Annotated in this window: 55 protein-coding genes (1 of these 55 running past the window's edge); 42 read left to right on the top strand and 13 right to left on the bottom strand. The window is 45.1% G+C overall.

Going from position 1 to position 57,671, the window contains the following annotated elements:
* The 15 genes from J7E38_RS21430 to J7E38_RS21360 all read left to right on the top strand — a co-directional run.
* Positions 1–143, top strand: partial view of a hypothetical protein gene (locus J7E38_RS21430; protein WP_214709342.1) — the 3' portion only. It extends 7 nt beyond the left edge of the window; 143 of the gene's 150 nt are visible here — the last part of the coding sequence; the start codon falls outside the window, past its left edge; its stop codon occupies positions 141–143.
* A gap of 199 nt (positions 144–342) precedes the next feature.
* On the top strand, positions 343–1,110 hold the full coding sequence (locus J7E38_RS21425) for a 3-hydroxyacyl-CoA dehydrogenase (protein WP_214709344.1): 768 nt from the start codon (positions 343–345) through the stop codon (positions 1,108–1,110).
* Between the two features lie 129 nt (positions 1,111–1,239).
* Complete coding sequence (locus J7E38_RS24390) at positions 1,240–3,063, top strand: LysM peptidoglycan-binding domain-containing protein (RefSeq protein WP_214709346.1); 1,824 nt, start codon at positions 1,240–1,242, stop codon at positions 3,061–3,063.
* 125 nt (positions 3,064–3,188) lie between these two features.
* On the top strand, positions 3,189–5,237 hold the full coding sequence (locus J7E38_RS21415) for a sigma-54-dependent Fis family transcriptional regulator (RefSeq protein ID WP_214709348.1): 2,049 nt from the start codon (positions 3,189–3,191) through the stop codon (positions 5,235–5,237).
* A 399-nt stretch (positions 5,238–5,636) separates the two neighbouring features.
* On the top strand, positions 5,637–7,160 hold the full coding sequence (locus J7E38_RS21410; RefSeq protein WP_214709350.1) for a class I adenylate-forming enzyme family protein: 1,524 nt from the start codon (positions 5,637–5,639) through the stop codon (positions 7,158–7,160).
* A gap of 29 nt (positions 7,161–7,189) precedes the next feature.
* A complete protein-coding gene (locus J7E38_RS21405) occupies positions 7,190–8,335 on the top strand; it encodes an acyl-CoA dehydrogenase family protein (protein WP_214709352.1) in 1,146 nt (381 codons plus the stop codon).
* Between the two features lie 31 nt (positions 8,336–8,366).
* Positions 8,367–9,521: a thiolase family protein gene (locus J7E38_RS21400; RefSeq protein WP_214709354.1), complete on the top strand. Its 1,155-nt coding sequence runs from the start codon at positions 8,367–8,369 to the stop codon at positions 9,519–9,521.
* A gap of 123 nt (positions 9,522–9,644) precedes the next feature.
* Positions 9,645–11,216 (top strand): fatty acid--CoA ligase, encoded by a 1,572-nt coding sequence (locus tag J7E38_RS21395; RefSeq protein WP_214709356.1) that lies wholly within the window; start codon positions 9,645–9,647, stop codon positions 11,214–11,216.
* Positions 11,217–11,234: 18 nt separating this feature from the next.
* Complete coding sequence (locus tag J7E38_RS21390) at positions 11,235–12,329, top strand: CaiB/BaiF CoA transferase family protein (protein WP_214709358.1); 1,095 nt, start codon at positions 11,235–11,237, stop codon at positions 12,327–12,329.
* 24 nt (positions 12,330–12,353) lie between these two features.
* Positions 12,354–13,973 carry a long-chain fatty acid--CoA ligase gene (locus J7E38_RS21385; RefSeq protein WP_214709360.1) on the top strand — a complete coding sequence of 540 codons (1,620 nt, stop codon included), beginning with the start codon at positions 12,354–12,356 and terminating at the stop codon, positions 13,971–13,973.
* Positions 13,974–14,921: 948 nt separating this feature from the next.
* Positions 14,922–15,203, top strand: a complete 282-nt coding sequence (locus tag J7E38_RS21380; RefSeq protein WP_214709362.1) for an autorepressor SdpR family transcription factor — start codon at positions 14,922–14,924, stop codon at positions 15,201–15,203.
* Between the two features lies 1 nt (position 15,204).
* A complete protein-coding gene (locus tag J7E38_RS21375; protein WP_214709363.1) occupies positions 15,205–15,837 on the top strand; it encodes an SdpI family protein in 633 nt (210 codons plus the stop codon).
* Positions 15,838–16,036: 199 nt separating this feature from the next.
* A complete protein-coding gene (locus tag J7E38_RS21370; protein ID WP_214709365.1) occupies positions 16,037–17,761 on the top strand; it encodes an ABC transporter ATP-binding protein in 1,725 nt (574 codons plus the stop codon).
* Positions 17,755–19,554, top strand: coding sequence for an ABC transporter ATP-binding protein (locus J7E38_RS21365; protein ID WP_214709366.1), 1,800 nt, complete (start codon positions 17,755–17,757; stop codon positions 19,552–19,554). Before J7E38_RS21370 ends, J7E38_RS21365 begins: the two co-directional genes overlap by 7 nt.
* 162 nt (positions 19,555–19,716) lie before the next feature.
* Positions 19,717–21,009 (top strand): ATP-binding protein, encoded by a 1,293-nt coding sequence (locus J7E38_RS21360; RefSeq protein ID WP_214709368.1) that lies wholly within the window; start codon positions 19,717–19,719, stop codon positions 21,007–21,009.
* A 346-nt stretch (positions 21,010–21,355) separates the two neighbouring features.
* Here the strand turns inward: J7E38_RS21360 and J7E38_RS21355 are convergent, their stop codons facing one another.
* The 4 genes from J7E38_RS21355 to J7E38_RS21340 all read right to left on the bottom strand — a co-directional run bounded on the left by J7E38_RS21355 (position 21,356) and on the right by J7E38_RS21340 (position 23,462).
* Positions 21,356–21,607 (bottom strand): alpha/beta-type small acid-soluble spore protein, encoded by a 252-nt coding sequence (locus J7E38_RS21355; RefSeq protein WP_214709370.1) that lies wholly within the window; start codon positions 21,605–21,607, stop codon positions 21,356–21,358.
* Positions 21,608–22,101: 494 nt separating this feature from the next.
* Positions 22,102–22,287, bottom strand: coding sequence for a YfhD family protein (locus J7E38_RS21350; protein WP_214709372.1), 186 nt, complete (start codon positions 22,285–22,287; stop codon positions 22,102–22,104).
* An 86-nt stretch (positions 22,288–22,373) separates the two neighbouring features.
* Positions 22,374–22,496, bottom strand: a complete 123-nt coding sequence (locus tag J7E38_RS21345) for a YfhE family protein (RefSeq protein ID WP_214709374.1) — start codon at positions 22,494–22,496, stop codon at positions 22,374–22,376.
* A 66-nt stretch (positions 22,497–22,562) separates the two neighbouring features.
* On the bottom strand, positions 22,563–23,462 hold the full coding sequence (locus tag J7E38_RS21340) for a TIGR01777 family oxidoreductase (RefSeq protein ID WP_214709375.1): 900 nt from the start codon (positions 23,460–23,462) through the stop codon (positions 22,563–22,565).
* A gap of 100 nt (positions 23,463–23,562) precedes the next feature.
* Here J7E38_RS21340 and recX point away from each other — a divergent pair, with 100 nt between their 5' ends.
* On the top strand, positions 23,563–24,375 hold the full coding sequence (gene recX, locus J7E38_RS21335) for a recombination regulator RecX (RefSeq protein ID WP_214709377.1): 813 nt from the start codon (positions 23,563–23,565) through the stop codon (positions 24,373–24,375).
* Positions 24,376–24,392: 17 nt separating this feature from the next.
* Here recX and J7E38_RS21330 read toward each other — a convergent pair whose 3' ends face one another.
* On the bottom strand, positions 24,393–25,070 hold the full coding sequence (locus J7E38_RS21330) for an SDR family NAD(P)-dependent oxidoreductase (protein ID WP_214709378.1): 678 nt from the start codon (positions 25,068–25,070) through the stop codon (positions 24,393–24,395).
* Positions 25,071–25,159: 89 nt separating this feature from the next.
* Between J7E38_RS21330 and J7E38_RS21325 the strand changes: the two genes are divergently transcribed.
* On the top strand, positions 25,160–25,498 hold the full coding sequence (locus J7E38_RS21325; protein WP_214709379.1) for a YfhH family protein: 339 nt from the start codon (positions 25,160–25,162) through the stop codon (positions 25,496–25,498).
* Between the two features lie 61 nt (positions 25,499–25,559).
* Here the strand turns inward: J7E38_RS21325 and J7E38_RS21320 are convergent, their stop codons facing one another.
* Positions 25,560–25,742 carry a small, acid-soluble spore protein K gene (locus tag J7E38_RS21320; protein WP_023625563.1) on the bottom strand — a complete coding sequence of 61 codons (183 nt, stop codon included), beginning with the start codon at positions 25,740–25,742 and terminating at the stop codon, positions 25,560–25,562.
* 118 nt (positions 25,743–25,860) lie between these two features.
* Here J7E38_RS21320 and J7E38_RS21315 point away from each other — a divergent pair, with 118 nt between their 5' ends.
* Entirely contained in the window at positions 25,861–26,115 is a 255-nt protein-coding gene (locus J7E38_RS21315) for a YfhJ family protein (RefSeq protein WP_215038924.1), read from the top strand.
* Positions 26,116–26,225: 110 nt separating this feature from the next.
* On the opposite strand, the gene J7E38_RS21310 is transcribed toward J7E38_RS21315, so the two are convergent.
* Positions 26,226–27,212 carry a metal-dependent hydrolase gene (locus tag J7E38_RS21310; protein ID WP_214709381.1) on the bottom strand — a complete coding sequence of 329 codons (987 nt, stop codon included), beginning with the start codon at positions 27,210–27,212 and terminating at the stop codon, positions 26,226–26,228.
* A 146-nt stretch (positions 27,213–27,358) separates the two neighbouring features.
* On the opposite strand from J7E38_RS21310, the gene J7E38_RS21305 reads away from it, so the two are divergent.
* Positions 27,359–27,655: a hypothetical protein gene (locus tag J7E38_RS21305; RefSeq protein WP_214709382.1), complete on the top strand. Its 297-nt coding sequence runs from the start codon at positions 27,359–27,361 to the stop codon at positions 27,653–27,655.
* 81 nt (positions 27,656–27,736) lie between these two features.
* Positions 27,737–28,810 carry an A/G-specific adenine glycosylase gene (mutY, locus tag J7E38_RS21300; protein WP_215038922.1) on the top strand — a complete coding sequence of 358 codons (1,074 nt, stop codon included), beginning with the start codon at positions 27,737–27,739 and terminating at the stop codon, positions 28,808–28,810.
* Positions 28,811–29,139: 329 nt separating this feature from the next.
* Here mutY and J7E38_RS21295 read toward each other — a convergent pair whose 3' ends face one another.
* Positions 29,140–29,364, bottom strand: a complete 225-nt coding sequence (locus J7E38_RS21295; protein WP_214709384.1) for a hypothetical protein — start codon at positions 29,362–29,364, stop codon at positions 29,140–29,142.
* Positions 29,365–29,537: 173 nt separating this feature from the next.
* On the opposite strand from J7E38_RS21295, the gene fabL reads away from it, so the two are divergent.
* The 11 genes from fabL to J7E38_RS21240 all read left to right on the top strand — a co-directional run bounded on the left by fabL (position 29,538) and on the right by J7E38_RS21240 (position 40,019).
* Positions 29,538–30,287 carry an enoyl-[acyl-carrier-protein] reductase FabL gene (fabL, locus tag J7E38_RS21290; protein ID WP_214709386.1) on the top strand — a complete coding sequence of 250 codons (750 nt, stop codon included), beginning with the start codon at positions 29,538–29,540 and terminating at the stop codon, positions 30,285–30,287.
* 78 nt (positions 30,288–30,365) lie between these two features.
* Complete coding sequence (locus J7E38_RS21285) at positions 30,366–30,560, top strand: gamma-type small acid-soluble spore protein (protein WP_214709388.1); 195 nt, start codon at positions 30,366–30,368, stop codon at positions 30,558–30,560.
* Between the two features lie 265 nt (positions 30,561–30,825).
* Positions 30,826–31,080, top strand: a complete 255-nt coding sequence (locus J7E38_RS21280; RefSeq protein WP_214709390.1) for a YgaB family protein — start codon at positions 30,826–30,828, stop codon at positions 31,078–31,080.
* 60 nt (positions 31,081–31,140) lie between these two features.
* A complete protein-coding gene (locus J7E38_RS21275) occupies positions 31,141–31,326 on the top strand; it encodes a hypothetical protein (protein ID WP_214709392.1) in 186 nt (61 codons plus the stop codon).
* Positions 31,327–31,426: 100 nt separating this feature from the next.
* Positions 31,427–31,957 carry a nucleoside tri-diphosphate phosphatase gene (ntdP, locus tag J7E38_RS21270; RefSeq protein WP_041967592.1) on the top strand — a complete coding sequence of 177 codons (531 nt, stop codon included), beginning with the start codon at positions 31,427–31,429 and terminating at the stop codon, positions 31,955–31,957.
* Between the two features lie 92 nt (positions 31,958–32,049).
* Positions 32,050–33,798, top strand: a complete 1,749-nt coding sequence (locus tag J7E38_RS21265; RefSeq protein ID WP_215038911.1) for an ABC transporter ATP-binding protein — start codon at positions 32,050–32,052, stop codon at positions 33,796–33,798.
* Between the two features lie 375 nt (positions 33,799–34,173).
* Positions 34,174–35,187: an ABC transporter ATP-binding protein gene (locus J7E38_RS21260; RefSeq protein ID WP_214709394.1), complete on the top strand. Its 1,014-nt coding sequence runs from the start codon at positions 34,174–34,176 to the stop codon at positions 35,185–35,187.
* Positions 35,162–36,130, top strand: a complete 969-nt coding sequence (locus J7E38_RS21255; protein WP_214709396.1) for an ABC transporter ATP-binding protein — start codon at positions 35,162–35,164, stop codon at positions 36,128–36,130. Before J7E38_RS21260 ends, J7E38_RS21255 begins: the two co-directional genes overlap by 26 nt.
* A gap of 93 nt (positions 36,131–36,223) precedes the next feature.
* Complete coding sequence (locus J7E38_RS21250; RefSeq protein WP_214709398.1) at positions 36,224–37,825, top strand: ABC transporter substrate-binding protein; 1,602 nt, start codon at positions 36,224–36,226, stop codon at positions 37,823–37,825.
* A 272-nt stretch (positions 37,826–38,097) separates the two neighbouring features.
* Complete coding sequence (locus J7E38_RS21245) at positions 38,098–39,102, top strand: ABC transporter permease (protein ID WP_214709400.1); 1,005 nt, start codon at positions 38,098–38,100, stop codon at positions 39,100–39,102.
* A gap of 17 nt (positions 39,103–39,119) precedes the next feature.
* Complete coding sequence (locus J7E38_RS21240) at positions 39,120–40,019, top strand: ABC transporter permease (RefSeq protein WP_214709402.1); 900 nt, start codon at positions 39,120–39,122, stop codon at positions 40,017–40,019.
* Between the two features lie 42 nt (positions 40,020–40,061).
* Here the strand turns inward: J7E38_RS21240 and J7E38_RS21235 are convergent, their stop codons facing one another.
* The 3 genes from J7E38_RS21235 to J7E38_RS21225 form a co-directional block, all read right to left on the bottom strand.
* Complete coding sequence (locus J7E38_RS21235; protein WP_214709403.1) at positions 40,062–41,144, bottom strand: FUSC family protein; 1,083 nt, start codon at positions 41,142–41,144, stop codon at positions 40,062–40,064.
* A 443-nt stretch (positions 41,145–41,587) separates the two neighbouring features.
* The gene (locus tag J7E38_RS21230) at positions 41,588–46,057 is read right to left on the bottom strand and encodes a glutamate synthase-related protein (protein ID WP_214709405.1); all 4,470 of its coding nucleotides are present in this window, start codon (positions 46,055–46,057) and stop codon (positions 41,588–41,590) included.
* Between the two features lie 340 nt (positions 46,058–46,397).
* Positions 46,398–47,693: a glutamate-1-semialdehyde 2,1-aminomutase gene (locus tag J7E38_RS21225; protein ID WP_215038909.1), complete on the bottom strand. Its 1,296-nt coding sequence runs from the start codon at positions 47,691–47,693 to the stop codon at positions 46,398–46,400.
* Positions 47,694–47,850: 157 nt separating this feature from the next.
* Here J7E38_RS21225 and J7E38_RS24225 point away from each other — a divergent pair, with 157 nt between their 5' ends.
* Positions 47,851–47,982, top strand: a complete 132-nt coding sequence (locus J7E38_RS24225) for a hypothetical protein (RefSeq protein WP_285291764.1) — start codon at positions 47,851–47,853, stop codon at positions 47,980–47,982.
* On the opposite strand, the gene J7E38_RS21220 is transcribed toward J7E38_RS24225, so the two are convergent.
* Complete coding sequence (locus tag J7E38_RS21220) at positions 47,983–48,549, bottom strand: YqjF family protein (protein WP_214709408.1); 567 nt, start codon at positions 48,547–48,549, stop codon at positions 47,983–47,985.
* A gap of 122 nt (positions 48,550–48,671) precedes the next feature.
* On the opposite strand from J7E38_RS21220, the gene J7E38_RS21215 reads away from it, so the two are divergent.
* The 9 genes from J7E38_RS21215 (at position 48,672) to perR (ending at position 55,810) form a co-directional block, all read left to right on the top strand.
* A complete protein-coding gene (locus J7E38_RS21215; RefSeq protein WP_214709410.1) occupies positions 48,672–49,685 on the top strand; it encodes an ABC transporter ATP-binding protein in 1,014 nt (337 codons plus the stop codon).
* Positions 49,678–50,469, top strand: a complete 792-nt coding sequence (locus J7E38_RS21210; RefSeq protein WP_214709412.1) for an ABC transporter permease — start codon at positions 49,678–49,680, stop codon at positions 50,467–50,469. The genes J7E38_RS21215 and J7E38_RS21210 overlap by 8 nt, the downstream gene beginning before the upstream one ends.
* Before the next feature lie 3 nt (positions 50,470–50,472).
* Positions 50,473–51,258, top strand: coding sequence for an ABC transporter permease (locus J7E38_RS21205; protein WP_214709414.1), 786 nt, complete (start codon positions 50,473–50,475; stop codon positions 51,256–51,258).
* 296 nt (positions 51,259–51,554) lie between these two features.
* On the top strand, positions 51,555–51,962 hold the full coding sequence (locus tag J7E38_RS21200; protein WP_214709416.1) for a potassium channel family protein: 408 nt from the start codon (positions 51,555–51,557) through the stop codon (positions 51,960–51,962).
* A gap of 77 nt (positions 51,963–52,039) precedes the next feature.
* Positions 52,040–52,507, top strand: a complete 468-nt coding sequence (bcp, locus tag J7E38_RS21195) for a thioredoxin-dependent thiol peroxidase (RefSeq protein WP_214709418.1) — start codon at positions 52,040–52,042, stop codon at positions 52,505–52,507.
* Between the two features lie 124 nt (positions 52,508–52,631).
* Entirely contained in the window at positions 52,632–53,498 is an 867-nt protein-coding gene (locus tag J7E38_RS21190) for a TetR/AcrR family transcriptional regulator (RefSeq protein WP_214709420.1), read from the top strand.
* A 258-nt stretch (positions 53,499–53,756) separates the two neighbouring features.
* Positions 53,757–54,701 (top strand): D-2-hydroxyacid dehydrogenase, encoded by a 945-nt coding sequence (locus tag J7E38_RS21185; protein WP_214709422.1) that lies wholly within the window; start codon positions 53,757–53,759, stop codon positions 54,699–54,701.
* A 3-nt stretch (positions 54,702–54,704) separates the two neighbouring features.
* Complete coding sequence (locus tag J7E38_RS21180; RefSeq protein WP_214709423.1) at positions 54,705–55,256, top strand: cob(I)yrinic acid a,c-diamide adenosyltransferase; 552 nt, start codon at positions 54,705–54,707, stop codon at positions 55,254–55,256.
* Positions 55,257–55,366: 110 nt separating this feature from the next.
* Entirely contained in the window at positions 55,367–55,810 is a 444-nt protein-coding gene (perR, locus tag J7E38_RS21175; protein WP_214709425.1) for a peroxide-responsive transcriptional repressor PerR, read from the top strand.
* Positions 55,811–55,952: 142 nt separating this feature from the next.
* On the opposite strand, the gene J7E38_RS21170 is transcribed toward perR, so the two are convergent.
* Positions 55,953–56,297: a YgzB family protein gene (locus tag J7E38_RS21170; protein WP_214709428.1), complete on the bottom strand. Its 345-nt coding sequence runs from the start codon at positions 56,295–56,297 to the stop codon at positions 55,953–55,955.
* Positions 56,298–56,454: 157 nt separating this feature from the next.
* On the opposite strand from J7E38_RS21170, the gene J7E38_RS21165 reads away from it, so the two are divergent.
* Positions 56,455–57,330: a nucleotidyltransferase-like protein gene (locus J7E38_RS21165; RefSeq protein ID WP_214709429.1), complete on the top strand. Its 876-nt coding sequence runs from the start codon at positions 56,455–56,457 to the stop codon at positions 57,328–57,330.
* Positions 57,331–57,671 lie beyond the last annotated feature (341 nt).

Raw genomic sequence — 57,671 nt, 5'->3', positions numbered from 1 at the left:
TGCTTTTTTTGCATGCCCTACTGGTAAAAAAACGAGACTTGCAGACCAACAGGGAATATATCGGCTTCAACCGGGAATATATTCGTTCCAACGGGGATTATAATCGGATCAACGGGGATTATATTCCTACCAACAGGGAATAAAGCCGAATCTCCATTGATAGAACATAAAAAATAGCTTCAGGATTCAGTTTTCCGCTTTCAAAAGTGTCCATTCTCCAGAAAAACTGTCCTGATTTTGGACAGCTTACCCTCAAATTCTTTTTATTTCCCTGAAAAAAGCGTTGGCATGATTCTTGCTTTCTATAAAAACATAACTTTATAAAAGTGGAGGTCAGGCAAAATGAAAATGAGCGAGATAAAAGCGATTGTTACCGGAGGAGCATCCGGATTGGGGGAAGCGACTGTCAGGAAAATCATTGGGCAGGGGGGAAAGGCGGCGATTCTGGATTTATCAGTGGAACGCGGCGAGGCTCTTGTAAAAGAACTGGGAGAACAGGCAGTTTTCATAAAAACAGATGTAACGAGTGAAGAAGAAGTAAGGAATGCTGTCAATAAAGCAAGCGAGTCATTCGGTTTCATCAACACGGTGGTAAACTGTGCCGGGATTGGGGTTGCGGGCAAGCTGTTATCAAGAAAAGGCGTCCATTCGCTGGACATGTTTTCAAAGGTCATTGCCATCAACTTGATTGGCACCTTTAACGTCATCAGGCTTGCTTTCGAGCAGATGTCCAAAAATGACCCAAATGAACTCGGCGAAAGAGGAGTCATCATCAATACGGCATCCGTTGCTGCGTTCGACGGCCAGATTGGGCAGGCGGCATACAGCGCTTCAAAGGGCGGAGTGGTCGGCATGACGCTGCCAATCGCAAGGGAACTTGCTGCATACGGAATCAGGGTGATGACAATAGCTCCCGGCCTATTCCATACGCCGATGTTCGATTCGCTACCGGCAGAAGCAAGGGACTCGCTTGGAAAAATGGTGCCATTCCCGCAGCGGCTTGGTTACCCGGAAGAATACGCACAGCTTGCTGAAAGTATAATTATCAATCCGATGCTTAATGGTGAAACCATTCGTCTTGACGGAGCGATCAGGATGCAGCCGAAATGATGAAAAGCCCTTTCCTGTCAAAGGAGAGGGCTTTTTCTTATGGTAAAATTTTCGCGTTGTTGAAAATGATGAAAACGAATATGATATTTTTGCAATATAACATTTTAAGAGAGAGCAGGGACAACTAGAGTGACAACGAAATTTATTAGAATTTTCATGCTTCTATTTTTAACAGCGGCAGTTTCCTTCCCGCAATTCGCTTCTGCAATGGCGGAGGTCACATTCTTCAGCCAGTCTACAGGGACTGTTGCGTACCAGGGAAATAGTGTACCTGGCTATGTTTCGTTTGAGCTGAAGACGAGTGAGCCGACTCGCGGTCATATTTTAGCGGTAGGCAACGGTGTCCAGACTCAAATCAATCTTTCAAGTACAGATTTTAAAACGGTCCATAAAATAGATTGGGTGCCATGGGATGATACGAAGAAAGCTCCATTGCCTCCTGGTGAATACCAGCTGAAGGCGTATTTATCAGACCAGGGCTACAACCAGATGCAAGGTTATCCGCTTGGCAAACTGACAGTTGTGGCCGAGACGAATCCTAAGCTATTATTCGATCAGGTTTCGATCAATCCTTCCGTGTTTTCTCCGAAATATGGAGGAGCGGAAAATGTGCAAATTCCTTTCAACTTGAACCGTCCGGCTGAAGTTCAGTTGAGCATTTGGCAAAATGGCGCCGAAGTTTATGCTGGCAGCAAAATGAAGCTTTTGCCTGGCAGCCATTCCGTAAACTGGAACGGAACGGATAAGGCGGGACGAGTTGTTGCGGACGGAACCTATGATGTTTACTTCAACTACATCGAGACAGCCTTTAATTACCCGGCAACGAAACAGTCAGCACAGAAAGCCGGGACGGTTACCATCAAGGACGGCGACTATGATATCCCTCAATGGAGATTGAAAGAAGTGGTTACGGACGCTGCCTTCACCTCCGATATGATCAGCCCGGACGGTGACGGTGTGAACGACACAGTATCAGGTCAATTTACACTGGCCGAGCCTGCGAAAGTATCTATTTATATTGCGAACGCTGCTGGCGCGCATATGAAAAATGTCGTTTCAGAGCAGTCATTCCAGTCGGGAACTCATTCTTTCACATGGGATGGAACTGACTTTAATGGCGGCAAGGCTGTTAATGGAAGCTATTATATTAGGGTCATGGTGATTGAAGGCAGTAACACTGGCTATATCTCTTTTTCAGATTCAGTGAGGTTCGAAGGCGGCTATGAGTTCAAGGCCCTTCAGCCTGAAAAACGAGTGCGGGTAACCTCTGAGACCGCGAAGCTTTCGGTCTATCCAATGAGTCAGGGCTATACGGCTGTAAAAGGCGATACTTTGCCGTTAATGTCTGAAACAGTTGAAAATGGCCGTTACGAGGTACTGGTCAAAGAAGGTGTAACCGGTAAGATCAATGTAAGTGATGTGGAGCTTGTGGCTGAATCCACTCCGCCGGCAGCTCCTAACACGGTTGACTACACTGTGGCGAGCGGCGACACACTGTGGAAGATTGCTGCTAAGTTCAACAGCAGCATTTCCGAAATCGTCACCCTGAACAATCTTGATCCAAATAAATATCTATATATTGGGCAAAAACTGAAAGTGCCAGCTCCGGCTTCACCTGAACCGACACTACAGCCAGTGGTATATACGGTCCAATCAGGGGACACTCTCTGGAAGATTGCCCAAAAATATGGCACAACAATTGATAGCATCGTGAAAGCGAATAATCTAGATCCGGCCAAGTACTTGTATATCGGACAGAAACTTGCGATTCCATCGACAACGGCTCCGGAACTCCCGGCTGCCCAGGCTGTCATCCACACGGTAGTAAGTGGAGAGACACTGTGGAAAATCAGTGTTAAATATGGCACCACCATCGATGCGATTGTGAAAGCAAATAATCTTGATCCGGCCAAATACCTGTATATTGGCCAGAAACTCACCATTCCACGCTAAAAATCATCACCTGCTCCTCACCTGGGGCAGGTTTTTTCATGGCTAATAACTGTACTTTCCCCCACAGTGTTATATAATTAAAGTTATAATATTCAGAAATTTTTTAACTGGATGGGGGGAAGTGAATGCTTGAATTCAGGGATATCGTTACCCCTGTTGACTGTCTGGTCACGGAGACAACAACTTTGCATGAAGCAGTTGAAATCTTCCGGGAAAAGAAATGGAATCTCCTGCCCGTTACTGATCCTGAAAAGAACCTTCTTGGAGTTTTTACCCGCAGCGGCTTGTATCAAATGATCCTTGAAGGTAGTCCCCTTGAAACGGCAATACGACCATACATAAAGAAGGAAGCGAGATCCATTCGAATCGACACTCCTTATCCGGAGATCGAGCAGATAGTAAAAACAAGCAAGGTTGGTACAGGCGTAGTGCTAGATGAACAGGACAAGGTCATCGGTTTACTGACCAAGACCGACATGGTGGTCGCTTTGCTAAAATCAGCGAATACCCTCAAGGATCAACTGGAAACAATCCTTCAGCACTCCAATATCGGTGTGCTCATGACTGACGGCAGAATGCAGATGATATATGCAAACGAAGCTTTTGCGAAAATCAGCGGACGGACCGTTGATTCAATTGTATCCAGGAATCTCGGCGATCTGTTTCCAGGGTTGCTGAACGGAGATGACACGCCTCATCATTATGAAAAGTTCAAATCGATTCTTCATGTCTCTTCCTATGAAACAGTGAATCATGAAGAAGGGAAAATCATGTTATTCCAGGATATTTCCGAATTTGAAAAAATGGCAGAAGAACTCGAGACGGTTAAAAAGCTTAAACTGACAATCGAGACGGCACTAGAGAATGCATATGATGGAATCCTGATGACAGACGAAAAGAACATGATCACCATGGTCAGTCCGCCAATGCTCGAACTATTCAACCTGGAAAAAAATGAAGTGCTGTACAAACCAGTCGACCAAGTATTTCCGCAATTGAAGCTTGGCAATGTGTTCAGTTCGGAAATGGCGGAAGTCAGTGACTTTAACGAGATGAACGGAATTCGATATATTGTCCACCGGATTCCAATCAAGAAGGATGGCAAGGTGATCGGAGCGATTGGAAAAGTGATGTTCCGCCAGTTGAATGAGGTGAGCGAGTTGTTCAAGCGACTTCAAAAAGCGGAGAACAAGGCAAGCTTTTACCACCAGCAGCTGAAGAAATCAGAGTCGGCCAGATTTACATGGGACCATATTTTCAGCAAAGATCCTTACATGGAAAAATTAAAGAAAAGTGCAGCCAAAGCAGCGAAGGGCAGATCCACTGTATTGATCAGGGGTGAAAGCGGTACAGGGAAAGAATTGTTCGCACATGCCATACATAACAGCAGTGCTCGTAGTGAAGGCAAATTCGTTGTCGTCAATTGTGCTGCCATCCCGGAGGACCTGCTTGAATCGGAGTTTTTTGGATATGAAGAAGGGGCATTTACGGGCGCAAAACAGCGAGGGAAAATCGGGAAGTTTGACCTTGCCAATGGCGGTACGCTCTTCCTCGATGAAATCGGCGACATGTCCCTGTCCCTCCAGGCAAAACTGCTGAGAGTCCTGCAGGAGCGCGAGTTTTACAGGGTAGGCGGAAACGTGCGGGTAAAGGTCGATGTCCGTATTATTGCGGCGACAAACCGCAACCTGGAAGAGATGGTGAAGCAGGGGGAGTTCAGGGAAGACCTATACTACCGATTGAATGTCATTTCCTTGAATATTCCGCCGTTAAGGGACCGCGTTCAGGATGTCGAATACTTGATTACTGAATTAATGAAAGAATTGAACTCAATGCTGGGTACGAGCATCACCGGCATCTCATCACAGGCAAAAACGGCACTGCTTCGCTATGAATGGCCGGGCAATGTGCGTGAATTGCGGAATGTCTTGGAGCGCGCAATGACCTTTGCCGAGCATGGGAAAGTACAGGCAGAGGACCTGCCGGATTACTTACTTTCGCAATTATCCAGCCCACTCATCGAACAAATCAGCCTGGCGGAAGATGCCGAGCTTGGCGCGATCAGAAAGGCCCTCTCCCAGACAAACGGCAACAAAGCAAAGGCAGCAAGACTTTTGGGAATCAGCCGTTCAGGACTGTATGAAAAAATAAAGAAATACCAGCTGAGCGTGTAGGAGGTTATATGCGGACTGGAAAAAACGCGCGCTTTTTTCCAGTTCGCCAATAAATCCTGGAAATCGCCAATAAAAATGTGAAAATCGCTAATAAAGCCATTACGCCTCCATAATAAATCTGATTCAACACCAATTACGGCGACTCCTTATAAATAAATGAGCCCAAAGGCAAGATTTTCTACCGATAAGTTGCCAGTCTGATTTTTTTAATCGTTTTACATCGAATTAACCATCTCGCTATATGTCCATTCATGGTGTCCAATTTCCGGACACTCCGCAAGACAATTAAACTGATCCCAGCCCAGAATAACCGTATTCATCATTTTTGGGAAATTGGCATAATTATTGCATATAAAAAGATGAATGCGTTTTCTAATATAACCAGGGGGGAAGTTTTGTATGGATATTGGGTCATATTTAGCGCAAAATGCCAGGAAAACACCAGAGAAGCTTGCGATTGTATGTGAAGGAAGGAGCTACACGTACCAGCAGTTTAATGAGGAAGTGAACAAGCTTGCTCACGGGCTGCTCAGCCTGGGGATTCACAAAGGCAATAGGATAGCTTTAATGATGAAGAACTCTGATCAGTTTGTGTTTGCCTTTTTTGCAGGCGCTAAAATCGGGGCGGTCATCGTGCCGGTGAATTTCCGCCTGACAGCCTCAGAGGTTCATTACATACTGGAACAGTCCGGGACCGTGCTGGTTATTTGCGATGAGGAGTTCGAGGAGATTATCACTTCAGCAGGTGAAGGAACAAATGCAACGCATATCATCACGACTGGAACCCCTAAAGCAGTTGGACATCATTCATTCGAAAATGTCCTATCAAAAAATATCACTAATCCTCAAATTGATATTAGTGATGACGATGACCTTGAAATACTGTACACGTCCGGGACGACCGGCAGGCCAAAAGGTGCACTGTTTGACCATAAACGAGTTTTCAATGTTGGACTAACAATGATGATCAGCATGGGGATTAACCAGGAGGAACGAATTCTCCACATCGCCCCGCTGTTCCACTCGGCACAGCTCAACTTATTCCTGATTTCGGGCGTCGTACTGGGAGCAACCCATATAATCCATCGCGATTTCCACCCGGTTACAACCCTGCAGGCGATTCAAGAACATAAAATCACCCACTTCTTTGGGGTCCCTGCCATGTACAACTTTATGCTGCAGGTTCCGAATGCTGCGGATTATGATCTTTCATCGATTAAAAGATGCGGCTATGGTGCTGCCCCAATGGCCCCGGAACTCGTCCGAAAGAGCATGGAGCTTTTCAGGACAGACCAGTTTTACAATCTATGCGGCCTGACCGAAGCTGGTCCCGGCGGCATCCTGCTTGGTCCTGAAGGACATAAACACCATCTTGGAAAAGGAGGGAAAGCTGCTTTCCTGACCGAAGCCAGGGTCGTGGATGAAGAAGGAAAAGATATCAAGCCTGGTGCTGTGGGGGAGTTCATCATCAAAGGTGAATCGATTATGAAAGAATACTATAAAAAGCCGGAAGAGACGGCAAAAACAATTAAAGATGGCTGGCTGTATACAGGAGACCTGGCCACGGTTGATGAAGGTGGATATATCACACTGGTAGACCGGAAAAAAGACATGATCATTTCTGGCGGCGAAAATGTCTATTCAATTGAAGTCGAAGAAGTCCTTTATGAGCACCCTGCCGTACTAGAGGCAGCAATCATCGGTCTCCCTGATGAAGTATGGGGTGAAGCTGTTAGTGCAGTGATTGTGCCTAAGAAGGATGCGATTGTGGATGAACAGGAGCTAAAGAGTTTTTGCCGTCAAAAATTGGCGGGATACAAAGTTCCAAGAAGAATTTTTATAGAAGAAGCATTGCCAAGGAATGCTTCAGGTAAAATCCTGAAATATCAGCTTCGCCAGAAACTGAATGAAGTGAAGCTTTAATAGTTTTAGAGAAAAGGGGAGATACAAAAATGAAACACCCTTATTTAACAGATGACCATGAAATTTTCCGCAGGTCGCTTAGGAAGTTTTTAGAGAAGGAAGCATATCCTTTCTACGACCAGTGGGAGGAAGAGCGAATGATACCCCGGTCCTTCTGGGAGAAGATGGGCGAGCAGGGTTATCTTTGCCCGGATATTGATGAGGAATACGGCGGAAGTGAAGTAGACTGGGGCTTTGCGGTTGTCATCAATGAAGAGCTCGAGCGGGTAGGCTCAGGGCTGGTTGGCGTCGGATTGCATAATGACATTGTAGTTCCGTATATCACTGCTTATGGAACAGAGGAGCAGAAAAAACGCTGGCTGCCAAAATGTACGACAGGTGAAATCATTACCGCAATTGCGATGACGGAACCAGGGACAGGATCGGATTTGGCGAATATCCAGACGACAGCAATCCTTGATGGCGACCACTATATTTTAAATGGGCAAAAAACTTTCATCACTAACGGCATCCAGTCTGATTTAATTGTCGTTGCCTGTAAAACCGATCCAAAGGCGAACCCTAAGCATAAAGGAGTCAGCTTGCTTGTCGTTGAGCGTGACACACCAGGTTTTTCACGTGGAAGGAAGCTGAATAAGGTAGGATTGCATTGCCAGGATACGGCAGAACTCATTTTCGAGGATTGCCGTGTACCAAAGGAGAATCTGTTGGGTGAGGAAGGGAAGGGGTTCATCTACTTAATGGAAAAGCTACAGCAGGAACGCCTTCTGGTTGCGATTGCGGCACAGACAGCGTCTGAGGTCATGCTGAAGCAGACGATTGAGTATGTGAAAAGCCGTGAAGCCTTTGGCAAGCCGGTCAGCAAGTTTCAGAACACGCAATTCAAGATTGTCGAGATGGCGACAGAAATTGAAATGGGCAGGGCTTTCCTTGACCAGCTGATTGCCGACCATATTGTGGGCAAGGATGTGGTCACAAAGGTTTCGATGGCAAAGTGGAAGCTGACAGACAGTGCGAGGAAAATTGCCGCGGAATGCATGCAGTTGCATGGCGGTTATGGATATATGGAAGAATACGAGATTGCGAGGAGGTTCCGTGATATTCCGGTTGCCAGCATCTATGCCGGAACAAACGAAATCATGAAAACCATTATTGCTAAAAACCTTGGATTATAGATAAACAGACGATCAGAAAGGAAGATGAAGCATGCGTGAAGTGGTAATTGTCGAAGCCGTCAGAACACCTGTCGGCAGAAGAAAAGGTTTGTTAAAGGATATCAGACCGGATGAACTGGCTGCAGGAGTTTTGAAAGAGGTTGTAAAACGGGCTGGCATTGATGCGGGTCTTGTGGAAGATGTTATCTTTGGCTGTGTGACACAGTCAGGCGAACAGGCAGGGGATATTGCCAGAGTAGCCGCTTTGACTGCGGGTTTCCCGATCGAAGTACCGGGAACGACGATTGACCGCCAGTGCGGCTCCAGCCAGCAGGCAGTCCATTTTGCTGCCCAGGCAATTCTTGCGGGGGACATGGATGTTGTTATTGCTGGAGGTGTCGAAAATATGACACGTACTCCTATGGGCTCCAATTACCAGGATGCCAATCCATTCAGTCCCAAATTAAGGGAGCAATACGAGATGATCCATCAAGGATTATCTGCTGAACGGATTGCGGAGAAATACGGTTTTACCCGCCAGGAGCTTGATGAATTCTCAGCTGAAAGCCATCGCCGTGCTTTGAAGGCGCAGGCTGAAGGTTATTTTAAAAAAGAAATCATGCCGCTGGAGGTCACCCTTGATAATGGTGAAACGATGTTGATGACGGAGGACTCAGGCCCGCGTGAAGGAACAACACCTGAAGTGTTGGCCGGGCTGAAAACCGTGTTTAAGGAAGACGGCGTCATTCATGCAGGAAACTCGAGCCAGATCAGTGACGGTGCAGGTGCACTCTTGTTGATGAGCCGTGAAAAAGCAGAAGAGCTGGGGTTGAAACCACGCTTCAAGGTTCACACCAGGGTAGTGGTAGGTTCAGACCCGACACTGATGCTGACAGGCCCGATTCCTGCCACAGAAAAGGTCCTCAAAAAAGCCGGACTGGAGCTTGAAGACATCGATGTATTCGAAGTCAATGAAGCATTCGCACCTGTCCCAATGGCATGGCTGAAGGAAACAGGGGCAGACCCAGCGAAGCTGAATCCAAATGGAGGGGCAATTGCGCTCGGACATCCTCTTGGAGCAAGCGGCGCCCGCCTAATGATCTCGATGATGCATGAACTGGAGCGTACCGGCGGCCGATATGGACTGCAAACAATGTGCGAAGGACACGGCATGGCGAACGCAACCATTATTGAACGGTTAGATTAATAGATTCTTTACAATCATTTGCGCACAAAAACAGCAGAAAAAAGAAAAACAGGTCACCAATGGGATTTCCATATACTGCTACTCTGAAAAGCATAAAATGACATTTTATTAGGAGGAATGCAAATGAGCACAACGATCGGCAAGATTTTTGACCTGACCGTAATGAAGTTCCCGAACAAGGAAGCCCTCTACGATGTCCGCAAGAATGTCCGCTTTACGTACAGTGAATGGAATGATGAGGTGAACAGGCTCGCCAATGCGCTTCTTGCTGAAGGGGTGAAGAAGGGGGACAGGGTCTCTACGTTCACCTTCAATACCGAGGAGCTGGGCACGGCGTTTTTTGCCTGTGCGAAGATTGGTGCAATCTTTAATCCTATCAATTTCAGGCTGTTGGGGGAAGAGGTTGCGTTCATCCTTGGAGATGCTGCGCCGAAGGTTGTCCTTTTTGAAAAAGCGGTGGAACCAGTCATTGCTTCGATTGAAAACAGGTTTCCGCATATCTCTTTCTGGTATATCGACGAAGATACTCCGGATTATGCCCAGAGCTATCATGAAAAAGTAAAAGCTGCCGAGCCGAAGCCGGTTGAAACGGATGTGCATGAAAACGACCTGTACGCGATCATGTACACAAGCGGCACGACTGGCAGGCCAAAGGGAGTCATGCACAAGCATCGCAATATGGTTGAGCAGAGCATGATTGTTGTCGGTTCAACGAAACTCGGTGCGAATGATAAAGGACTTGTGACTGCGCCAATGTTCCACTGTGCAGAGCTGCATTGTGCCTTCCTGCCGAGAATCCATGTCGGTGGCAGCAATGTCATCCTCCATCAATTCGCTCCAAAGAAAGTGCTCGAGCTGATTGATTCGGAGAAAATCACGAAGTTCTTCGCCGCGCCAACCATGTGGAATATGCTTTTACAGGAGAATCTATCAGACTATAATATCGAAAGCCTGAAGCTGGGATTGTATGGAGCCGCCCCGATGGCGCCGTCCCTTGTCCATGCATGCCATGACCAGCTTGGCATCAAGCTTGTCCAGGCGTATGGAATGACGGAGATGGGCCCAGCGATCACTTTCCTTTCTGAGGATGACCAGCTGACAAAAGCAGGTGCCGCTGGCCAGGCATGCCTGAACCACGAAATTCGGATTGTCCGCCCGAATGAAGATGGACCGTCCGATCCGGAAGACGTCCTTCCGCCGGGCGAAAGCGGTGAAATCATCGTCCAGGGTCCATGCATGATGTCCGGTTATTTCAATCGCGAAGAAGCGACGGAAAAAGCGATGTACAAAGGCTGGTACCATTCTGGTGATATTGGCTACCTCGATGAAGAGGGTTACCTTTGGGTGAAGGACAGGGTGGATGACATGATCATCAGCGGCGGTGAAAATATTTATCCGCGCGAGGTCGAGGATGTACTCCATGCCCATGAAGGTGTGCTAGACGTGGCGATTGTCGGGCAGCCGGATGATCGCTGGGGTGAATCTGTAACAGCCTTTGTCGTGAAAAAAGATCCGCAGGTAACGGAAGAAGCTCTGGATGAATGGTGCAAAAACAGTGACAGCCTGGCAAATTACAAACGCCCGCGCAAGTACCTGTTTGTTGAGGCACTGCCACGGAATGCGAGCGGAAAAATCCAGAAATTCATGCTGCGTAAACAAATGGAAGAATTGTTTTCAAAAGGACAGCCGACTTAGTGGAAAGGATTTTCAATCATGTTGAATGGTATTAAAATCGTCGACTTCACGAATTATATCCCGGGACCGTTTGCAACGCTGAGACTGGCGGAACTTGGGGCGGAGGTTATCAAAGTCGAAGCACCCGGCGGGGACCCGGCAAGGAATACAGGACAGGGATATGTCTTCAACGCCCATAACCGCGGCAAAAAAAGCATCGTGATTGATTTAAAGCAGCGGGAAGGAAAAATGCTTGCCCTTGATTTACTTGCGGAGTCGGATGTTGTTGTAGAAAGCTTCCGGCCTGGTGTAATGGAAAAGCTGGGTCTTGGATATGGAGCTGTTAAAAAGCACAACCACGGCATCGTCTATTGTTCAGTGATCGGCTACGGTTCAGGTGGAGAAATGAGCAGCCTTGGCAGCCATGACCTGAATTATATGAGCTTGAGCGGGGCTTTGGCCCAGTTGAAGGACAGTACAGGAAGGCCGGTACATCCAACCCATACTTTTTCCGACTATATCGGCGGATTGGCTGCGAGTGAACGGATTCTCGCAGCGCTCGTAGCAAGGGGGAGATCCGGAGAGGGAAGCTATCACTGTATCTCGATTGCCGACAGTATGGCTTCCCTGATGGCGAACCATGTGCTGATTGAACAAGAAACGGGATATCAGCATGGTGTATCCGTCCTGAACGGCACTGTCATCGGCTATGGAATTTACGAAACCAAGGACGGCCGCTATGTCAGCCTGGGAGCCCTTGAGCCAAAATTTTGGGACAATTTTTGCCATGGTGTCGGACGGCCGGATTGGCAGCCAGCGCATTATTCGAGACCGGAAGAGACCAATCCTGTATACAGCGAGCTCGTTCAATTGTTTAAAAGCAGATCGCTGTCAGAGTGGTCGGAATTCGGCATGAAGATTGACTGCTGCCTGACCCCCGTTCTCGAGGCGGGCGAGTTGTCAGATTATCCATATTGGAAGGAAAAGAGCTTCATCCTGCCAGAAGGCCAAATTAAAATGCATGGCGATTTGCCGGCACGGGAGGGTGCGTCCTATCCTGAAAAAGGAGAACAGACAGAAGTAATTTTAAAAGAGTGGCTAGGTGCGGAAAACAGGTTAAATAAATATTCTTAGTGAGCGGAAGGGGAATGGTCGGTTATGATGAATGTTCCATTGACAGTAGGATCGCTGTTGGAAAGAGCAGAAAAGTTTTTCCCGAAAAAGCAGGTGGTGTCGCGGACACTATCAGGTATTCACCGATTCACCTACAAGGAGATTGGCGCGCGGACCCGCAGACTTGCCAGCGCGCTTGAAAAACTTGGTGTCGAAAAGGGTGACCGTGTCGGCACTTTTGCCTGGAACCATCATCGTCACCTGGAAGTTTATTTTGCTGCACCTGGAATGGGGGCTGTGCTCCATACGATCAATATCCGACTATCTCCCGAGCATGTCTCTTATATTATCAATCATGCTGAGGACAAGGTTTTGCTTGTCGATGAGGATCTGGTGCCGCTGATTGAGCGGAGCAAGGATCAATTTAAAACGGTGGAAGCATACATCATCATGACCGACAAAGACGAGCTGCCGGAAACAACATTGGAACCTGTCTATTCATATGAAGAGCTATTGCGTGAATCCAGCGCGGAGTTCGAATTCGTAAAAGATATAGATGAAAATGATCCGGCAGGAATGTGCTATACATCGGCAACTACAGGGAATCCAAAGGGTGTAGTTTACTCTCATAGAGGCATCGTTCTCCACAGTTTCGCGTTTGGCCTGGCTGATACTGCTGCATTGTCGGAAACAGATGTCGTCCTTCCGGTTGTCCCGATGTTCCACGCAAACGCCTGGGGTCTGCCTTTCGCAGCGACATGGTTCGGTTCGACCCAGGTGCTTCCGGGTCCGCTGTTCACCCCGAAGCTGCTGGCAGATTTGATTGAACAAGAGAAGGTCACCTTCACGGCAGGAGTGCCGACGATCTGGCTTGGCCTGCTGAATGAACTGGAAAAAGGAAGCTATGATACGTCTTCGCTCAGATCGATTGTCTGCGGAGGATCTGCTGCACCGCGAGGCATGATCAAAGCGTTCGAAACGAAGTACAAAATTCCGTTCCTGCACGCATATGGCATGACTGAAACCACCCCGCTGGCAACGGTATCCCGTCTCAAGAGCTACCAGGTTGGGCTGGAAGAAAATGAAATTCTCGACATCCGTTCGAAACAGGGGCTTTTGGTTCCAGGTCTTGAAATGAAAGTCATCGGCGGAAATGGTGAAGTGAAATGGGATGGCGAGGAAATGGGAGAGCTGCTGCTGCGTGGCCCATGGATTGCTGATGAATATTACAAGGATGAACGGTCAGAAGACGCATTCCGAGATGGCTGGCTTTATACCGGCGATGTCGCCACAGTGGATGAAGAAGGCGTCATCAAGCTTGTTGACCGGACAAAGGACTTGATCAAGAGCGGCGGTGAATGGATTTCGTCTGTTGATCTTGAGAACGCCCTTATGGCGCATGATGCTGTATTCGAAGCAAGTGTCGTCGCCGTTCCGCATGAACAATGGCAGGAACGCCCGATCGCCTGTGTCGTCCTTAAGGATCAATACAAAGGTCAGGTCGACAAGCAAGAGCTGCTGGACTTCATTTCACCGCAGTTCGCCAAATGGTGGCTGCCAGATGATGTAGTGTTTATGGAAGAAATTCCGAAAACCTCCGTGGGAAAATTCCTGAAGCGCGCACTAAGAGACCAGCTGAAAGACCACCTCGTGCAGAATTCATAATGAATAAAAACGAGAAGGCGCTGTTTGTGGGTGCGATAAATTCTTAATGATGCCCTTATGAGAAGGGAAACCCCTGCATAAGGGTATCATTAGGCCAAAAAGATGCCCTTATGAGGGGGGAAACTCCAGCATAAGGGCATCATTAGGGCAAAAAGATGCCCTTATGGGAAGAGAAACTCCTTGATAAGGGTATCATTAGGTCAAAAAGATGCCCTTATGAGGGAGGAAACTCCAGCGTAAGGGTATCATTAGGCCAAAAAGATGCCCTTATGGGAAGAGAAACTCCTTGATAAGGGTATCATTAGGTCAAAAAGATGCCCTTATGAGGGAGGAAACTCCAGCACAAGGGGTATCATTAGGTCATAAAGGTGCCCTTATGAGGGAGGAAACTCCAGCATAAGGGTATCATTAGGCCAAGAAGATGCCCTTATGACGGGGGGAACTCCAGCATAAGGGTATCATTAGGCCAAAAAGATGCCCTTATGAGGGAGGAAACTCCAGCATAAGGGTATCATTAGGCCAAAAAGATGCCCTTATGAGGGGGGAAACTCCAGCATAAGGGTATCATTAGGCCAAGAAGATGCCCTTTTGAGGGGGGAAACTCCTTGATAAGGGTATCATTAGGTCAAAAAGATGCCCTTATGGGAAGAGAAACTCCTTGATAAGGGTATCATTAGCTCATAAAGATGCCCTTATGGGAAGAGAAACTCTGTCATAAGGGTACGATAAAGTCAAAAAAATGCCCTTTTGAGAAGTGAAACTACTTCATAAGGGCATTATTAAATCCTAAATGCTAATTTAATGAGCAACCTTTTTCTCCAATAAATCAGCCGGCTGTGAAAGTGCAGCCGGTTTTATCGTGTAAAAAGAATTGCAAAAAACAGGAAAATGGTTTAGTATTTAGTTAAATAACTAAATACTTAAATCACGTAAAAGGAGGTCTTTAGCTTGAATGATGCATTCAAAGCACTTTCGGACCCTACCAGAAGAAAGATTCTCGACCTGTTAAAGGAAAGGGATATGACAGCTGGAGAGATCGCAGACCATTTTAACATGACAAAACCGAGCATCTCACAACATTTGAAACTGCTGAAAAATGCCGGTTTGATCCAGGATGAGAAGCAGGGGCAGTTCATCATTTATTCTCTTCATACAACAGTCTTCCAGGAGCTCATCAGCTGGGCGTTCAGCTTTACTGAAAATAATAAAGACCGGGAAGGGGAAAAATAAAATGAAAAAGCATGTATTGCCATTGACTATGATCGGCCTCCTAATCCTTGCGTGGATCATTGTGTTTCCAAAGCTGCCTGAACAAATGCCAATCCACTGGGATGTGAATGGGGAAGCAAATGGGTTTGCATCCAAGCTTAATGCAATGTTCTCTACACTTGGTATCATGGTGATCCTGTATATCTCCATGGCTTTTTTGCCAAAAGTGGATCCGAGGAAAACGAATTATAAGTACTTTACGAAAAGCTATCACATCATATTAAATGCGATTTTAGGAGTCCTTTTTGTCATCAACATCCTGATGCTGGCAAATGCAATTGGTTATGATGTCCCAATTGGCAGCATTGGACCATTGGTTGTAGGGATTATCTTTATGATCCTTGGAAACTATATGCCACAGGTCCGGTCTAATTTTTTCATCGGAATTCGGACTCCATGGACACTCAGCAATGATGAAGTATGGAAAAAGACACATCGGGCTGCTTCAAAAATCTTCTTTTTTGGCGGTCTTGCGATGATCCTGGCTACCTTCGCACCTGGCAATTGGAAGGAAGCGATCTTGTTTATCGTCATTGCCTTGACCGTCGTTGCGCCATATGTTTATTCTTATGTTCTATTCAAAAGAAACTTATAGTCAGCTCTATGCTATGTGCAAAATATATAGAACCTGTATGCGCAGCATGGTCAAAAACTGACTGATAGCCTGGACGGTCCTGAAAATGGGCCGTTTCTTATATCTTTTAATTCAAAAAATTCGTTAAAAGGAGTATGATAGAAGATATAAAATTCGGAAGACGAAATAACGGCATTGGTCAACTGGGGGTACCATCTTCATGAGTATATTTTCATTTGTAAAACCATATCGCATTCCAATCGCGGCTGCGCTTAGCTTAATGCTCATCGAATTGGCTGTAGAGCTTTTCCAGCCGCTTTTAATTGCGAAAATCATCGATGAAGGAATTGTTGCGAGGGACCTGGACACGGTCATCAAATGGGGCGGAGTGATGCTCGGAATCTCCATCCTTGCCTTTGTATCGGGTATTGCAAACTCGTTTATAGCTGCTCATGCAGGCCAAAGTTTTGGCTTTGACATCCGTGAAAAGCTGTTTTCTAAGGTCCAGGCTTTTTCCTTCACTAACTTCAGCCATTTCCCATCCTCATCATTGATCACAAGGATCACCAATGATGTGACACAGCTGCAGAATACGTTCTTCATGAGCCTGCGGATTGCAATGCGCGCTCCGTTGTTGGTGATCGGGGGAATCACCATGGCCATGATGGTTCATGTGAAATTGGCGCTGCCATTTGTCATCATCATTCCGCCACTTTTGATTTTCCTTATTTGGATTATGACCAAGGCAGCAGGTCTATTCAAAAGTGTCCAAAAGCGCCTTGACAGAGTGAATGGCGTGATGAGAGAAAACCTTGTTGGCATGAGACTGATCAAAGCTTTTGCCAGGGGGAATTATGAAGGCACAAGATTTGAAAAAGCAAATAATAAACTGAGAGAACGCACCGTATTTGCTTTAAGGGTAACTGAGGCAACAATACCGGTTCTGCTGCTTTTCATGAATCTGAGCGTCATTGCTGTTCTCTGGTTTGGAAAAATAGATGTCCAGTCTGGCAGAGTGTCAGTAGGTGAAGTGGTCGCGATCGTGAACTACGCAGCCAGGATTACTGCGGCTTTTTCAATGTTTTCATGGATCATCATGGTATTTTCACGTTCCAGGGCATCGGCTGAGCGTGTAACGGAAGTGCTGAATGAAGGAATCGATCTAGAAGATACCGCTGGAAGCCGGGATGCATACGAAATTTCTGCAGGTAAAATTGAGTTCAATAAGGTCTCTTTCAAGTTCCCGGACACCAATATTCCGATTCTTGATGATTTATCGTTTAAGATCGATCAGGGAGAAACCGTGGCGGTCCTTGGAGCGACCGGTGCGGGAAAAACGGCTATGTTCCAGCTCATCCCGCGGTTATATGACGTAACCAGCGGAGAAATTCGAATCGATGACCGGAATATCAAGGATCTGAAGCTTAAAAGTCTCAGGGAGGGTATCGGCTACGTTCCTCAAGAGGCATTGTTGTTCACCGGATCAATCAAAGAGAATCTCGCCTGGGGCAAACAGGATGCCACCGAAGAGGAGTTAGTCAAGGCAGCATCAGATGCCCAAATCCACGAAACGATCCAGAAACTGCCGAACAAATACGATACGCTTCTCGGGCAGAAAGGTGTCAACCTTTCAGGCGGACAGAAACAACGATTGTCCATTGCCCGTGCATTGATTAAAAAACCGAAAATCCTTCTGCTCGATGACAGCACTAGTGCGCTGGATTTAAAAACAGAAGCAAAGCTGCTGCATGCCATAAGCAAATATGAGTGTACAACTGTCATCATTACACAAAAGATCAGCACCGCCAAAGAAGCTGATAAAATCCTCCTGCTGGAAGACGGATCTTTGATTGGCTATGGTGACCATCAATACTTGCTTAAGCATTCTTCGCTTTATCAGGCAATCTACAACTCCCAGTTCGGGGAGGTGAAGGCAGGATGTTAAAAAGGCAAAGAGAAAGCAAGACAGGCAGCAAAAAAAGTACCGTTAAGGGAATTGGGCCGACAATCAGGAGGATTTGGGCCTATCTTGCAGACCAACGGAGCCTGCTGATCCTGGTCCTTTTAATGGTGGTGGCGAGTTCCGCACTTGGATTGCTGGGCCCATTCCTGATCGGATGGGGCATCGATGAATATTTTGCGACAGATTCAACTGATGGTTTCACCTGGCTTCTAATCGGCCTTGCTGCGGTATACGTGATGCATTCCTTATCATTGTGGTTCCAAAGCTACTGGATGATTGGCATTGCTCAGAAGACTGTCTATATAATGAGGAAGCAGCTCTTCAGCCATTTTCACAAGCTCTCGATTGATTTCTTCAACAAGCGCCAGCATGGGGAACTGATGAGCCGGGTCACCAATGATATCGAAAATGTCAGCGCGACTCTGAATTCCTCCGTCATCCAGATTTTTTCGAGTGTACTCACGCTAGTGGGAACATTGGCGGTCATGATCTGGCTGAGTCCTTTGCTTACCCTGGTGACGATGATTATCGTTCCATTGATGTTCATGGGGATGAAATGGATTACGAGCCGTACCGGTAAGTTATACAAGGAACAGCAACGCCGGCTTGGAGAGATGAATGGGTATATTGAGGAAACGATTTCTGGGCAAAAAATCATCAAATCCTTCTCCCAGGAACCAAAAGTCATTGAAGAGTTCCGCATAAAAAATCAGCAGCTGAAGGAATCAGGTTACTGGGCACAGACATTTACAGGCTTCATCCCGAAATTGATGAATATGCTCAATAACCTCAGCTTTACCATCGTTGCAGGAGTGGGCGGCTTCTTCGCCTTAAAAGGATATGTAACGATCGGTACAATCGTCATTTTTAGCGAATACTCCCGGCAGTTCACTAGGCCATTGAATGATCTGTCGAATCAATTCAATACCCTGCTGTCAGCTGTTGCTGGGGCTGATCGTGTTTTTGACATCATTGATACGGAGGAAGAGGCTGTAGATGAAAAAGGAGCCACACCCCTCCGCGACATTATCGGGAAGGTCGAGTTCAAGGATGTATCTTTTTCCTATGAAAAGGGAGGAGATACTGTTTCTGAATTGAATTTTCACGCAGATCCAGGCCAAACGATTGCATTAGTTGGTCCAACCGGTGCAGGCAAGTCGACAATCATTAACTTGATTTCGCGTTTTTATGAACCAGATCAGGGGATGATCTTGATTGATGGGCACGACAGTAAGAAAATCACACGCGACAGCCTGCGGAAACAAATGGGATTCGTCCTCCAGGATTCATTTCTGTTCCAGGGAAGCATCAGGGAGAATATTCGCTATGGAAGACTGGATGCTTCCGATGAAGAAGTAGAGAAAGCTGCCAAGGCTGCAAATGCCCATTCCTTCATTCAACGATTGCCGGAAGGATATGATACTGAGCTTAGCCAGGATGATGCCGGGATCAGCCAGGGGCAAAAGCAATTACTATCGATTGCCAGAGCCATCCTTGCTAATCCTGCGATTTTGATACTGGATGAAGCAACAAGCAGCATCGATACAATCACGGAATTGAAAATACAGGAAGCCCTCCAGCATCTGCTGAAGGGAAGAACAAGTTTCATCATTGCCCACCGCTTGAATACGATTAAAAATGCCGATCAGATTATCGTCATAGAGAGTGGACATATCATTGAAAAAGGCAGCCATGACGAATTGGTGACACAAAAAGGTTTTTACCATGAACTGTATACGAGCCAGCTTGAAAAGAAAATGTTAATGAATTCATAGCAGGGAGCCTCAGGGCTTCCTTTTTTATTTTTGTGATCACAGTGCTAATATGTGACAAATTTCCCGGGGAATAGAGGAATCATGAAAAATTTGTCGTATTTCTAAAAGTAGATACTACGCTTGGGTTATACTATTTAACTCTCTTCGATTGGAGAAGATAAAATGCTCGTCGAGAAACTCCTGTTGAATGTTTTGATCATTTTGCTGCCTATCTTTATTCATGGTGTTCTTTTTGATAACAAGAGTGTTGGGAAATCACCTTATTTATGCGGAATCCTGCAAAGCCTGGCTCTGTTTCTCTCGCTTGCGTTTTCATATGAACTGGGCGGATTATACTGGGATCTTCGGTATGTCCCTATGGTAGTAGCCTTCTTGTATGGGGGGCCGATTGCAGGGGGGATGGTCTTATTTACTTATCTGGCAACAAGGACATTCATGGGAGGGGATCTCCTTCTCGGATATGCGAGCGGTTTTTTGGCAGCGTTGATTCCATTCATGTTCATGAAGAGGTTTTGGAAATTCGATGCTAAGAAGAGGATCAGGACAGCGGTTATTGTTGGTTTCTGGCCATCATTGTCTATGCTCATCATTTTAATCACTAATATTTTTGTCAGTAATGCAACAGCAGCTGAAGATTCAAATAAAGTCTTGATGAACATAACTGTCTTTGGTGTGATCCAAATCTTCTCTGTATGGGTGGCAGCATTCCTTAATGAGGCATTGATTGAAAAGGAACTGATGAAAAAAGAAATCCTCAGGGCTGAAAAGCTTAATACCCTGGGGGAACTTGCAGCGTCCATTGCCCATGAAATCAGGAATCCCCTCACAGTGGTGAAAGGTTTTCTGCAAATGATGCACAAGCAGGAAAAGGGAGATAACTTTTACTATTTGAGTCTGGTGCTGACTGAGCTTGGAAGGGCAGAATCCATCATAAATGATTACCTGAATTTCGCCAAGCCGCAATTTGAAAAGCTGGAGGATGCAGAGCTGGCAGAAATCATTACAGAAGTCACCATCCTGCTGGAAGCCTTTGCCGCAAAAGAAGGGGTACAGGTGAACGTAAAGCTCGAGTGGGGTGTGTATGCAAAAACCGATCGGAACCAGCTGAAGCAAGCTTTAGTGAATATTATAAAGAATGCGATCGAAGCAACGGAAGAGGGCGGAGAGGTATTTGTCAGCCAGGCATCGGCAGGTCATGAATCTTATATCATCGTCTCAGACACAGGGAAAGGGATGGATGAAGAGCAGCTCGCACGTCTGGGGACTCTTTTTTATACAACTAAAGATAAAGGTACCGGACTTGGTACATCCGTTTCAATGAAAATCATTGAAGCAATGGGCGGGTCTGTCTCATTCAAGAGTGATTTAGGAGCGGGAACGGAAGTCACGATTATCCTGCCAACGTATAATAAGGAAGCAGCAGAAGATCCACTTCAGGGGAATGAAGCCATGTAATATAATCGGATAAATAGAAAAAGCGAACCGTCCCCGGTTCGCTTTCAAGTAACTTGCTACTCCACAAGATGTATAATAAAATCATCCATTTATAAACTTTGCCGCGGTACAAAATTCCACTTGACCATTTTAAACCTAAACGACGCAAGCCCTACCTCTCTTGCATCCTTACGGCTCCGAAGCCGATCCAGTGTGAATAAGTTGTTACCTAAAAATAAAAGCAGAACGCCATTAATTGTTTACATAGTATTGGTTGTGACTCAAGTTACTTCCTTTTGGCGAAGCTTACTTATTATATTACGTTTTCCAGCAGATGTCAAACGTTATTTACAAATGTTTGAAGTCTTTACTGTTTCCGTAAATTTTCCTGTGCCATTTTCACGAGTTCCCGGACCATGCTTCCACCCAATTTTCCTCCGACCTTTCCAGCTTCCCGGGTTGAAAGATTGCCGTTATACCCTTTTTTAAGAGGAACGCCGACCTCTTTTGCTGTCTCGAATTTTGCATCCTCCGCTTTCATCGTACCGGCTACCTGCGCTTTCAAATCATCAAGTGCTTTCCTGGCTTCCGGTACAAGGATCTTATTCCTTCTTGCCATTGGTGATCCCTCCATTGTGATGAATACATTCTTCTCGTTAGTATTGGCAAGGAAAAAGATTATTATTAATAATGAACCGTTCAGAATTCGGTATTTAGGTTTTGGTGCCTCAGTAGGAGGGTAAATATAATAGCTAATAAAATTATCCTCAAACTTATCAACAAACAAAAGCTGTTATTTATAAGTACTCCACAGATTTATCCACATTATCCACAGAAATATCGTAAAATCCAGTCAGCTAAATAAATCCTTATATTAAAAGCTTTTAGGAAATTTATTAACATTATTCACATGTATGTGGGTAACTTATTTTGTACAATTAGTGAAAATACTTGTTTATTGAAGTAGTTGGGAGTAAATTAGAAGTATCAAAAGTTAGTGAAAGTATTCACAATCCTATAGGATGTTCGTTATTTGCTAACCGGAGATATCCCCCTACCCTTAAAAGGAAAAAGCAGAATCAGAAAGATTCTGCTTTTTCCTTTATAAGAGGGTTATTTTCTTCTGCTTTTAGCACGCTGGTCCGCAGCTTTTGAGCGTGCCATTGCCTCAAGGTCATCGTGGTCAGCTAAATCGCGATCGAATTCTACATCAAGGCCGTCAGATTTCATGTTTTTTGGTACTTGTGGAAGTGATGCTTTATTACGATCGCGTGTTTTGTGTCCATGTGCTCTTCCCATTCGAAAAAACCCCTTTCAAAAATCAAAAGTACGGAAATGCATCGTTTCCGTACTTTTATGTTCCTCCAAAAGGAGCACGTTAATGCCTAATATCTCTTTCCATTTGCATAGCCGCCTGCTCTGTCTGCTTTTTTGAATTCGCGGCTGTATGTAACTTCCTGCATGCTTGATAAAGTACTCTTTGTCTTATCCCTTTTTTTCTTATCCAATCCAATCCACCCTTTCAATATGATGTACCTTACAAGTATTTCCTTGTTGAAAGGGATTTAACAGCCTTATTTACCTAAAATTTCTCTGAGGGCTTTTTCTAGATCGGTATACTTGAAGTTAAAACCTGATGTTAAAAGCTTTGCTGGAACGACTTTCTGGCCTTCAAGTACAAGCATGCTCATATCCCCCATAGCGATTTTAAGGGCAAAGGAGGGAACCGGTAGCCAATGGGGGCGTCCCAACACTTTGGATAAAATCTGCCCAAACTGGTCCATTGTTACTGGTGAAGGAGCAACAAAATTCACTGGGCCGTCTAACCGGTCATTCTCGATCGCAAACATAATTCCCCGGATGACATCATCTATATGGATCCATGAGAGCCATTGGTTGCCAGAACCTACTTTTCCGCCTGCAAACAATTTATAGGGAAGAATCATCTTGGGCAATGCGCCGCCTTTTTTATCAAGAATTACACCAAATCGGCAAAGCACTATCCGAGTGCCGGACTCATTTGCGTGGATTGCTTCAGCCTCCCAGCGCCGGACCGTGTCAGCCAGGAAGTCATTAGCTGGATTCGCTTGTTCAGTGAACTCTTCGGTCAGTGATGTCCCGTAATAACCCACTGCACTCGCATTGATTAAGACAGGTGGCTTATTTTCAAGTGCCTTGATGATCCTGTTCACTTCGGTGGTCGCCTTAATTCTGCTGTCAATGATCCTCTGTTTGTACTCATCTGTCCATCTGTCATTAATGGTCGCGCCAGCAAGATTCACAATCGCATCAGTGCCTTCAAGTTCATTCTCCGGCTGGTCAGCTGGATTGAGCCATTGGACATACCTTGGGTTATGGCTGTCTTGTTCATTACTTTTCCTGGTTAAAATGATTACCTCATGTCCATTGCGGACCAGTTCACTGCTTAAAGCACTGCCGACAAGCCCTGTTCCTCCGGTTATGGCTATTTTCATGGTCAACCTCCTAAGTTTCCTCTTATCTTTATAGTACTGCTTTTAAAATGATAAACCTCCTTTAAATGTGTTAAAGTTTCTTTAGAGAGGTGAAAATTAAATGCCAGTCATTACAAAAATCTCCGTCCAAAAACACAATAAAGACCGATACAGCATTTTTACCGACAGCGGAAGGGGAGAAGAGTACGCTTTTAGTGTCGATGAAGATGTATTAATAAAATACAATTTGAAAAAGGGAATGGAACTGGATGACTTTGCGGTCACGGAAATGCTTTTCCAGGACGATATCCGGAAAGCCTATAATACGGCAATCAATTATCTTTCACACCGCATGCGCTCAGAGTCTGAGGTCCGTGAACATCTGAAGAAAAAAGAAATCTCAGAATCCGTCATAAAAGAAGCCATCCATAAATTATATGAATTTAAATTCTTGAATGATGAGGAATTTGCCAACGCTTTTGTCCGGACACAACTAAATACGACGGATAAAGGCGCGGAAGTCATTAAGCTGGAGCTGAAGGAAAAAGGGATTGCTCCCGATTTGATCACGAAAGTGGTCGATGAAGTTTCCTTCGATGAACAGCTGGAAAAAGCAATCAAACTCAGTGAAAAATATGCTTTGAAGAACAAGAAAGATTCATCCAGGATCCTGAAGCAAAAAATTGAACAGATGCTTAGACGCAAAGGGTATTCTTTTTCGATCATCCGTGCTGCTTTGGATGAGACGGAAATTGAAAAAGAAGACGAAGCTGAAATGGATGCGTTGCGGATACAAGGTGAAAAACTGCACAGCAAATACAGTAAGCTTCCGGATCGTGAATACAGGCAGAAGCTAAAGATGGCACTATACCGCAAAGGATTTCCCATGGATATGATCGATGAGTTCATTTCGGAAAAAGAGAATGAGGAATAAAAAAATCATGACACTTGTCATGATTTTTTGGATTCTATAACAATTTCGGCCTTTTCAAGGTTGTCGATAATGATTCCGGCCACTTCAGCAGCAGAACGAAGCCTCGTCGGATCTGTAACATGTTCGCTTTCATCCCAGAAAGGAGTATTCATCCCGCCCATATAGGCAGCGACGAAACGGATGTCTGTTCCTTCGTACTCCTTCTGCAGGCTTTCGGTAAAGCCCCTGACGGCGAATTTGCTCGAACAATAGACAGCTTCATTCTTTTTTCCCCGAAGGCCGGCCGTAGAAACGATGTTCAGGACCAGGCCCTCCTGATTCTGTTCAAGGTAAGGAAGGATGGCCTTCGTCATATGGATGGTTCCAAAAACATTCGTCTGGAACATTTCTTCAATTTCTGTATCTGAAATGTCGGAGAACGGCCCGAAATATCCGAGGCCAGCGTTATTCACGAGCCCGTATAATTCATGCTTTTTGCTGATTAACAATGCCTTTTCCTTGATATCCTCCACATTGCGAAGGTCAAGCGGGAGTGCGGTGGCACTTCCCCCAGATTGTTCTATCTGTTCTTTGACGGCGTTTAGTTTATCTTCTGTTCTTCCTGTTAAAATCAAATGGTAATCCTGTTTGGCCAGCAGCAGTGAGAGCTCTTTCCCAAGGCCGGTACCCGCGCCAGTGACAATGATTGCTTTCATGATAGCCTCCTTAAAATAACATGCTATAATTTAGTTATATCTTAAATGCTTGAATGTTAAAAGCGAGAACAATCCAGGAGTGAATGTAGATGGGCAGAGAAAAACGTTACAGCGAAATGACCGAATACGAATTGAACCAGGAAATCGCCGGTCTCCGCGACAAAGCAAGAAAAGCAGAACAAATGGGAATGGCGAGTGAACTGGCCGTTTATGAGCGGAAGACTGCCATGGCTAAATCCTACATGCTGAACCCGGATGACTTCAAGCCAGGAGAAATCTATGGCATTGAAGGCGACCCGGGAGCCTACTTTAAAATCGATTATATGAATGGTGTTTTTGCCTGGGGTGCACGTCTTAACGGAGATGGTAAAGAAGAAGCACTGCCTATTTCCCTTTTAATAAAAACAGAGCAAAACCAGAATAATTAAGCATCTGGTCTTGCTCTTGTGTTAAAGGATGGAACAGATCAAGCTGGCCAAAGGGTGATGCTTAGTGGTCCTTAATGACGGCTGAAGTGTCATCTTCACGGTGAGAGGAAGCATACATGCGCTCCTGAGGATGGGTATTGATCGTGCCATCGGCTCTTCTTGAAGCGTATTCCGCTTTTGCCCGGGGCTCGCCCTCGAGCTTGTTGTTGTTCTGGTTCGGGAAATTGGTTACTTTATTTCGCATAATGCCCTCCGTGACGGGTGAAATTACGTGTATGCCAGAAATGGATGCACGCAATCATAGTATTCGAGTAATGACACATAATCATAACTATATTAAAAATTGGCAAAGGGTGATCAGGATGCAGGAAACACACGAAGCGCTGGCCAGCCTGCTTCAGGAAAAAAACAACGGCATCACTTATGAACAGGCATTGAGATGGGTCGAGCTTTTATGGAGCGATTTTGAAGCCACCTATGCAAAAGCAGGACATAAATATATGGGCAGCGAAATGACAGAAAAAGTCGTCCGCCAGTGGATCGAGAATTACGGCAGCCAACTGCATGAATTCGTCGCCAGGAATCCTAAATATAAGCATTTATTGGAAGAGCAATAAACGAACCAAAGAGAATCCCCGTTATAACGGGGTTTTTCGTTTTCTTAGGTATCTCGCTTTATATACAAGCGCATAAATCCACGCAAAAAACCGGGTGATATCACCCGGTTTTATCCTTCTCCTGGAATGAACTCCAGCTTTTTTCTTAGTTTTTCCTCGCTGTAAATCCAGCCTGTGTACGAGCTGAGGATTTCCAGCTCCTTGTTCAGGTTCACGACGGCGACAAATGGATAGTGTCCGTTGCTGCGGTAGCGCAAATCAATGAACCTGACTTCGTAATAATCGTCATATTCATCACATTCCCAGCGATAGACAGGTGAGAATGAAAGGAATGCGGAAAGATTCTTATCTTTTTTTGCTGCTTCAAGCACCGGAGTTTCGGGGACCGGTACACGGTTGAACTGGTCAAGGATCCGTACATGGCGTTTGTGTCCGCGGCCGACGAAGAATTGATGCTTGTTCATGACAGCTACACGCCAATGGTTGAAGCGCATTGTCGGAGCGATGATGATATCTGTTGCATCTGGAACGATTTTCTCAACAGCACACTTGATTCGATGCTTCACCACGAATCGATAAATATAGTAGAGCACAAGGATTCCATAAATCGTTAAGAATGTGTAACCGGGGTGTGCTCCAAAAGCCCAGAGGAACAAGCCGACGACATGAAGTGCAAAAATAATCGGATCAAATGTATTGATGACCCCCAATGCGACCCATTTCGACGAAAATGGCCTTAGTGCCTGTGTTCCATAAGCGTTGAAAATGTCGACAAAAACATGAAGGAATACAGCAATGAATGTCCAAATCCATAAGTGCAGCAAATTTGCTTCCGGATGAAAAAAGTATATTGTCCCGGTAATGAGCAGCGGCCACAGGAGGACAGCTGGAATAGAGTGAGTGACTCCGCGATGGTTCCGTATATAAACTGCATTATTTCTCAGTTTCAGTACGGTATCTATATCAGGGATTTGTGATCCGACGAGTGTAGCGATCAGTACGCTGCTGGCTGTGATGCTGCTTTCACTGACAGCTGGATCAAGCGTCGCCAGCCCGCCTAGAGCGAACCCCATGACAACATGGGTACCAGTATCCATGGAAACCGCCTCCTATTATTGGATAGTTGAAAAATGCCATATAAATGAACTGGCAGGTAAAAAGTCTTGTCACAATGCGAATAATCGTTTACTTTTAAAGGGCTGAACCAATAAGTCCCTTTACTAGTCATAAAGGAGCTGACGTAATGATTCAGATGATCATTCAATATGAAGTGAAACAAAATCTGCTTGGCCAATATCGTGAGGCCATAAATCGAATTTCCGAGATGCTTCCTGATTTCGAAGCGGATATGTTTTCATGCAGCCAGTCGGACCAGCGGAATATATTCATTGAATCATTCTTTGTACCGACTGAAGCCCATTACCATGCAATGAAAAAAATGCGACTTTCCCGGGACCATTCTGTATTTGGAATGCTGGAGGATTATGTTCCGGGAGGATTAGAACGCATCGGTTTCATGGCGATTAAGCAGAAGCGTTAATATTATATTCCCAAATTTCCGGAAAGTTTAACACCTGGAGGAACAAAAGTGGCAACTGACATCAAGAAATGTGTAGATAAAATGGATAAAAAATCCTTTCAGGATGACTTGATAGGATGGTTTGTTAATGAGCAGCGAGAACTGCCATGGAGAAAGGATCAGGATCCTTATAAAGTGTGGGTATCTGAAATCATGCTCCAACAAACTAGAGTAGATACTGTCATCCCATATTTTAATCGATTTCTGGAAAAATTTCCAACCATAGAGGCGCTTGCTTCCGCTGATGAAGAAAAGGTCCTAAAAGCCTGGGAAGGTCTCGGATATTATTCCCGTGTCCGCAACTTACAATCCGCAGTGAAGGAAGTCCACCAACATTACGGAGGCAAAGTGCCGGATTCACCGGAAGAGATAGCTTCTTTAAAAGGGGTTGGTCCATACACTGCAGGGGCCATCCTGAGCATAGCCTACGGGAAACCGGAACCAGCAGTTGACGGAAATGTGATGAGGGTTTTATCGAGAATATTGCTGATCTGGGATGACATTGCCAGACCTGCATCCCGTAAAATTTTCGAAACAGCTGTTAGGGAGATTATCTCCCATGAAAACCCATCGTATTTCAACCAGGCCTTGATGGAGCTGGGAGCCCTTATTTGTACGCCGACATCTCCTTCATGCCTTCTCTGCCCTGTCAGGGAACATTGTGAGGCATTCCATGAAGGAGTACAAACTGAGCTTCCAATAAAAACAAAAAAGAAGAAGCAGAAAAACATCCAGCTGGCAGCAGGGATCTTTAGTGATGAACGCGGAAGAATCCTTATACGGAAAAGACCGGAAACCGGCTTGCTGGCAAACCTGTGGGAGTTCCCGACCGTAGAATTAGACCTCGGTTTCCAAAGGCAGCGAGAGCAGCTGGCAGAACATTTCGAAGAGCTTTATGGTTTTTCTCCGAACATAAATGATTCCATAGGCGAAATCGACCATGTTTTCTCCCATCTGATTTGGAATCTCCATGTATTCAGCGGCAGCTTTGCTGCTGATATCCCGGAAACACCGCAGTTAAAACTGGTAACCGAACAGGAGATCCAGGAATATGCCTTCCCGGTTCCCTACCAAAAAATGCTGAAGCAGTATCTTGAAGTGAAAAAGGCTGACTAACCACTGATGTGGTTAGCAGCCTTTTTTAATGTTTATCGGGAATTATTGATCATGTAATGTGTGGATGACTACATGTGGTATTCGTAATCCAGCTTCAGCGCCTAGCCCCTCGAGACGCTTGGCTAGTGTGGCCTCCTAGAAACTCCGAAACTTCAACTCCGCCGGCAGAAGCAAAAAGCGCTTCTTTGTCGGAGTCTCCAGTTTCTACGTTTCTGGGCAGTCGGCTATACATTTCAATTTCAGTCCTGCCAATGAAGTCAAAGAACGACTTCACTGTCAGGCCCTCCAGCGCTTGTCGGGGCTGAACGAGGCGCTTACGCTTTTTGTTCCTAGTCGTAACTTAATTTTGTTCCATGGGTGTAATCTGCTTCACCCCGGCTAAGACCGCCCCTGCGCTCGATTTCTTCGACGATTTCCCTGTGGATGGTCTGCCCCTCGGCATTTAAATAAGGCACCATCTGTTGCAGGGAGTGATGGAAAAAGGCGAGTTCGCTGTCTTTCCAGTCAGTCTTTGACATCATTGAGAGTTCAGTCATATCACGGCCAACGTACATAAGGAATCATCCTTTCATTTAGGTTCAAACTTAATGTTAGTCTTTTCTGTGGTACCGTTTTTTATCAGGGCTCTTTTCCGGAGACTTATTGTCATATATACCTGAAAAAGCTAAAATGAAACAAAATCACGATTCCGCTTTTAACAGAAAGAGGATAGGAAAGGAATTTGCACATGACTCAAAAAGTAGCTCTCATTACAGGAAGCAGCCGTGGAATCGGCAAAGCAGCAGCCATCAGGCTTGCGAAAGAAGGATATGACATTGTGATCAATTATGCCCGCAGCAAATCGGCAGCATTGGAAACAGCAGGGCAAATCGAAGCTCTTGGAAGGAAAGCGCTGGTCGTTAAAGCGAATGTTGGAGACGTCAGTAAAATTAAAGCGATGTTTGAACAAATCGGAGCGGAGTTTGGAAGGCTGGATGTGTTCGTAAACAATGCAGCATCAGGTGTGCTGCGGCCAGCGATGGAACTGGAAGAATCTCATTGGGACTGGACAATGAACATCAATAGCAAGGCATTGTTATTCTGTGCCCAGGAAGCCGCGAAGCTGATGGAGAGAAATGGCGGCGGGAAGATTGTCAGCATCAGCTCACTTGGTTCGATCCGCTATTTGGAAAACTACACGACAGTCGGTGTCTCGAAGGCAGCCCTTGAAGCCCTGACACGTTATCTGGCTGTTGAACTGGCGCGCAAAAACATCGTCGTCAATGCAGTCTCAGGGGGAGCAGTCGATACGGAAGCATTGACCCATTTTCCAAACAGGGAAGAACTCCTTGCAGAGGCGAGAGAAAAGACTCCTGCCGGAAGAATGGTCGAGATCGATGACATGATCAATGCGGTCATGTTCCTTTTAAAGGATGAATCGAGCATGATTCGCGGCCAGACCATCATTGTTGACGGTGGAATTTCGCTGTTAGTTTAAAAAGAATATTTTGGTAAAATTTAGTCGGATAGTAACCCCCACGGATGGTTAATCTATATTTCGTGGAGGTGATAAACGATGGCAAAACAACCTAACCAATCTCAAGCTGGAACTAACATTCAGCAGGTGAGACAACAAAACGCTCAATCTGCTCAAGGTGCACAAGGTCAATACGGTACTGAATTCGCGAGCGAAACAAACGCTCAAGAAGTACGCCAGCAAAACCAGCAGGCTGAAGCACGCAAAGGTCAAAACTCTGGCCAACAGAGTTAATATCACCTAAATGAAAGGCACTCTCACTCGCAGAGTGCCTTTTCCATGCCTGATTGTTGCAAAGAATCCAAATATGACACCGTGTGAAAGCTCCCTAACAGGGATTCAAACTGTCTCCTCAATATCGGATGGACTTTATTTTTCCTTGAAAGGGAATCATCGTAATTCGACAAAGGTTCCAAATCCTCTACATAACTAGTCAAAGGATTTCCTCCACTGCCCGAGAATACAATTAGGAGATAAATTTTACAGGCGGTGGATAAGCATGGATAAATTTAACGAATTGGTATCTACTCAAATGCAAACAATGGAAAAGCTTCTGTATTTGCAGTCTGAACTGGAAAGGTGCCAGGAGATTGAAAAGCAACTGGATGCCCTGAAGCAAAGTGCAGAGTTAGAGGAGCTTCGCTTGGAAATTGATCGGAAAAAGCAGGATTTGCAGGAAATCCACAGGATGTTTGAAAAGCAGACGGAGGATGTCATTCATACGTATCAGCAGCTGGCTGTTACATTACGTTAAAGTTTTTATAAAGGCTGTTTTAGCATTAACGAGCTCCTGCCGTACCGGGTTTGTGAAGCAATGGAGAAACCGGGCAGCGGGATTTTAGATTTGATGGTGAAGCAGAAAGAGCCTATGAAAAGAGCAATCCATCCGAAAAAAATGAATTTTTATAAAAATTTAAGCAATTTTAAAGGGTCATCGGTGGAAATCGATGGCTCTTTTGTTTTAAATTCTCTCGTTAACCGTTATAATAATAAAAAATAGGAATCGTTCTTTGTTGCCTTTTGTCGTTTTAAAGAAACCGAGATAAATATACATTGATAGGTTGCAAAGTTTCCGGGAAAGGAAAGTAGGGGAGAAGAACATGGGCGTACCCACAGAAGGTGAACCAATTCAAATCCATAGTTATAAGCATAATGGGCACATCCATCGAGTCTGGGAAGAAACTACCGTTTTAAAGGGCACACAGAACCTTGTAATCGGCGGAAATGACCGGACTGTCGTCACGGAGTCAGACGGCAGGACCTGGATTACGAGAGAGCCTGCAATCTGTTACTTCCACTCTCAGCTGTGGTTCAACGTTATAGGCATGATCCGGGAAGATGGCGTATATTATTACTGCAATATTAGTTCTCCATTTATTTTTGACGGAGAAGCGCTGAAATATATTGACTATGATCTCGATATTAAAGTTTTTCCAGATATGACGTTTAATCTACTCGATGAAGATGAATATGAGCGCCACCGCAAGGAAATGCAGTACCCTGATGTGATTGACAAAATTCTGAAATACAATGTTGAAAAGCTCAAACGCTGGATCAGGCAAAGGAAGGGACCTTTTGCACCTGATTTCATCGACATTTATTATGAGCGGTATTTAACTTATCGCCGCTGACCATACAGGGTAGACAAGCTTCAGCCTGTTGATTTGATTCAACAGGTTTTTGTTTCGTGCACTAGCAAGGCTCCATAAGGGGGAACTAAAAATTGGGCAGCATCCGCAGATACTTGAAATTCGTCAAACCATACAGGCTGCAAATCATCGGAACCATCATCATCGGAATCCTGAAATTTGCGATTCCATTATTGATTCCGCTTTTGATCAAATTTGTGCTCGATGATGTCATCGGCAACGATAACTTGACCAAGAGTGAAAAAACGGACAAATTACTCTGGGTCATGGGCATCATGATTGTTGTTTTTGTGGTGCTCAGGCCGCCGATTGAATACTATCGACAATATTTCGCGCAATGGACAGCGAGCAAAATCCTCTATGATATAAGGGACAGGCTGTTTTCCCATATGCAGAGGCTCAGTTATAAATATTATTCTAATACGAGAGCCGGAGAGGTCATCTCGAGAATGATTAATGATGTCGAGCAGACAAAGACCTTCGTTGTGACGGGACTGATGAATCTGTGGCTGGATGTTGCTACGATCATGATAGCGGCTGCTATCATGTTTACGATGGACGTGCAGTTAACATTCGTTTCCCTGGTTCTGTTCCCGTTTTACGCTTTTTCGGTAAGATATTTCTTTGGAAATCTTCGGAAGCTTACGAGGGAACGGTCGCAGGCACTTGCAGGGGTGCAAAGCTATCTGCATGAAAGGGTGGCCGGAATTTCGGTCATCAAAAGCTTTGCGATTGAGGATTATGAGCAGACACAGTTTGACCGGCAGAATAAAAACTTTTTAACCAAAGCTCTTGAGCATACAAGCTGGAACGCAAAAGCATTTGCTGTAGTCAATACGATTACGGACATAGCGCCGCTGCTTGTCATCGGCTTTTCCGGTTATCAGGTACTCCAGGGAAGCCTCTCAATCGGGGAAATGGCTGCGTTTATTGCCTACATTGACAGATTGTACAATCCGTTGCGCCGACTGGTGAATTCATCGACAACGCTGACACAGTCGATTGCATCAATGGACCGAGTATTCGAGTTCATGGATGAGAAATATGATATTAAGGATTCTCCTGATGCAGTGGAATTGAAAAAAGTCCATGGTGATATTTCTTTTAAAAATGTAAGCTTCTCGTATGAAGAAGACGGGGAGACGGTACTGAAGAGTTTGAACATAGAGGTTGAAAAGGGTGAAACGATCGCGCTTGTTGGAATGAGCGGCGGCGGGAAGTCATCGTTTGTCAGCCTGATTCCGAGATTCTTCGATGTAACCGATGGAGAGATCCTGCTTGACGGAAAGGACATCCGTTCATTCAAAGTCCGTTCATTGCGCGATAAAATCGGGATGGTTGCACAGGATAACATTTTATTCAGTGAATCGGTGAAATCCAATATACTTTTGGGCAAGCCAGGAGCAAGCGATAAAGAAGTGATCCAGGCTGCAAAGGCCGCGAATGCCCATGAATTTATTATGAATCTTCCAGAAGGCTATGATACCAAAGTAGGGGAAAGAGGAGTCAAGCTTTCTGGCGGGCAAAAACAACGTGTCGCCATAGCGCGTGTCTTCCTTAAGAATCCGCCTATCCTGATTCTTGACGAAGCCACCTCAGCCCTTGACCTTGAGAGTGAGCATCTTATTCAGGAAGCGATTGATAAGCTGGCAAGGGACAGGACAACGTTTGTAGTTGCCCATCGCTTATCCACAATCACCCATGCCGACAGGATTGTCCTGATTGAGCATGGCGAAATCGTTGAAGTTGGCAGCCATGATGAATTAATGGCAAAACAAGGCGGCTACCATAGGCTGTTCCAGGTACAGCAGCTGGAAAATTAAATGGATGAAAATGAGAACCGGAGCCGAATTGGCTTCGGTTTTTTTGCATTCTGTGGATGATTTATCAAATTCCGAAGGTTAATTTCGCAGATTTTTTTGCTCGCTGGTTACACGATTAGCAATATTCAAGCTTTTTGAAAGAATGACCAATCTGGCATAAACAATCCATTATGAGCAGTCTATTTGTGACATTATTTATCAGCTTTCGACATACAAATAGTACCAATTACCTAATACTATTCCAAATTATTATTATATTTAAATAATTAAGAAAAATCAGTGGACTATTTGTAGGCATTTAATATAAAATGTTTTACACAGACAGAATTAATTTTATTCAGCAATAATATTTCGGTAATAGAAAGGAGTAGGCAAGTGGTACATGCTCCGGTTTTAGAAGTGAAAAATTTAAGAACATCATTTATCACCAAGGAAGGTGAGGTTCCTGCGGTAGATGATGTCAGCTTTTCGGTCAATAAAGGAGAAATCCTCGGAATAGTCGGAGAATCGGGCAGTGGAAAGAGTGTTACATCCTTGTCCATCATGAAGCTGATACCCCAGCCGCCCGGGAAAATTGCAGGAGGGGAAATCCTTCTCAATGGCGAAGACCTGGTGCACGCTTCGGAGTCGAGGATGAGGGAGATCCGGGGAAATGAAGTGGCGATGATTTTCCAGGAACCGATGACTTCGTTGAATCCATTATTCACAATTGGTGAACAGCTGGTCGAAGCATTGAAAATACATAAGAAGCTGGGCAAAAAGGCTGCATATCAGCAGGCTGTGGAGATGCTGAAGCTTGTCGGCCTTCCCAGGGCAGAGCAAATTGTCAAGGAGTACCCTCACCAGCTTTCAGGCGGGATGAGACAAAGGGTCATGATTGCAATGGCACTCAGCTGCCACCCACGGGTGCTGATTGCAGATGAACCGACAACTGCACTTGATGTAACGATACAGGCTCAGATTTTGGCATTGATGAAGGATTTGAATGAAAAGCTTGATACGGCGATTATCATGATCACTCATGACCTTGGTGTCGTCGCAGAAGTATGCCAGCGTGTCGCTGTCATGTATGCCGGAAAGATTGTCGAGGAAGGGCTTGTCGGGGATATCTTCAAAAATCCGAAGCACCCTTATACTCTTGGTCTGCTTAAATCGATACCTGACATCCGGGATAAAAAAGAACGGTTATATTCGATACCTGGCAATGTGCCGAAGCCTGGTTCAATCAAGACAGGCTGCCGATTTGCGGCCAGATGTGAATTTGTCATGGACAGATGCCTGAGCGTGAACCCGGAACTCTATGAAACTGACAGGCCAGGTCATACTGTTCGCTGCCTGTTGCATGAGAAGGAGGGAGTAGCCGATGGCAGAAGTTCTGTTAAAAGTTGATGGTCTTAAAAAATACTTTCCTATTACAGGCGGAATCCTTGGGAAACAGACCGGGGCAGTCAAAGCAGTTGATGATATCAGCTTCTGGGTGAACAAAGGGGAAACCCTCGGTCTGGTCGGAGAGTCTGGCTGCGGGAAATCGACAACAGGCAGGATGCTGATGCGCCTGATCGATCCGACAGAAGGGCAGGTCGTGTTTGAAGGGAAAGACCTTGTGACCCTTTCTGATAACGATATGCGCAAGGCAAGAAAGGATATGCAGATGGTGTTCCAGGACCCCTTTGCGTCCTTGAATCCGAGGCATACTGTTGAAAAGATTCTCGAGGAACCTCTCATCGTCCATGGAATCGGGACGAAGAAGGAACGGAAGCAAATGGTCAGGGAAATGCTTGAGGTAGTCGGGCTCAGCAGTTACCATGCCAAACGGTATCCCCACCAGTTCAGCGGCGGCCAGCGCCAGAGAATCGGGATTGCCCGGGCACTGATGACGAGGCCAAAGCTGATCATAGCAGATGAACCCGTTTCAGCACTGGACGTATCCATTCAATCACAAGTATTGAATTTGCTGGAGGACCTGCAAAAGGAATTCCAGCTGACCTATATTTTCATCGCCCACGATCTTGGTGTGGTCAAACATATCAGCGATAGAGTGGGAGTAATGTATTTAGGCAGACTAGTAGAAATCACGGATGCGGATAAGCTGTACGAAAAACCGCTGCATCCATATACCAGGGCATTGCTTTCGGCAGTGCCGATTCCTGATCCGGATATCAAAAGGGATGGGGAGCTGCTGACCGGCGATCTCCCAAGTCCATCGAATCCGCCGCTGGGATGCGCCTTCCATACAAGGTGCAAGGAGTGTATGGAAATCTGCAAGACAGACAGGCCCGAACTGCGGGAGATTGAACCAGGTCATTTTGCTGCCTGCCATCTGTATTCCTGATCAAAAAGGAATGCTGGCAGGAAAAACAGCATAGATGATATATAACATGGACTGGATAAATAAAATCGGTCCGAAAAAACAAGGGGGAAGAATATGAAAAGGCGTTTTGGATTGATGTTTTTTGCGTTTATCCTCATCATTAGCATGGGGCTTGCCGGCTGTAATAATGATTCCGGCGGCAAGAAAACAGGCGGGGAATCTGGTTCTGAAGGCGGATCATCGTCTGGCGGAACTCTAGTATTTGGCCGTGGCGGCGATTCAACATCGCTTGATCCAGCTGTAACCACAGAAGGTGAAGCTTTTAAAGTAACAAAAAACATCTATGAAACTCTTATCGAATTCGGTGAGCAGGATACAGAAATTCACCCAGGTCTTGCAGAAGAATGGTCAGAGTCAGAAGATGGTTTGAAGCATACACTTAAACTCCGTAAAGGTGTTAAGTTCCATGACGGCACCGATTTCAACGCCGAAGCAGTCGTATTCAACTTCGAGCGCTGGAAGGCCGGAAATAAAGAACAATTCTATTACTATAATTCACAATTTGGCGATGTAATCAAGGAAGTAAAAGCAGTGGATGAGTATACAGTTGAATTCACATTAAACCGTATCCTTGCTCCATTCTACAAAAACCTTGCAATGTCTCCATTCGGAATTGCAAGCCCAGCTGCAATTGAGAAGTATGGTGATAAGTTCATTGAAAATCCAGTAGGTACTGGTCCATTTAAGTTCAAGGAATGGAAACGCAATGACAAAGTAACATTGGTGAAAAACGAAGATTACTGGGAGAAGGGACTTCCAAAGCTTGATGAAGTCATTTTCCGTGTCATCCCTGAAAACTCTGCTCGTCTGAATGCACTGAATACAGGCGAAGTTGACATTATTGACGGTGTAAACTTCAGTGATGTTGAATCAATCGAAAACAACAAGGATTTACAGACGTTCTATCGTCCTTCTTTGAACGTTGCTTACCTTGGTTTGAACAACGAACGCGGACCGCTTAAGGACAAGAAAGTTCGCCAGGCATTAAACCATGCGGTTAATAAGCAAGCGTTGATTGATGCTTTCTTCGCTGGAGCAGCAGAAGCTGCAAAGAATCCAATGCCGAAATCGGTAGCTGGCTATAACGATGACGTGGAACCATATGAATATGATCCTGCAAAAGCTAAGGAGCTTTTAAAGGAAGCTGGATATGAAGATGGCTTTGAAATTGAACTATGGGCAATGCCAGTTCCAAGACCGTATATGCCTGACGGAAAGAAAGTTGCTGAAGCGATTCAGAAAGACTTTGCTGAGGTTGGTGTAAAGGCGAAGATTGTCTCTTATGAGTGGGCAACATACCTTGAAAAGACACGTGTTGGTGAAGCGGATACGTTCCTGCTTGGCTGGACTGGTGACAATGGTGACGCTGACAACTTCATGTATGTTCTTCTAGACAAGGATAATATCGACAGCAATAACTATGCACGCTACGCCAGCGACGAGGTACATGACTTGTTCATCAAGGCTCAGTCTACAAATGACCAGGCTGAACGTGAAAAACTGTATAAAGAAGCTCAATTGTTAATTAAGGAAGATGCTCCTTGGATTCCGCTTGTCCACTCTGAGCCTGCACTTGCAGGAAGAGCTGACGTTACAGGTTTCAAGGCCCATCCAACAGGATCTGACCTGCTTGCAACGGTTGAATTCAAAAAATAATGCATCGGGGAAAGGGAGAACATATGCATTCTCCCTTTTCTTTTGGTAAAGGAAATTATTCAAATTAAGTAATGTCTAGCTCCAGCGCCTAGCCAGTTTTCATCCCTGACAGTGCATCCTCGAGTATCTTGCGAAAAGCGTTAGCTTTGAGCAGCTCGAGTCACTTCGGTCCGCCCATTGAAGTCAAAGAACGACTTCACGGGTCGGCCCTCCAGTGCTTGTCGGGGCTGACCAAGGCGCTTACGCTTTTCATCAAGAAATGAGGTGGGAAGGTGTTTGCCTATTCTGTCAGAAGGATTTTTTCACTAATTCCTGTACTGTTGGGACTATCACTTATTGTATTTTTCATGATCCGAGCAATCCCTGGCGATCCCGCCCAGGTCATTCTCGGACAGTTGGCGACTAAAGATGCAATTGCGGATTTAACGAGAGAGCTTGGACTCGACCAGCCGTGGTACGTGCAATATTTTAATTATCTTGGAGGGCTGCTGACCGGGGACTTAGGACAATCACTAAGGACGAAGTCGGAAATAAGCAATGAAGTCTGGCCATATCTAGCCGCAACAATGGAACTTTCATTTGTCGCGATGATGATTGCGATTTTTATAGGTGTCAATGCGGGAATCATCAGTGCGTGGTTCCAGAATTCCTGGTTTGATTACGGTGCAATGGTATTAGCTCTTGTCGGTGTATCGATGCCGATTTTTTGGCTGGGTTTGATGGAACAATGGATGTTTGCCATCAATCTTGATATCCTGCCGACCTCCGGGCGAGAAGAAGTAAGGAACCCGGTCGATGCAATCACGAATTTTTATATTATTGATACATTGATCCAGGGGAGAACCGATCAGTTCGTCGAGGTACTTAAGCATCTTGTCCTGCCTGCCATGGCGCTGGCAACGATCCCGATGGCCATCATTGCAAGGATCACCCGCTCGACCATGCTTGAGGTTATGAGGTCTGATTTTATCAGAACGGCAAGAGCGAAAGGGTTGAGCATGTTCTGGGTCGTTTACAAACACTCCCTGAAAAATGCAATCATCCCTGTATTGACGGTTATCGGTTTGCAGACAGGCCTTCTGCTTGGCGGTGCGATCCTGACCGAGACCATCTTCAGCTGGCCGGGGATTGGCCGATATATTTACGAAGCGATCAATTATCGTGATTATCCGGTAATCCAATCCGGAATCCTGATCATTGCGCTCATCTTTGTACTGATCAATCTAGTAGTGGACTTATTGTATGCAGCAATTGATCCTCGGATCAAATACCGTTGATGGAAGGGGAGAAATAGATGGAGATATCAACTCAAAAACAAATGCAGCCGCCGGCCGTGCAGGCAGAGGAAAAAGTGGCGTCTCCCTGGGCAGAAGCATGGTATAGTTTCAAGAAGAATAAACTGGCCGTTGTCGGAACGGTCATTGTCTTGTTCTTTATTCTGCTGGCAATCTTTGCACCATTGATTACGCCAGAGGGCATCAATGACCAGAAAATGGAGGTCCGTCTCCAGGCTCCTTCAGCAGATCACTGGTTCGGCACTGACGATTTTGGCCGAGATATTTTTTCCAGGGTTGTTTTTGGAGCAAGGATTTCTTTATGGGTAGGAACCTTTGCGGTAATGGGTTCAATCATCGTAGGCTGCCTGCTCGGTATCCTTGCCGGTTATTATGGCCGATGGGTTGATACCGTTATATCAAGAGCTTTTGATATTATGCTGGCATTCCCAAGCATCCTATTGGCAATTGCCATTGTTGCTGTTCTTGGACCTTCACTTAGGAATGCGCTCATAGCGATAGCAATCATTAATATTCCAAACTTTGGAAGATTGATTCGGTCGAGGGTACTAAGTGTTAAGGAAGAGGAGTACATCATGGCAGCGAAGGCTGTCGGAATGAGGGATAGCCGGATCCTTTTCCAGCATATACTCCCAAATAGTATGGCACCGATCATCGTCCAGGGAACATTGGCCATTGCGACAGCGATTATTGAAGCGGCCGCACTTGGCTTTCTTGGCCTTGGTGCAGACGCTCCAAATCCTGAATGGGGTAAGATGCTGGCAGATGCAAAAGATTTTATGATCCAGGCACCATGGACCATGATTTTCCCGGGGCTTGCCATCATGCTGACCGTACTTGGTTTCAACCTGATGGGAGATGGCCTGAGGGATGCACTGGATCCAAGAATGAAGAGCTAATCCAATATGTAAAACGAAAAGCAGCTGATAACCCAGCTGCTTTTAAATTTCCGTATTTTGTTCGATTGTGATATTGCCGTCGTCTTTATGATAGGACTGGAAGCTTGTCACAAGTTTATCGAGGTGTTCAACTTGCTCACCATATTCCATGATGATCGAGACTAATTGCATGACGTGGTACAGCATCTGGCTGTTTGTTTGATCCAGCTCATTTCTTTGCGCCAAAAACAATTCAAAAAGCTGTTTTTTGTCCAGGCACACCTCACCCACGATATAGGATGTTTCAGGGCGGACTTTTCCGACATACTTAAGCATTACTTGTTCATGATGATTGATCAGGCAATCCAGCTGCTGCTGTATGACATCCTGGAATTCAACGGGAAGCTGGTTGAATTCATTCTCATATCGATGAAGCCTCTTCAGTGTTTCCAATGATTTTTTTACCGTGCTGATCATCTGCCTATAGATGACGAGCTTACGTGATTTAGCGAGTGTATTATTTTTAAAATAATCACGTTCTTCTTTGTACATCATGTATAACTGATCGAGCTTGATAATGCCCTCGCGAAGCTTCTCAATGTCTGCCTTAAGGAGCTGGTGCTCGGAGGCGTGGCGAGTGCTCAGCCTGATCCATTTCGTGATTTCCTCTGATAAAATAGAACTCTTGTAATAGAGTTTGTTTTCATACTTGGGAGGCAGGAAAACAAGATTGACAATGAATGCAGATATAACCCCAAGCATGATGGTCGAGAAACGGATCAAAGCAAATTGAATAAAATCATCGCCCGGCGTCTCCATGATTGCGATTAAAGTCACCATCGAAAGCGAAATCGTTTTCTCCAGATTAAGCTTAAGGTTGAGTGTAATGACGAGTACAGCCGCAAGTCCGATGATGAAAATACTGTTGCCAAAAGCCATAACGAACAAGACAGCGGTCGCGGCGCCAATCAGATTGCCCTGGATATGTTCTATAATCGATTGATAAGAGCGGTATACTGTGGGCTGCAGGGCAAAGATTGCTGCAATCCCGGCAAAAACCGGTGATGGCAGATTGAAAATATTCGATAAAAATAAAGCAAGAGTGATGGCAATTCCCGTTTTCAGAATGCGGGCACCAAGTTTCATGGAGAGTGAATTCCTTTCATTAGAGACAAAAAATCTCATTCGTTAACTACAAAGACAGTGAAATTATTTATACTTTAAACCATTTCATTCAAAACTAAACAATTATGTACTATACAATGGAAATGGAAGAAGTTCAAGCGTCAATTTACCAAAAAACAAGCCTATTTTAAATGAAAGTGGTTACATTTATATTGGAGATTGTTTTCTTTTAGCTAACTTTTCTAAAATTATTTGAGATGTTCCTTAAATAATGAGAGATATTCCTTAAATAATGAGAGATATTCCTGAATAAGCGGATATATTCCTTAAAAACGGATTATATTCCTTAAAATCAAAATATATTCCTGAAAATCGATCCTTTATTCCTGAGTTAGAATAATTCTGGATTCTGACCAAAACAAATGGCCCCGTTTTAGTAACGGGGCCATTATCACTTTCTTAAATCATTCTGTTGATACCGCCGGGTCTGCCTGCTCTTTGACAGGAACGACCTGAACAAAGTGATCTTCTGGATGCTCCAATAATAATGCAAGCTCTTTGGCCTCATTTGCCTGGCCGTGGCGTGCCAGCATCTCGGTATAGGTTGTAAGCATTTCTTTTACATCCTGTATGCCTTTTGCGGATAGTGTCTCGATGGAAACCTTCGCGCCTTTGGCAATACGGCGGGTGAGGGCTTCACTTGTCAGGCCCATCTCCGGCTGATGTCTCAGGTAGACGACCCCGCCTGTCATGCCTGCGCAAATCCATGGTCCCGGATCACCGAGGACAAGTCCGCGGCCATTCGTCATATATTCAAACGCAAAGCCTTTGATATTGGCGTTTGTTCCAATGTTGCCGAATTCTTTTTCAGGGATTGGCTTTTTCACAAGTCCGCCGATGATCATATCAGCTCCTGATAAACGGATTCCGGCACGGGCGTCGGCATTGCCCTGTGCGACGAGTAATCCTTTCTGTGCTCCGTAGCCAAATCCTTTACCAACCGAACCATTGTAGAAACCGCCATCCTTGCCAGGGGATTTCGCGATTAAAATCGTACCGCCAAATGAAGTCTTGCCGACTCCGTCCTGGCCGCCGCCGTCAATCTCGATGTTGATGCCATCCGTGTTGTAGGCGCCAAGTCCGTTTCCGAGTATGGAACCTTTGTAACGGAGTGAGACTGGCTGCAGATTGCGATAGGAGCCATCAAGACGTCCTCGGACGCGATGGCAGGAAACCCTGCTTGCCAGCACACGCTGTTCGGCAGTGACCGCCTGGAATTCGCGTGACTGATGTAGCTCTTCGTCGATCGCATCAAGATACTCAGCGCCTGCAGCGACCTGGAGCTGTGCTGATGCCATTGTGGCAGCAGCTTCTTTTTGATGCATGATCTGCCCAATTTCAAGCGGCTTCAGCAGGTAGGTCAAATCAAGCAAGTCTTTTCCTTTAATCTGTTCCAGTAAATCTGATCGGCCGACTGCTTCCTGCAGATTCTTGATTCCGGCAGATGCAGCCAGAGCCTTCAGTTCGTTCCCGAAAGCAGTGAACAGGTTCATGATGCCCTGGACGGCAAGATCGAACTGGCGAGGGACGAAACGGCGCAATCCGTGCTCCTTTGCCTGTGCTTCCGAGTCGATTTGCGTTGCAATACCGACATGGCAAGTATCAAGATGGCAGCCGCGGCAAGTTGTACAGCCGATGGCAAGCATTGACAGCGTTCCGAAACCTACACGGTTTGCTCCAAGAAGCATATATTTAATTACATCCTGGGCACTCTTCACACCGCCGTCAGCCCAAAGCTCGACATTGTCGCGGAGTCCTGCTTCAAGCAAGGCATTGTGTGCCGCCTTAATGCCTATTTCGGCAGGCAAGCCGACAAACTGGAGTGCGTGGATACGGGCAGCACCTGTACCGCCGTCAAATCCGCTCAAGGTGATGATATCAGCCCCTGCTTTGGCGATCCCGACAGCAATCGTACCGATATTCGGAACGACAGGGACCTTTACAGCAACACGCGCTTGATCATTTGCTGTCTTCAGCTCATGGATCATTTGCGCAAGGTCTTCGATTGAATAAATATCATGGTTGTTCGATGGTGAAATCAAATCGGAACCAATGGTTGCATTCCTTGCTTCCGCTATTTTAGCCGTAACCTTAGAACCAGGAAGGTGTCCGCCTTCCCCAGGCTTCGCACCTTGACCAATCTTGATTTCAAGAAGATTGGAAGAGTTCAGCAGCTCGGCATTCACTCCAAAACGACCGGAAGCAACCTGCTGGCCGCGTGTGCGCGGATACTTGCCAAGCATATCCTTGATTTCGCCGCCTTCACCGTTCATGCTGACCATGTTCAAGCGGTCGGCGCCTTCAGCGTATGCACGGAATGCGATTTCGTTTTGCGAACCGAATGACATTGACGCGATGACAAATGGAAGGCTGTGGTCACCTACGCCAATTTCAACTTCTTCCGGTGAAACTTTTGCGCCAGTCTTTTTCAATCCAGTCAAATGGCGGATCGTAGTCGGGTTGCTGTCTTCCTGTTCGGAAATTTTCTCACGGTAGACACTGTAGTCCCCGGTAGAAGCAACCTCACCAATTGCCTTCCAAATACGAGGGAAGAGGTGGAACGTCTTGCCGATCCGTTCTTTTTCGTTCTGGAAATCTTCCGCTCTTTTCAAAGCATCTTCTTTCATTGCATCAAAATTGTATGCAAGTTCATTGGAACCAAAGAAGTTCACGATCACTAAGTAATCTGCTACTTCATCATTCAGACCGATTGCCGAGAACAGACGACCGTATCCGCGCAATTCATGGATCCCGATCGTGGAAATAACCTTTTCAAGGCCTTTCGTCAGGGCGCTGTACAGATTCACAAGTGGCGTGATGGACTCATCAAGTACGGTCATGAACATATAATATGGGCTGACTGCGTCTGCGCCCAGGCCAAGTGCAACAATGATATCATGCAGCGATCTTAATGAAGCAGAACGAAGCAGGAGTGAGCAGTCGCGTCGCAATCCTTCTTTTACAAGAGCCTGGTCAACCGCCGAGATGACCAGATGCGGATCGAGCCACAGCGCATTTTCCTGGTGGGCCATTGCGTCGTCAAGAATAAGCAATGTTTTGCCATCCTTCACAGCAGCAATTGCCTCTGCAGCAAGTCTCTCAAGTGCATCCTTGACTGTTTCCTCATTGTGGAAAACTGTTTCCAGGTAGGCAGCAAGTTTGTCATCCTGATAGCAATGGATGACCTGGTCCATGCTTGGCTGGCCAGTTTTCAGCGAAGCCTCATAGCCTGCTTTGCCTTCGATAAGAAGAGGGGTGAGCAGTTCGAAGACTTTCCCTGTTTCTGTTTTTCCGAAAAGCGAAGGGCGCTTGCCGAGAACTGTCCTTGTTGAAAAATGTTCCGCTTCGCGGTCACGGTCTATTGCAGGATTCGTTACGACAGCGACACTCTCTTTAATAAAATCAGCGATATTTTTGCGTTCTGGATTCATCGCTGCAAGTGGAGCGTCATGCCCAAGAGAGCGGATTGGCTCTGCCCCTTTTTCAGCCATCTGTTCGACGAGCTGGACGTGGTCACGCTCCCAGCCGAATGCTTTATATTGTCCGTTATGGATTTTATCCGGGTATGTCATCGTTACCGTTTTGGCAAGCTTTGCACCTTCAAGGCGATGACGGGCTTCCTGGAAAGAAATGCGCCCGGAAAAACGCTGATAAACCGCACTCTGGAACTGTTCCATTTCATAAACTTCGATTGTATCACCGTTCCATTTCAGGCCGACCTTCTCGCCAGGTGCAAGTGGCTTGGGATCATTTGTGTACTCCGTTGAGGAAATGATTCCCGGTTCTGATGAGAACAGGTATGAGCTTTCTGTTTCAACCATCCAGAGAGGGCGAAGTCCAAGTGCGTCCACACTGAATACTGCTTCGTCGGCAAATCGTGAAATAATGCCGGCTGGCCCCTGTGCGAAATGTCCCCAGGCTTCGCGGATATAAGTATATAAATCTTGTAAATGCTCCGGATAAGCTTTGATTTCATTGATGATCGGCGGGAACATCATGTCCATCGCCTCAAACAATGAATAGCCATCACGGCAGATGAATGTTTCCAGTGTACGGCTTAAATCCTGTGAATCACTGCCGTCTTTGACGAGCGGGACATTGACCATGCGCGCTTCGTCGCGGAGTCTTGCAATCGTATTGATTTCTCCATTGTGGCCAAGGACGCTGAATGGCTGTACACGGAAAAAGCTTGATAGAGTATTAGTTGAATAGCGGTTGTGTCCGAGTGTCATAGTGGATGCTACAAGCGGGCTTGCCAGGTCTTGATAGTATTTCGGCAGGATGTCTCCTGCGCCCATTACCTTGTAAACAACATGATATTGGCTAAGAGAAGCGACATGTACCTGCTCGTTTTTCTCGAAATCTACGATCATATTAAACAATTTGCCTGAAAGCTTCTGTCCGACTTCATCTGCAAGGCATGCGAACTGCCAGAATACAGGGTTTTCCTGTATGGCAATCGGGCCAAGTGCTTCCGGATTTGTGACTTCAACAGATGAAAAGATCGGCTTCATGTTTTGTTCTTCAAGCTTTGCTTTAAGTTCATCCTGGATTGCTTCTGCCTGTTCGGTCCTCGTGATGAAAACATGTCCGACGACGAAGTTTTCTTTGTCCACAGCGCTGGCATCAACACCAGCGTCAGTGAGCTTTTCCTTCCATAGCGCCCGTGGAATATCGATGTGCACACCAACTCCATCACCTTCGCCATTGATAAAACCAGCACGGTGGTTCATGGTGACGAGACCATCAATACAGTGGAAAATATTCTCGCGTGTAGGGATTTTCTTTTTTTCGATGCTTGCTACGATCCCGCATGCATCATGTTCGAATCTTGAGAAATCTTTGAATCGGGAAGGGCTCCATTGTGTTGTCATAAAATCGGCTTATAAAGTGTTCCTTTAAGCCGGTTCACCTCCTGAAAAATAATCTATGTTTTGACGTTTGATATCTTGGTACATGAGGGTAAAACGCTTAGACGGGATTTTAAAGCAGGGATTTAAAGCGGCCACTTGAATGGCGAATTTTAAGAATATTAATAGCAACTATATCATAAGAATTTTCAGAAATCAATTATTTATACATATTTTTGGATGACAGAAAAGCCGAGAGAAAGTATCAGGAATGAAAAACACCTAATAATGTAAACGTTTTCATTCAAAGGATAAAAAATAACAGGCACCAGATTGATGCCTGTTGTGTATAAAAAATGTATATTTATTCATTTACCATTGAATAAAATGCCTGGTCGACTGCATGCAGGGTAGCTTCGATATCTTCCTGTGTATGAGCAATCGTCACGAACCATGCCTCATATTTGGAAGGAGCGAGGTTGATTCCCTGCTGAAGCATCAGGTTGAAGAAGCGTGCAAACATTTCGCCATCTGTGTTCTCCGCCTGTTCATAATTCTCAATTTTTTCAGTTGTAAAATAGATGGTCAGCGCGCCCTTCAAACGATTAATTGTGATAGGAATGTCATGCTTCTTTGCTGAAGCAGTAATTCCTTCTTCGAGCATCGCACCGAGCTGATCAAGATATTCATACACGCCATCCTGTTTCAGAACCTCCAGGCAGGCGATACCGGAAAGGATGGAAGCAGGGTTACCAGCCATCGTGCCCGCCTGATATGCAGGGCCGAGCGGAGCGACTTTTTCCATGATTTCAGCACGGCCCCCATAAGCGCCGATTGGCAATCCGCCCCCAATGATTTTTCCCATCGCTGTCAGGTCAGGTGTGATTCCCAGCAAGTCCTGTGCACCGCCGTACATAAAACGGAAGGCTGTGATGACTTCATCGAAAACGATCAGCGCTCCTGCCTGGTGGGTAAGCTCCTTCACTTCTTCAAGGAAGCCTGGTTTAGGCTCGACGATTCCGAAGTTGCCGACAATCGGCTCCACTAGAACTGCCGCGATTTGGTCACCCCACTTTTCAAGTGCTTCCTTGAAAGGTTCAATATCATTGAATGGTACTGTAATGACTTCCTGGGCAATGCTCTTAGGCACACCAGCCGAGTCAGGGGTCCCAAGAGTGGATGGACCTGATCCTGCCGCAACAAGTACAAGGTCAGAGTGGCCGTGGTAGCAGCCGGCAAACTTGATGATTTTATCGCGCCCTGTATAAGCCCGGGCCACGCGGATTGTCGTCATGACTGCTTCAGTACCTGAATTCACGAAACGTACTTTATCAAGAGCAGGCATTGCTTCCTTCAGCATTTTCGCGAATTTTACTTCATGAGGGGTTGGCGTGCCATATAATACACCCGTTTCGGCCGCTCTTTTGATTGCCTCGGTTATATGCGGATGGGCATGCCCCGTTATGATCGGGCCATATGCTGCCAGATAATCGATATATTGATTGCCGTCCACATCCCAGAAGTATGCTCCCTGGGCACGTTCCATCACAACAGGGGCGCCGCCGCCGACGGCCTTGTAGGATCGGGACGGGCTATTTACGCCTCCGACGATATGTTCAAGTGCTTCATTATGTATTCGCTCAGAATTCGTTCTTTGCATCATTAAACCTCCTAAATATGACTGCCTAATTATTTTATCATTAATTTTACTTTTTACCGATTGTTTCACTTTTCGTTCATTTTTCATGAAAAAAAGAAGCTCAAAAAGATCACTGCGGCTTTTCGGGCTTCGGCGGCCAGAAGAAGGCCTTTTTGTATTGGTTGTAATGAAGGAGCGGTGGTTCTTTCAGCCCATCTTGATTGATAAAAGGGATGAGCATGTCCTGGATGATCACTGCTTCGGCCCGCTGAAGTTCCCATTTTGTGTGGTGGATGTCACCGCGGATTAGTTAGCTGCCCCGCTTTGTCCACAAACAATATCTCTCGGTGAACCAATGCTCCAACGTACCTTGCTCAGCGAAGAAAACTTCGGTTACTGGTTTATACCTGAGCTTCAGCATTGCATTCACATCTGCAGCAGGGATACGGCTGGAGTTTAACTCAAAATAATCTTTCACCCGGAAGTCCATGTTCGCTTGTTTATAGTTCAGGCCAAAAACGGCCTTTGCTCCCAGTACTGCAAGCAAGTGATTGGCATCAAGCGAAAAGAAATACACACCAGACCTTGGGCCGTATTTTACATATGTCCGAACGTTTACCTCAATATAAGAACTTAAGAATGGGATGGCGGGCGTGAATCTTCCGCGAGTGTTCTTCACCTGGAACGGCACAATCCCAACCCAGGCGCTGCCATCGAAAGTATCGATTTCCAATTCGCGCGGAATATGTTCCCTTAATAAGGCAACAGGGACTGGCCAGTGAGCGAATAAAGTGTGATGCCATTCCTGGGTCATCATCCAATTCATATCTGTCAGAGGATAGGGACGATGGCTCTGGATGAGCAATTCCTTGTGCAATCAACATTCCTCCTTTTTTATGGATAAACTACCCTTGAAGAAACAAGGGTAATCAGGCATAGCATTTGTTTTAGCAAGGAGGATTGGCTAAACTGTTTGAGTGACCAAAGGAGGAAATCATCATGAATGCAATGGAAGTGAATGGACTGCGGAAGGAATTCAAGGCGTATTCGAGCCGTTCCGGATTATCGGGAGCCTTCCGGGATCTTTTTACACGTAATTATAAAATCGTTCCTGCAGTGAACGATATCAATTTTACCGTCAAACAGGGAGAGATGGTCGGTTACATTGGCGAAAATGGCGCCGGGAAATCGACGACCATTAAAATGCTGACCGGAATCCTGACACCGACTTCAGGGAGTGTCATCGTGAATGGCATGAATCCGCATAAGGAAAGGGAAAGGTTCGTCCAGACGATTGGAGTCGTGTTTGGCCAGCGTTCCCAGCTCTGGTGGGATATCGCTGTCCAGGAATCGTTCCGCCTGCTGAAAAAAGTATATAAAGTTTCGGATGCCCAGTATAACGAGCATATGGACCATGTCATCAAAACGCTTGACCTGGAACCGCTGCTCGATAAGCCGGTAAGGAAGCTTTCGCTCGGGCAGCGGATGCGCTGCGAGCTTGCCGCCGCATTGATCCATAATCCGCCGCTGCTGTTCCTTGATGAGCCGACGATTGGCCTGGATGTGCTTGTTAAGCTGAAGATCAGGGAGTTTTTAAAAGAAATCAATGAGAAGTACAATACGACGATCCTGCTTACGACGCATGACCTGACAGATATCGAAGCACTATGCGAGCGGGTCATCATGCTTGATGAAGGGAACATCATCTATGATGGCGCCCTGAAAAGTCTGAAGGAGAAATGGGGAGAAGGGAAGGAAATCAGTTTTGAGTTCCTTGAACCTGCTGAGATTAGCAATCTTGAGTCGCTGACGGCCGATCTGGATATCAAATGGGAGCTGGACGAGAAGAGTCAGGTCTTCACCGCTTTGACAGGGGACGATGAGGAAACGGTGTCCCAGGTGATTGCCCGGACGGTCGCTGCCTATAAGGTCAGGGATGTAAAAATCAATGAGCCATCAACAGAAGAAATCATCCGCAATATCTATGACAAAGGGATGGCGCTCAATGGATAAATATCTTGAAATGATCCGCATCCGTTTTTTGATGATGCTGGCGTACAGGACGAATTATTATACGGGAATCTTGATTTACAGCATCAATATCGGAGCTTACTACTTTCTTTGGAATGCAATTTACGGCGGGAAAAGTGAAATAGAAGGCTTGAGTGCGGTCCAGATGACGACGTATGTGGCGGTTGCCTGGATGGCGAGGGCGTTTTATTTTAACAATATCGACAGGGAAATGGCGACGGAAATCAAGGAAGGCAAGGTAGCCGTTGAATTGATCAGACCATACAGTTATCTCGGCATGAAAACGATGCAGGGACTGGGAGAAGGGATTTTCAGATTGTTTTTCTTTTCTGTTCCCGGAATGGTGATTGTCGCGTTGATTTTCCCTTTGGAATTTTCAGCGGATGCCGCGACCTGGGGATTATTCGGGATTTCAATTGTGCTCAGTTTTTTCATCAACACACAATTGAACCTGCTGACCGGAATCACGACTTTCTTCTTATATAATAATACAGGCCTGATCCGGGCCAAGCGTGTCCTGATCGACCTGTTCTCCGGATTGCTGCTGCCGATCAGCTTCTTTCCTGGCTGGTCTCAGGAAATCATGAGGTTCCTACCGTTCCAGGGAATCAGCTATATCCCAAGTATGATTTTCACGAATGGCTTCACAGGGAGCGAGGCAGTCGAAGGTCTTATGCTCCAGGCCGCATGGGTGTTGATATTGGTGATCCCGACCCAGATCCTTTGGGTCATCGCAAAAAAACAATTGATCATACAGGGAGGGTGACGAGTGTTTTACGTTAGCATGTTTTTTCAGTATGTCGCCCAGTATATGAAAACGAGGCTCGAATACCGGGCAGATCTGGTCGTTGAAATATTTTCGGATTTATTGTTCCAGGCGGTCAATCTGATTTTTATCCTGGTGGTATTCGACCATACCGAATTCCTGAACGGCTGGAGCCGGGATGAAATCATCTTTATATACGGATTCTTCCTTGTGCCGTACGCACTTTTTTCATCCTTCTTCAATATTTGGGATTTCAATGAACGCTATATTGTAAAAGGGGAACTTGACCGGATTCTGACAAGGCCGATCCACAGCCTGTTCCAGATCATCCTTGAACGGATGGAGCTGGAATCCTTGTTCGGAGCCATCACTGGCTTGGCTGTCATGTTTTATGCCGGAAGCCGGCTTGGCCTTGAGGTGAGCTGGTATGATCCTTTCTTGTTTGTTTTATTTGTTCTGGGCGGTGTTCTTGTTTATGCCGGCATTTTCGTGATGATCGCCTGCATCAGCTTCTGGGCAGATGCCCGCACATCAATCATGCCGATGATGTACAATATCGGGAACTACGGCCGCTATCCAGTTGATATCTATAACAAGGCAATCCGGTTTGTACTGACATGGATTTTGCCGTTCGCCTTCGTCGGAGTCTATCCCGCTGCCTATTTCCTCGGACGGGATGAGTGGTATGGCTATTCATTTTTAACACCAGTAATCGGGCTCGCCTTTTTCAGTTTGTCCGTGTTCATTTGGAATGAAGGCGTTAAAAGATACCGGGGTGCGGGGAACTGACTCAGCTCCTTAAGGGGAAAGATGCCCTTATTAGGTCCGAACCAGCTCTATAAGGGTATCATTGCAGGAGAAAGATGCCCTTATGAAGTCCGAACCGCTTCAAAAGGGTATCATTCCTTAAGACAGTGCCACAGCAATAAACTTGCTGTGGTCTTTTTTATGCTTTCATACAGATCTTGTGTTGTAATGAGGAAAACAGTCAGAAGCATGAAACTCAAGCAGAGTGTACTTGCTGTCATACTCCTATTTTCACCAGCGTATAGTGAAGGGAGAGAGGCAGGAAATGAGGCTTGAAAATGCAATTTTACATTTCAATTTTTTTGATTGTTTTAGCGGTATTTTTGAGTTTGCGGACATTATTCATTCCTCATAAGATTAAAGGCAAGCAGGTCTCGTTCGAAAATTTTGTCACACTTGCGCTGATTTATGCGACGGTGATGGCTGGTTTTGGCTTATTGTATTATTTGCTTGATTTGAAGGGAATCTGGGTACTATCCGATGAGAGCATGCGGCCAAGCACTTCGTCCTATGAAAGGATGTCAACGAGCATGTACTTCAGTGCCATCACCCTGTTTTCTGTGGGATATGGTGATATTGCACCAGTCGGGATCGGGCGGGCGATTGCTGTTTTGGAGGCGTTGATTGGTTACACGATTCCTGCAGCGTTTGTAACGAGAGCCATGTTTGATCAAAAACGTTCCTGAAGTGTTCCTTTGATTTGTATTCCAATCCGAAATTAGATAGGCTAATGATAATAGATCACATTTTGGAGGGATACATAATGGCACTGGCTATAGGTGAAAAAGCACCGGCGTTTGAGCTGCCGGCAAGCAATGGAGAATCTGTAAAACTTTCCGATTTTGCAGGAAAGAATGTGGTGCTCTATTTTTACCCGAAAGATATGACACCGGGCTGCACAACGGAAGCATGTGATTTCCGCGATCACCATGAAAGCTTTGAGGGATTGAATGCTGTCATTCTTGGAGTGAGCCCGGATCCGATTAACCGGCACGAAAAATTTATTGAAAAGCATGGATTGCCTTTCCTTCTTCTTGCGGATGAAGACCATAAAACAGCTGAGGATTATGGGGTCTGGCAGCTGAAGAAAAACTTTGGCAAAGAATACATGGGCATCGAAAGGTCTACCTTTATAATTGATAAGGAAGGCAATCTTGCCAAAGAGTGGAGAAAAGTTAAAGTAAAGGGCCATGTGGAAGAGGCGCTGAAATTCATTAAAGAAAACCTGTAAACATTGAGGCAGCCAGATATGGCTGTCTTTATTGCTGTTTTGATGCCGGTTATAAGTTATAATAGGGTATAATTATTACTATGACCAGTCAGTCAATCGATGTTAAGTTGGGGAGGCAATGAAGGTGAAGGAAAAAGAAAAAGCAATCATCGAAGCAGCGATTAAGCTTTATGCAACGAAAGGGTTCGCTTCTACCTCAATCCAGGAAATTGTCACGGAAAGCGGAATCTCTAAGGGTGCTTTTTATCTTTATTTCAAATCTAAAGAGGCTTTGTTGATCGCAATTCTTGAATATTATTTTGATTATATCCAAAAGAAACTTGCAGTATTTGAAAATGATAATCTGCCTCCCAGGGAAAAGTTTACTTTGCAGTTGACGGCATTATTCAATACCATGATTGAGCATAAGGAATTCATCATCATGCAATCAAGAGAACAGGCCATTCCCTTGAATGAAGAGGTAAAGGAATTGATGATCCGCAAGTATTACGAAGCACAAATGTTTTATCAAGGCAGCCTGCGGGCAATCTACGGTAAAAGGGCCGAACCGCATCTATGGGATATGGCGCTTATGCTTGAAGGATTCTTTAATTCATATATAAAGCTGCTTCTATTCAATCCAGAAGGCTTCAAGATAGATGAATTAGTGGGGTACATTCTTAGAAGAGTGGATTCATTGGTTGATGGACTGCAAGGAGAGAAGCCGCTGGCAACAGAAGAAAAAGTCGATGAATTGATAAAAAAGACAAAGGCATTCTTCCTGACAAATGGACAGGACATAAAAAACATCCTCAACAAAATGAAACATGTTATTTCTGATCTTCCTAATCGCGATGACTTGTACATTACACTGGATGTACTGGAGAGTGAGATTGAAAGGGAAACACCCCGTATCCCGGTTATCCAGGGAATGCTATCGAACCTGAAAGATGAGCCAATGCTTGATTTGTATCGTGAAGCGATTGCGAAAAAATATGACCTAAAGGGGTAATTTCTCCGCCTATTTTTATCAATACAGGCTACTGTCCATTCATTTCGACTGTAAGTGAATATCATTGTATTAGGGCATACCTCCTCAAACATTTTAGCGGGCTTAACTGGCCCGCCTTTTTTATGGGAAAAAGAGGGTTGAAATTACCACTGTTCCATATGAGCACCGGCTTTTCATTTTTCAGGCGTGGAAGTTGTTTAATTAAGTGAAAATTAATACAATTAGTAGTACGACACTAGAACGAAGGGTTGGGTAATAATGAATATTTACTCCTCGATTCATCCGGCTGAAGCATTGCAGGAAGAGGTGAAAAAGGAATTTCCTCAGGTGAGTTTTGAATTCCATAAAGGGATCAAAGAAGATTTATTTTTCGATGCAGAGATTTTCCTTACCTATGGTGAAGATTTGACGGAAGAACTAATCGGCAAAGCAGACAAGCTCAAATGGATTATGGTCATGTCTGCAGGTCTGGATAAAATGCCATTTGAAGCGTGTAAAAAACGCGGAATCCTTGTTACGAATGTGCGTGGGATTCACAAAATCCCTATGGCTGAATTTACCATCGGCATGATGCTGCAGCATGTTAAACAAATGAAATCGTTATGGTCAAATGAACAAAGCACAACTTGGGAACGGAAATTGCCAATGGGGGAATTGTACGGCAAGACATTGCTCATTCTAGGTATAGGGGCTATTGGGGGAGAAGTGGCCCGTCTGGCAAAAGCATTTAATATGCAAACGATTGGTGTGAACCGGAGTGGCCGTGAAGCCGACTGGGCAGACGAAATTTATACGATGGAAAACTTCAGGGAAGCCTTGCCGAAGGCGGATTTCATTGTTTCGGTATTGCCAAGCACGCAAGAAACAAAGCATTTCCTTGATTTGAACGATTTTACCTTAATGAAAGACACAGCCGTATTTATCAATATTGGCCGTGGCGATTTGGTCCAAGATGAGGTGTTATTGGCCGCACTTCAGGAAAAAAAGATCGCTCATGCATATCTGGATGTTTTTTATGAAGAACCATTAAAAGAAAGTCATCCATTCTGGACGATGGACAATGTAACCGTAACGCCGCATATTTCAAGCCTGACCAAAAATTATTTGCCAAGGTCCTTTGAAATTTTCAAACAAAACCTTTATACATATCTAAATAAAGCCACTGATTACATCAATGTAATCGACATGGACAGGGGGTACTAGGAAATGAAAATCTACACAAAGACAGGGGACAAAGGAACAACCTCGCTTATTTATGGAACAAGAGTAGCAAAAAATGATAAACGTGTTGAAGCTTACGGAACATGTGATGAGACAAATTCAATGATTGGACTCGCGCTCAGTTATCTGAATGGAGAGTATTTCAACGGGAAAGAAGAAATGCAGCAAATCTTCCATAAGATCCAGACAGTATTGTTCCATGTCGGTGCCGAATTGGCCACGCCCCCTGGGAAAGAAGTAAAATGGGCCCTTGAAGCAAAGGATATAGAAGAACTGGAGAAGAAAATCGATGATTGGGATGCTGTACTCCCACAGTTGACGAACTTCATTCTTCCTGGGGGACACCAGGCAGGGGCTACGCTTCATGTTGCAAGGACGGTTGCTAGAAGAGCAGAACGCCAGGCTGTTGAACTGGGAGAAGAGGTTAACCCGCTTGTTCTGTCCTATTTGAACCGACTATCGGACTTCCTGTTTATCGCCGCAAGATATGTGAATATGCATCTGGGAGCAAAAGAACAAACTTTGCATCAAGGTTGAAGGTTGTAAATGTTTGTGGTGAAGCAATATTGACAAAAGTGGAATAAAATTAGTACACTAATTATAAACATTATAAAATAAGAATTATAATCTAAAAAGAAGTGAGGTGCATGGCGGTGGTACAGAGTCAGTTAAAAGAAGCCCTTGATACCTTGAAGGATACAGGCGTCCGTATTACTCCGCAACGTCATGCGATACTCGAATATTTAATAAACTCAATGTCGCACCCTACCGCTGATGAAATCTATAAGGCGCTTGAAGGTAAATTTCCAAATATGAGTGTAGCGACGGTTTATAACAATTTGAGAGTATTCCGTGAAGTTGGATTGGTCAAAGAACTGACATATGGGGATGCCTCCAGTCGTTTTGACTTTGTGACTTCCCATCATTATCACGTCATCTGTGATCAGTGCGGGAAAATCGTTGACTTCCATTACCCTGGCCTTGACGAAGTTGAGCATTTAGCTTCCCATGTAACAGGTTTTAATGTTGGACACCATAGAATGGAAATATACGGTACTTGTCCGGAATGTTCGGCAAAGGATGTCCATTAATACTTACGGCTGATGGCACTTGCTATCAGTTTTCTTTTTTGTCTGCTTAGTTGCTTTTCTGTCCTAATCAATGATGAAAAACAGCATTTGTAAGCATTGTTTTTGGATAAAAAAAGAACTCGGCAAAATCCGAGTTCTTTTTTTATTTCTTTCGATTGTATTGTTCATCGAACTCCTTGCCTTCCAGAGAAGCATCGAGAGTTAAAGGTTCATTGCAATACATGCAAATATCCACCCTGCCAAGCATTTTCGTTTGTTTCCCGCAATTAGGGCAAACTACCTGAATGGTCTTCGTTGATAATAATCCTATCCAAAAATAGACAACCGTGCTGGCAATAATGAATAGCAATCCCAAGATCATAAAAATAGTCATGACCAAAAAATGACTGCGGAAGAAAATGCCCGCATACATGACGATGAAGCCGATGAAAATCAGGCTCAACGCAAAGGTGCGGATTTTATTTATTTTACTTGAATACTTACCCATTGAAATTTCCCTCCCTAAAATCTAACTATATCATACTATTTCCGGCAAGATAATCATAAAAAGTGAACACCGATGTCGAAAATTGTCTAGATGAAATGCAGGAGATTTTATATAATTGTCGAACATATATGCTAACAAACAAATGGAGGAGTTTATTATGGAGGATATCCTTCGTTCGATTTATCAAGAACGTGCAAGCCACCCTAACACAGTAGGAGTGGTTGCGGTGGAGAAGAGGCACAAAGCGCTCGCCGCCACCGATACATTTGATGTCATATTGCTTATTATAGTGAAAGAAAATAATGAACCTGTATTTGTTAAACATTATTCCTATCAAGATAAAAAAGCCGCAATGCATATTGTTACTGAAAAGCAGATCAATGATTGGCTCCTGACTGGCAGCAATAAAAAGATTTTTGATTGGCTCTACAACGGGAAGATCATGTTTGATCGGAATGAAAAAATCGCTGAGTTGAAACACGAACTTAGAGAATTCCCGTTTTTCGGCCGTAAAATAAAAATGGGAATCGAGTTTGCCAAATTGATCAGAAGGTATTCAGATGGCAAGATGCTATTTGATAACTTTAATTATTTGGATGCCTACAATCATGTTGTTCATTCATTGCATCATCTTGCAAGGCTTTCGGTCATAGAGAATGGCTTCCATCCCGAAGTGACCGTCTGGCATCAAGTGAAGCAGATCGAGCCGGAAATCTATAAATTATATGAAGAGTTGATTTGCAGTGAAGAGACAATAGAAAAGAGGCTGGAGCTCTTGTTCCTGGCAAGTGAATTCCTGATCCACAAAAGGACAAAAGTAGGCAGCCAGCATTTGGTGGAAGTGCTGGAAGGGGAAGAGTATTGGGCATTCAGTGACCTGATGGCACATCCGGAACTTTTGCCGTATTCTGTTGACCTGGGAATCCTTGTAGAGTATTTGATTGATAAAAAAATTCTTGAAGTGGTCAACATTGAAACAAAAGGCCAGGGCATTTATCACAGATATTATAAGGTTGCTGAAAAGTTATCCTGAAAAAACGAAAAAACCTATTGACTATTTAAAAATTACTTGGTATATTAATAACCGTCGCTGCGGAACACGGCAAAAACATTTTCGCGGCAGACGGTTTACAACTTAAAAAGTATTTTTCAATGAAAAACATTTTTAGAAAAAAGTGTTGACAGGAAAAATGCTCGATGGTATATTAGTAAAGTCGCTTCTGGGCGACATGCTAACTAACTTGCTCTTTGAAAACTAAACAAACAAGCGTCAACAAACAATAAATTTTCATGCTTCTATTATAGAAGACATGAGCCAACGTTTTAACTTATGAGCTAACTCATAACTCTTTTTTGGAGAGTTTGATCCTGGCT

The organism is Bacillus sp. ISL-35, from assembly GCF_018613355.1.
Classification (GTDB): domain Bacteria; phylum Bacillota; class Bacilli; order Bacillales; family Cytobacillaceae; genus Mesobacillus.
Note: the sequence above shows the minus strand (reverse complement) of the source record. Positions and strands in the feature narration are given on the sequence as shown.

What these genes read in the sequence shown, in the direction of transcription:
- J7E38_RS21210 (WP_214709412.1), top strand. Translation starts at nt 49,678, where the DNA reads ATGGATAAATATCTTGAAATGATCCGCATCCGTTTTTTGATGATGCTG.
- J7E38_RS21340 (WP_214709375.1), bottom strand. Translation starts at nt 23,462, where the DNA reads ATGAAAATAGCCATAACCGGAGGAACAGGGCTTGTCGGCAGTGCTTTA.
- J7E38_RS21360 (WP_214709368.1), top strand. Translation starts at nt 19,717, where the DNA reads ATGCTCGTCGAGAAACTCCTGTTGAATGTTTTGATCATTTTGCTGCCT.
- J7E38_RS21255 (WP_214709396.1), top strand. Translation starts at nt 35,162, where the DNA reads ATGGCAGAAGTTCTGTTAAAAGTTGATGGTCTTAAAAAATACTTTCCT.
- J7E38_RS21395 (WP_214709356.1), top strand. Translation starts at nt 9,645, where the DNA reads ATGAGCACAACGATCGGCAAGATTTTTGACCTGACCGTAATGAAGTTC.
- J7E38_RS21375 (WP_214709363.1), top strand. Translation starts at nt 15,205, where the DNA reads ATGAAAAAGCATGTATTGCCATTGACTATGATCGGCCTCCTAATCCTT.
- J7E38_RS21180 (WP_214709423.1), top strand. Translation starts at nt 54,705, where the DNA reads ATGAAAATCTACACAAAGACAGGGGACAAAGGAACAACCTCGCTTATT.
- J7E38_RS21325 (WP_214709379.1), top strand. Translation starts at nt 25,160, where the DNA reads ATGGGCAGAGAAAAACGTTACAGCGAAATGACCGAATACGAATTGAAC.
- ntdP (WP_041967592.1), top strand. Translation starts at nt 31,427, where the DNA reads ATGGGCGTACCCACAGAAGGTGAACCAATTCAAATCCATAGTTATAAG.
- J7E38_RS21330 (WP_214709378.1), bottom strand. Translation starts at nt 25,070, where the DNA reads ATGAAAGCAATCATTGTCACTGGCGCGGGTACCGGCCTTGGGAAAGAG.
- J7E38_RS21305 (WP_214709382.1), top strand. Translation starts at nt 27,359, where the DNA reads ATGATTCAGATGATCATTCAATATGAAGTGAAACAAAATCTGCTTGGC.
- J7E38_RS21350 (WP_214709372.1), bottom strand. Translation starts at nt 22,287, where the DNA reads ATGGGAAGAGCACATGGACACAAAACACGCGATCGTAATAAAGCATCA.
- J7E38_RS21200 (WP_214709416.1), top strand. Translation starts at nt 51,555, where the DNA reads ATGCAATTTTACATTTCAATTTTTTTGATTGTTTTAGCGGTATTTTTG.
- J7E38_RS21310 (WP_214709381.1), bottom strand. Translation starts at nt 27,212, where the DNA reads ATGGATACTGGTACCCATGTTGTCATGGGGTTCGCTCTAGGCGGGCTG.
- J7E38_RS21230 (WP_214709405.1), bottom strand. Translation starts at nt 46,057, where the DNA reads ATGACAACACAATGGAGCCCTTCCCGATTCAAAGATTTCTCAAGATTC.
- J7E38_RS21400 (WP_214709354.1), top strand. Translation starts at nt 8,367, where the DNA reads ATGCGTGAAGTGGTAATTGTCGAAGCCGTCAGAACACCTGTCGGCAGA.
- J7E38_RS21275 (WP_214709392.1), top strand. Translation starts at nt 31,141, where the DNA reads ATGGAGAAACCGGGCAGCGGGATTTTAGATTTGATGGTGAAGCAGAAA.
- J7E38_RS21405 (WP_214709352.1), top strand. Translation starts at nt 7,190, where the DNA reads ATGAAACACCCTTATTTAACAGATGACCATGAAATTTTCCGCAGGTCG.
- J7E38_RS21365 (WP_214709366.1), top strand. Translation starts at nt 17,755, where the DNA reads ATGTTAAAAAGGCAAAGAGAAAGCAAGACAGGCAGCAAAAAAAGTACC.
- J7E38_RS21315 (WP_215038924.1), top strand. Translation starts at nt 25,861, where the DNA reads ATGCAGGAAACACACGAAGCGCTGGCCAGCCTGCTTCAGGAAAAAAAC.
- J7E38_RS21285 (WP_214709388.1), top strand. Translation starts at nt 30,366, where the DNA reads ATGGCAAAACAACCTAACCAATCTCAAGCTGGAACTAACATTCAGCAG.
- J7E38_RS21225 (WP_215038909.1), bottom strand. Translation starts at nt 47,693, where the DNA reads ATGCAAAGAACGAATTCTGAGCGAATACATAATGAAGCACTTGAACAT.
- J7E38_RS21235 (WP_214709403.1), bottom strand. Translation starts at nt 41,144, where the DNA reads ATGAAACTTGGTGCCCGCATTCTGAAAACGGGAATTGCCATCACTCTT.
- J7E38_RS21295 (WP_214709384.1), bottom strand. Translation starts at nt 29,364, where the DNA reads ATGTACGTTGGCCGTGATATGACTGAACTCTCAATGATGTCAAAGACT.
- J7E38_RS21390 (WP_214709358.1), top strand. Translation starts at nt 11,235, where the DNA reads ATGTTGAATGGTATTAAAATCGTCGACTTCACGAATTATATCCCGGGA.
- J7E38_RS21370 (WP_214709365.1), top strand. Translation starts at nt 16,037, where the DNA reads ATGAGTATATTTTCATTTGTAAAACCATATCGCATTCCAATCGCGGCT.
- perR (WP_214709425.1), top strand. Translation starts at nt 55,367, where the DNA reads ATGGCGGTGGTACAGAGTCAGTTAAAAGAAGCCCTTGATACCTTGAAG.
- J7E38_RS21165 (WP_214709429.1), top strand. Translation starts at nt 56,455, where the DNA reads ATGGAGGATATCCTTCGTTCGATTTATCAAGAACGTGCAAGCCACCCT.
- J7E38_RS21185 (WP_214709422.1), top strand. Translation starts at nt 53,757, where the DNA reads ATGAATATTTACTCCTCGATTCATCCGGCTGAAGCATTGCAGGAAGAG.
- bcp (WP_214709418.1), top strand. Translation starts at nt 52,040, where the DNA reads ATGGCACTGGCTATAGGTGAAAAAGCACCGGCGTTTGAGCTGCCGGCA.
- J7E38_RS21215 (WP_214709410.1), top strand. Translation starts at nt 48,672, where the DNA reads ATGAATGCAATGGAAGTGAATGGACTGCGGAAGGAATTCAAGGCGTAT.
- J7E38_RS21415 (WP_214709348.1), top strand. Translation starts at nt 3,189, where the DNA reads ATGCTTGAATTCAGGGATATCGTTACCCCTGTTGACTGTCTGGTCACG.
- mutY (WP_215038922.1), top strand. Translation starts at nt 27,737, where the DNA reads ATGGATAAAAAATCCTTTCAGGATGACTTGATAGGATGGTTTGTTAAT.
- J7E38_RS21250 (WP_214709398.1), top strand. Translation starts at nt 36,224, where the DNA reads ATGAAAAGGCGTTTTGGATTGATGTTTTTTGCGTTTATCCTCATCATT.
- J7E38_RS21240 (WP_214709402.1), top strand. Translation starts at nt 39,120, where the DNA reads ATGGAGATATCAACTCAAAAACAAATGCAGCCGCCGGCCGTGCAGGCA.
- fabL (WP_214709386.1), top strand. Translation starts at nt 29,538, where the DNA reads ATGACTCAAAAAGTAGCTCTCATTACAGGAAGCAGCCGTGGAATCGGC.
- J7E38_RS21355 (WP_214709370.1), bottom strand. Translation starts at nt 21,607, where the DNA reads ATGGCAAGAAGGAATAAGATCCTTGTACCGGAAGCCAGGAAAGCACTT.
- J7E38_RS21320 (WP_023625563.1), bottom strand. Translation starts at nt 25,742, where the DNA reads ATGCGAAATAAAGTAACCAATTTCCCGAACCAGAACAACAACAAGCTC.
- recX (WP_214709377.1), top strand. Translation starts at nt 23,563, where the DNA reads ATGCCAGTCATTACAAAAATCTCCGTCCAAAAACACAATAAAGACCGA.
- J7E38_RS21410 (WP_214709350.1), top strand. Translation starts at nt 5,637, where the DNA reads ATGGATATTGGGTCATATTTAGCGCAAAATGCCAGGAAAACACCAGAG.
- J7E38_RS21280 (WP_214709390.1), top strand. Translation starts at nt 30,826, where the DNA reads ATGGATAAATTTAACGAATTGGTATCTACTCAAATGCAAACAATGGAA.
- J7E38_RS21425 (WP_214709344.1), top strand. Translation starts at nt 343, where the DNA reads ATGAAAATGAGCGAGATAAAAGCGATTGTTACCGGAGGAGCATCCGGA.
- J7E38_RS21385 (WP_214709360.1), top strand. Translation starts at nt 12,354, where the DNA reads ATGATGAATGTTCCATTGACAGTAGGATCGCTGTTGGAAAGAGCAGAA.
- J7E38_RS21170 (WP_214709428.1), bottom strand. Translation starts at nt 56,297, where the DNA reads ATGGGTAAGTATTCAAGTAAAATAAATAAAATCCGCACCTTTGCGTTG.